The sequence below is a fragment of the Streptomyces sp. NPDC023481 genome, assembly GCF_055560195.1.
The window spans coordinates 225334-283004 of record NZ_JBVHJE010000007.1 but is presented as its reverse complement, the minus strand read 5'-3'; the positions used below and the strand labels follow the sequence as shown (position 1 = coordinate 283004).

Annotated in this window: 29 protein-coding genes (2 of these 29 only partly in view); 13 read left to right on the top strand and 16 right to left on the bottom strand. The window is 74.0% G+C overall.

Going from position 1 to position 57671, the window contains the following annotated elements:
* Positions 1-925 carry the 3' portion of an MFS transporter gene (locus ACZ3ZD_RS17120; protein ID WP_467397720.1) on the top strand. Its footprint begins 542 nt before the window's first position, so 925 of the gene's 1467 nt are visible here — the last part of the coding sequence; its start codon lies beyond the left edge, outside the window; its stop codon occupies positions 923-925.
* Between the two features lie 31 nt (positions 926-956).
* Here the strand turns inward: ACZ3ZD_RS17120 and ACZ3ZD_RS17115 are convergent, their stop codons facing one another.
* Both ACZ3ZD_RS17115 and ACZ3ZD_RS17110 read right to left on the bottom strand, forming a co-directional pair.
* A complete protein-coding gene (locus ACZ3ZD_RS17115) occupies positions 957-1580 on the bottom strand; it encodes a TetR/AcrR family transcriptional regulator (RefSeq protein WP_467397717.1) in 624 nt (207 codons plus the stop codon).
* Positions 1581-1662: 82 nt separating this feature from the next.
* Complete coding sequence (locus ACZ3ZD_RS17110; protein WP_467397715.1) at positions 1663-2331, bottom strand: SGNH/GDSL hydrolase family protein; 669 nt, start codon at positions 2329-2331, stop codon at positions 1663-1665.
* Between the two features lie 148 nt (positions 2332-2479).
* Here ACZ3ZD_RS17110 and ACZ3ZD_RS17105 point away from each other — a divergent pair, with 148 nt between their 5' ends.
* The 6 genes from ACZ3ZD_RS17105 (at position 2480) to ACZ3ZD_RS17080 (ending at position 6548) form a co-directional block, all read left to right on the top strand.
* A complete protein-coding gene (locus ACZ3ZD_RS17105; RefSeq protein ID WP_467397712.1) occupies positions 2480-2797 on the top strand; it encodes a hypothetical protein in 318 nt (105 codons plus the stop codon).
* 314 nt (positions 2798-3111) lie between these two features.
* Entirely contained in the window at positions 3112-3450 is a 339-nt protein-coding gene (locus ACZ3ZD_RS17100) for a MerR family transcriptional regulator (RefSeq protein ID WP_467397709.1), read from the top strand.
* 231 nt (positions 3451-3681) lie between these two features.
* A complete protein-coding gene (locus ACZ3ZD_RS17095; RefSeq protein WP_007383480.1) occupies positions 3682-3885 on the top strand; it encodes a cold-shock protein in 204 nt (67 codons plus the stop codon).
* 272 nt (positions 3886-4157) lie between these two features.
* On the top strand, positions 4158-5735 hold the full coding sequence (locus tag ACZ3ZD_RS17090) for a DEAD/DEAH box helicase (RefSeq protein ID WP_467397707.1): 1578 nt from the start codon (positions 4158-4160) through the stop codon (positions 5733-5735).
* Positions 5736-5876: 141 nt separating this feature from the next.
* Positions 5877-6212, top strand: coding sequence for a CBS domain-containing protein (locus ACZ3ZD_RS17085; RefSeq protein ID WP_467397880.1), 336 nt, complete (start codon positions 5877-5879; stop codon positions 6210-6212).
* A 30-nt stretch (positions 6213-6242) separates the two neighbouring features.
* Positions 6243-6548, top strand: coding sequence for an SCO5918 family protein (locus ACZ3ZD_RS17080; RefSeq protein WP_467397704.1), 306 nt, complete (start codon positions 6243-6245; stop codon positions 6546-6548).
* A 27-nt stretch (positions 6549-6575) separates the two neighbouring features.
* Here the strand turns inward: ACZ3ZD_RS17080 and ACZ3ZD_RS17075 are convergent, their stop codons facing one another.
* On the bottom strand, positions 6576-7319 hold the full coding sequence (locus tag ACZ3ZD_RS17075; RefSeq protein WP_467397702.1) for a thioesterase II family protein: 744 nt from the start codon (positions 7317-7319) through the stop codon (positions 6576-6578).
* A 368-nt stretch (positions 7320-7687) separates the two neighbouring features.
* Positions 7688-8659, bottom strand: coding sequence for a 2,3-diaminopropionate biosynthesis protein SbnA (gene sbnA, locus ACZ3ZD_RS17070; protein ID WP_467397699.1), 972 nt, complete (start codon positions 8657-8659; stop codon positions 7688-7690).
* A 684-nt stretch (positions 8660-9343) separates the two neighbouring features.
* Here sbnA and ACZ3ZD_RS17065 point away from each other — a divergent pair.
* Positions 9344-10282: an AfsR/SARP family transcriptional regulator gene (locus ACZ3ZD_RS17065; RefSeq protein WP_467397697.1), complete on the top strand. Its 939-nt coding sequence runs from the start codon at positions 9344-9346 to the stop codon at positions 10280-10282.
* A gap of 89 nt (positions 10283-10371) precedes the next feature.
* Here the strand turns inward: ACZ3ZD_RS17065 and ACZ3ZD_RS17060 are convergent, their stop codons facing one another.
* Positions 10372-11316: a TauD/TfdA family dioxygenase gene (locus tag ACZ3ZD_RS17060; protein ID WP_467397694.1), complete on the bottom strand. Its 945-nt coding sequence runs from the start codon at positions 11314-11316 to the stop codon at positions 10372-10374.
* Between the two features lie 164 nt (positions 11317-11480).
* Between ACZ3ZD_RS17060 and ACZ3ZD_RS17055 the strand changes: the two genes are divergently transcribed.
* The 5 genes from ACZ3ZD_RS17055 to ACZ3ZD_RS17035 all read left to right on the top strand — a co-directional run bounded on the left by ACZ3ZD_RS17055 (position 11481) and on the right by ACZ3ZD_RS17035 (position 24621).
* Positions 11481-16037 carry an amino acid adenylation domain-containing protein gene (locus ACZ3ZD_RS17055; RefSeq protein WP_467397691.1) on the top strand — a complete coding sequence of 1519 codons (4557 nt, stop codon included), beginning with the start codon at positions 11481-11483 and terminating at the stop codon, positions 16035-16037.
* A gap of 166 nt (positions 16038-16203) precedes the next feature.
* Entirely contained in the window at positions 16204-17265 is a 1062-nt protein-coding gene (locus ACZ3ZD_RS17050) for a ketoacyl-ACP synthase III family protein (protein WP_467397689.1), read from the top strand.
* Between the two features lie 31 nt (positions 17266-17296).
* The gene (locus ACZ3ZD_RS17045; protein WP_467397686.1) at positions 17297-22510 is read left to right on the top strand and encodes a type I polyketide synthase; all 5214 of its coding nucleotides are present in this window, start codon (positions 17297-17299) and stop codon (positions 22508-22510) included.
* Positions 22511-22552: 42 nt separating this feature from the next.
* Positions 22553-24109, top strand: coding sequence for a tryptophan halogenase family protein (locus ACZ3ZD_RS17040; protein WP_467397684.1), 1557 nt, complete (start codon positions 22553-22555; stop codon positions 24107-24109).
* Positions 24110-24165: 56 nt separating this feature from the next.
* Entirely contained in the window at positions 24166-24621 is a 456-nt protein-coding gene (locus ACZ3ZD_RS17035) for a flavin reductase family protein (protein WP_467397681.1), read from the top strand.
* A 102-nt stretch (positions 24622-24723) separates the two neighbouring features.
* Here ACZ3ZD_RS17035 and ACZ3ZD_RS17030 read toward each other — a convergent pair whose 3' ends face one another.
* The 11 genes from ACZ3ZD_RS17030 to ACZ3ZD_RS16980 form a co-directional block, all read right to left on the bottom strand.
* Entirely contained in the window at positions 24724-26067 is a 1344-nt protein-coding gene (locus ACZ3ZD_RS17030) for an NAD(P)/FAD-dependent oxidoreductase (RefSeq protein WP_467397679.1), read from the bottom strand.
* Positions 26064-26342: an acyl carrier protein gene (locus tag ACZ3ZD_RS17025; RefSeq protein ID WP_467397677.1), complete on the bottom strand. Its 279-nt coding sequence runs from the start codon at positions 26340-26342 to the stop codon at positions 26064-26066. Before ACZ3ZD_RS17025 ends, ACZ3ZD_RS17030 begins: the two co-directional genes overlap by 4 nt.
* 47 nt (positions 26343-26389) lie before the next feature.
* Positions 26390-31435 (bottom strand): amino acid adenylation domain-containing protein, encoded by a 5046-nt coding sequence (locus tag ACZ3ZD_RS17020; protein ID WP_467397675.1) that lies wholly within the window; start codon positions 31433-31435, stop codon positions 26390-26392.
* A 187-nt stretch (positions 31436-31622) separates the two neighbouring features.
* A complete protein-coding gene (locus tag ACZ3ZD_RS17015; protein WP_467397673.1) occupies positions 31623-32930 on the bottom strand; it encodes an MFS transporter in 1308 nt (435 codons plus the stop codon).
* Positions 32927-53152: an amino acid adenylation domain-containing protein gene (locus tag ACZ3ZD_RS17010; protein ID WP_467397670.1), complete on the bottom strand. Its 20226-nt coding sequence runs from the start codon at positions 53150-53152 to the stop codon at positions 32927-32929. Before ACZ3ZD_RS17010 ends, ACZ3ZD_RS17015 begins: the two co-directional genes overlap by 4 nt.
* A gap of 94 nt (positions 53153-53246) precedes the next feature.
* Positions 53247-53465 carry an MbtH family protein gene (locus ACZ3ZD_RS17005; protein ID WP_467397669.1) on the bottom strand — a complete coding sequence of 73 codons (219 nt, stop codon included), beginning with the start codon at positions 53463-53465 and terminating at the stop codon, positions 53247-53249.
* A gap of 222 nt (positions 53466-53687) precedes the next feature.
* Positions 53688-55964: an MMPL family transporter gene (locus tag ACZ3ZD_RS17000; RefSeq protein ID WP_467397666.1), complete on the bottom strand. Its 2277-nt coding sequence runs from the start codon at positions 55962-55964 to the stop codon at positions 53688-53690.
* A 115-nt stretch (positions 55965-56079) separates the two neighbouring features.
* Positions 56080-56349, bottom strand: coding sequence for a hypothetical protein (locus ACZ3ZD_RS16995; RefSeq protein ID WP_467397664.1), 270 nt, complete (start codon positions 56347-56349; stop codon positions 56080-56082).
* A complete protein-coding gene (locus ACZ3ZD_RS16990; RefSeq protein WP_467397877.1) occupies positions 56346-56684 on the bottom strand; it encodes an ArsR/SmtB family transcription factor in 339 nt (112 codons plus the stop codon). The genes ACZ3ZD_RS16995 and ACZ3ZD_RS16990 overlap by 4 nt, the downstream gene beginning before the upstream one ends.
* Positions 56685-56766: 82 nt before the next feature.
* Positions 56767-57354, bottom strand: coding sequence for a DedA family protein (locus tag ACZ3ZD_RS16985; RefSeq protein ID WP_467397661.1), 588 nt, complete (start codon positions 57352-57354; stop codon positions 56767-56769).
* A 159-nt stretch (positions 57355-57513) separates the two neighbouring features.
* Positions 57514-57671, bottom strand: partial view of an MIP/aquaporin family protein gene (locus ACZ3ZD_RS16980; protein ID WP_467397659.1) — the final stretch only. The gene runs 790 nt beyond the window's last position; the window shows 158 of its 948 coding nt (coding positions 791-948); its start codon lies off the right edge, out of view — the gene reads right to left on this strand; the stop codon is at positions 57514-57516.

Sequence of the window (57671 nt, the reverse complement as noted above, 5' to 3'; positions counted from 1 at the left end):
CTGGCGCTCGGTGTTCTGGGTGAACGTCCCCATCGGCGTCGCCACGATCCTGACGGCCCTGAAGGTCGTACCGGAGTCCAGGGCGGAGCGGACGCGCCGGCTCGACGTGCCCGGCGTGCTGGTCCTCAGCACGGCCCTGCTGCTGCTCACCTACCCGCTCATCCAGGGGCGGGAGGCGGGCTGGCCCTGGTGGACGTGGGCGTGCCTCGCGGGCAGCCTGGTGGCGTTCGCGGTCTTCGTCGCGCTGGAGCGGGCGGTGGAGCGGCGCGGTGGTGAGCCGCTGATCACGCCGTCGCTGTTCGCGCAGCGCTCGTTCTCGCTCGGTATCGTGCTGGTCCTCGCCGTGTACGCGCTGCTGACCTCGTACTACCTGGCGCTGTCCGTGTCGATGCAGGACGGGCTCGGCATGTCGGCCCTCGGTTCCGGGCTGGTCTACACGCCGCATGCGGTGACCTTCTTCGTCTGCAGCCTGATCGCCGGACGGCTCGTCCCGCGGTTCGGCCGCCGCGTCCTCCAGGTCGGTGCGGTCGTCCTGGCGGCCGGCTATCTGACGACCGCGGTGGTCCTGCTGTCCGGGCCGCGGCTGACGCCCCTGCTCGTCGTCCCGACCCTGATGCTGCAGAGCGTGGGGGGCGGGCTGCTGATCACCCCGCTGCTCAACACGGTCCTGGTACGGATCGATCCCCGGTGGGCGGGTATGGCCTCGGGTTCGCTGTCCACCGCCCAGCAGGTCGGCGCCGCGCTGGGGGTGGCGGTCGTCGGAGCGGTGTTCTTCCACTCCTTCCGGGCGGGCGTCACCTCGGGCGGCACGGTCCACGCGGCGGGCCACGCGTTCGCGCTGACGTCCCTGACGACCTCCGCCATCGCGGCGCTCGCGGCCCTGCTGGTCTTCCTCCTGCCGAAGACGCCCTCGGCCAAGGCGTGATGGGGCGCGGGCGGCCTGCGCGCGGGTGGGTTCAGACCGTCTTCAGCAGCGCGTCCACGGTGCTGCGGACCTTGGCGACGACGCCCTCGTCGCCAAGGCGCAGCGCCGTGTTGGCCGCGCAGAGCACGGAGTCGATCTGGAACACCGCGAGGTCGACGTCGAGTTCGGCGATCTCGTGGGCCGCGACGGCGTTCCGCAGTTCCGTGCCGAGGGTGTCGAGCCACTCCCGCTGGTGGCGCACCAGGGCGTCGCGGACCGGGCCGGGCCTGCTGTCGAAGCGGGCGATGTTGGCGACGCGGAAGCAACCGCCTTCGAACAGCGGGGCCTTGGCGTAGTCGATCCAGTGCTCGATCAGGGCGCGCAGCCGGTCGGCTCCGGGCGCCGCCTCCCGCGCCGGGCGGATGACCGCGTCGATGAACATGTCGCGCGCGACGTCGACGGTCGCGAGCTGGAGCAGTTCCTTGGACCTGAAGAGGGTCTGGATGCCCGCCTTGCTCATGCCGGTGTCGGCGGCGAGCCGGCCGAAGCTCACGTCGTCCAGCCCGTCGAGCGAGGCGATGTCGACGGCGCGCCGCAGCGCGGTCTCCCGCGTGCGCGCCCCTTTGAGCAGGCGCTTGTCCGTGACCGACACCGTGTCCGCCCGCGAGATGTCCATACGGTCGATCGTACCTCTCGGGTACGAGGGCGGGGGCGGCGTCGGGTCCGGGGCGTCCGGTGGGCTCGGGGCGTGCGTGGGCTCAGGGCGTGCGGTGGGCGAGGGTGGCGGCGAGCGCCCGGACCATCTCGCCGGCCATGACGGCCTGGCCGGAGGTGGAGAAGTGGATACGGTCCGCACTCAGCAGGTCCTCGCGCGCGTTGACGGGGTGGTCCCACATGTCGACCACCACGGCGCCGTACTCGGCGGCGAGGGTGCGCGTGAGGGCGTTCAGGGTGCGCACGCGCCGCGTCCAGTCGGCGAAGACGGGGACGACGTAGGCACGGCCCAGGGTGAACGTCGTGAGCTGCGCGCCGGTCGCGGCCGCCACCTCGTACATCCGGCGCAGGTTCCGCTCGATGTCCCCGAAGTCCGGTGTCCGGCGCAGCAGGTCGTTGGCGCCGCACGGGAGGTGCAGCAGGTCCGGGGCGAACTCCCGCAGGGCGGGGGTCTGGTGGGCGAGGGTGTCGGCCGTCGTGGCGCCGTCCACCGCGGTGTTCAGGTAGGCGAGGCGGGGCCGCACCTGCCGCAGGATGTGCGCGAACCGGTCGGACCAGCCCTGGTCGCCGTAGCCGGCGCTCCTGTCCCCCGTCCCGGCGGAGAGGCTGTCGCCGATGACGGCGTAGCGCTGCCAGGGGGCGTCGAACAGGAGGGCCGCGGCGTCGAGGACGGGGAGGCAGTACGGGTCGGTCTCCTCGGTGAAGGACGTCATCACCAAAGAATGCGATCGACCGTATGTAATGTCAACCAGGCCGGGCACGGGGTAGCCCGTACGGAGGACGCCGGGATGCAGTACGCAGGCGGGTCCGTACGGTCGGTTACAGGGCCGGGATGGGCCCGGCCGCACGTCAGGAGGGTCCATGCGTCGCATCGGCTCGACACTCGCCACACTCGGCGCCGCCGGGGTGCTGGCACTCGCCGTCCCCTCGTCGGCGTACGCCACGAACGGCTACCTGGCGATCGACGGGGTCCGCCTCGGCAACCCGACGGGCTGCATCGAGATACCCCACCTGTCGACCGTCTTCAACGTCACGGACATACCGGCCCTGGTCCACAACGTTCCCGGCTGCGCGGGCAGCTTCGTCCACGTCATCCCCCCGGGCCTGGCGGAACAGGTCCCCGGCACCCACAGCATCTTCATGGGCGACCCGGCCACGGACCTGCTGCCGCCCTCGTGACGGGCGGGCGGTGAGGCCGTGCGGAGCGCCTGCGTGCGGACGGTACGGCCCGGGGCGATCGTCGGGCCGTCCGGTACACGGCCGTCCTCGGCGGCGGCCTCGACGGCCGCGGCGCGGCCACCCGCGGGGCGCGGGACTCGCGGTGTGCGCCCGCCAGGGCTAACGGATCGTATGAGCACTGCGCAGGTGAACCCTGCGGAAAGCTGTCGCGGCGGGAGGAGATCTGTGGGGGTGGCGGCGTTAGGGTTGCGGGTGAGGTCCGCGGGTGTCGTGCACGGTGGGTCCTCCGTCGCGTCCGTCGAAACGAAGGTGCCATGCCCGCCGAGAACGTCCCTGCCGCCGGCAACCTGGACGACGACGACTACCCCGCCTACACCATGGGCCGCGCCGCCGACGTCCTCGGCATCACCCCCGCCTTCCTGCGGGCCGTCGGCCAGGCCGGGCTGATCACACCCCTGCGTTCACAGGGTGGTCACCGCCGGTACTCGCGCCGGCAGCTGCGGGTGGCCGCCCGCGCCCGGGAACTGGTCGACCAGGGCACGCCCGTCGAGGCCGCGTGCCGCATCGTCGGGCTGGAGGACCAGCTGGACGACGCCCTGCGCCAGAACCGGGACCTGCGCCGGCGGCTGGGCGAGCCCGGTGCGCATATCTAGTCCCGCCGGTACAGAATTTCGGTCCGCCACGGCACGAGAATTGCCGGATGTAGCGCAAAACACCCGGGCGTCGGCACCCGGCGTGTGTTAGCGTGATACCAGTTGCAGTTTTGGTTGCCAGAGAATTTTTTCTTTGCAGAGCTTTCCGGATCCTTCCGGAGGGGTGATCATCGCGGCGACTCGGCTCCGCAAAGTGCGGAGTCCGGCACTGCCCTCCGAGGGAGATTCAATATGGCATCTGGCACCGTGAAGTGGTTCAACGCGGAAAAGGGCTTCGGCTTCATCGAGCAGGACGGCGGCGGCGCCGACGTGTTCGCGCACTACTCGAACATCGCCACCTCCGGCTTCCGCGAGCTTCAGGAAGGCCAGAAGGTGACCTTCGACGTCACGCAGGGCCAGAAGGGCCCGCAGGCCGAGAACATCGTTCCCGCCTGACGCTGACGCGAAACAGTCGCGAACCTGAGGTTCGCGCATCATGTGGCTGGGGCCCGCGCTCTCGGGGTGCGGGCCCCAACTCATGAACTGAGCGGCCACCGCTCGTCTCCGAGCCCCTTTCCGGATTACCCCGGACCACGGACGCCTCCGGCCGCACGCGCCGAGAGAGCCGGCTCTTCACTTTTTTCTTCGGCTCATTCTTGCGAATCCTCGCGCGGTCGTCACCGCCCGGACGGAATTCCTCGATACGCCGCATCGAGGAGGGTTCCCCCATGAACCGCACCCCCCGTCGCTCCGGCGGCACGTCCGGCGGTTTCCGCTCGGACCGCAGGTCCACCCGCTCGGCGGGAGCCGCCCGCGGCAGCCGTCTGCGCACCCAGGAGCCGGGCCGTCAGGGCGCCCGCCCGGGCACCGGACGAGGCGGCGGCACGGCCGCGCACTCCGGCTCGCGCCGGCAGGAGTTCGCCCTGCCGGTCACCCTCACCGAACCGCTGCCGGCGGTCGAGACGTTCGCCGAACTCGACATGCCCGCACGGCTGTTGGCCGCCCTCGGCACCGAGGGCGTCACCGTGCCCTTCCCGATCCAGGCGGCCACCCTGCCGAACGCGCTGGCCGGCCGGGACGTCCTGGGCCGGGGCCGTACCGGCTCGGGCAAGACCCTCGCCTTCGGCCTGCCGCTGCTGGCCCGGCTGGACGGACAGCGGGCCCAGCCCCGGCAGCCGCTGGCCCTCGTCCTCGTCCCCACCCGGGAGCTGGCCCAGCAGGTCACCGACGCGCTCGCGCCCTACGCCCACGCCCTGCGGCTGCGGCTCGCCACCGTGGTCGGCGGCATGTCGATCGGCCGCCAGGCGAGCGCGCTGCGCGGCGGCGCCGAGGTCGTCGTGGCGACCCCCGGCCGGCTGAAGGACCTCATCGAACGGCAGGACTGCCGGCTCGACCAGGTCCAGGTGACCGTGCTGGACGAGGCCGACCAGATGGCCGACATGGGGTTCATGCCCCAGGTGACCGCGCTGCTCGACCAAGTGCCCGCCGGCGGCCAGCGGTTGCTGTTCTCGGCCACCCTGGACCGCAACATCGACCTCCTGGTGCGCCGCTACCTCCACGACCCCGTGGTGCACTCGGTCGACCCGTCCGCGGGCGCCGTCACCACCATGGACCACCACCTGCTGCACGTGCACGACGACGACAAGCAGACCGCCGCGACCGAGATCGCCGCCCGCGACGGGCGCGTGATCATGTTCCTGGACACCAAGCACGCGGTGGACCGGCTCACCAAGCACCTGCTGTCCGTCGGGGTGCGCGCCTCGGCCCTGCACGGCGGCAAGTCCCAGTCCCAGCGCAACCGGACGCTCGCCCAGTTCAAGGACGGCCAGGTCACCGCCCTGGTGGCCACCAACGTCGCCGCCCGCGGCATCCACGTCGACGGCCTCGACCTCGTCGTGAACGTCGACCCGCCCGGCGACCACAAGGACTACCTCCACCGCGGCGGCCGTACCGCGCGCGCCGGCGAGTCCGGCACCGTCGTCACCCTCGTCCTGCCGCACCAGCGGCGCGCGGTGGACCGCCTCATGAGCGACGCCGGCATCGCCGCGAACACCGCCCGGGTCCGTCCGGGCGAGCCCGAGCTGCAGCGGATCACCGGCGCCCGGACGCCCTCCGGCGTACCCGTCGTCCTCACCGTGCCGGCCGAGGCCCGCCGCGAGGGCAAGGGCTCGTCCGCCGGGCGGCGCCGCCGGGGTGGCGCGGGGCGCGGCAGGAGCGCGGGAGCCGGCCGCGGGGACGGCGGGCAGGGCGGCGGCCGGGGCGAGCAGGGCCGGGGCCGTCGGTCCGGTCCGCGGAACGCCGCGTAGCCGGAGCAGCGGGACGCACTCCAGCGGACCGGACGGGCCGACGCCCGACCCGTCCGACCCGACGAAGAGGAGAAGCCCTTGACGCCGTTTCCGTCCCGAACCCACCCCTCCTGCGGCACCGGTCTGACCGCCGGTGACGCCATGCACGCTCCCGGACCGCAGGTCGACGACCACATGGCCGTCGACGTGGCCCTGTCCGTGCTCATCGGTGCGCGCGTGGCGCACCTGCTGCTCCTCGACGACGACGGGCGGTGCGCGGGCCTGGTCACCCGGGCCCAGCTCACCGCGCACCGCGGCGGCTCCTGGTACAGCGACCGGACCCGGCTGCGGGACATCGCGCTGGACCGCGGCCCGTTCACCTCGTCCGGGGCCGCGCTCGGCGACGCGGAAGCCGCCATGCGGGGACGGACCCTCGACGTGTCCCCCGTGATCGACGAACACGGATACGCCCTGGGCGTCCTCGCCCTCACGCCCTGACCGCCGTCTTCCCACCCCGTGGAGGCATCCATGCGCTGTGTCATCGCCCGTTTCCCGTTCGACCTGATCAAGAGCGAGGTCGAGCAGGCCATGAGCGGCATCACGCCGGAACCCGTCACCGGCGTGTCCGTGACCATCGGCCGCCGCGTCTACCCCGTGATGCAGGTCGGCGAGGTGATCACCCGGCAGAACCGCCGCGACTTCACGGTGGCCGAGATGCGCCGGGCCCTGACCCGCCTCGGCTTCACCTGCCACGAGCCGCGTCCGGTCGCGCCGGTCGCCCCGGTGGTCCCGGCCCTGGAGGCCCGGGCGGACGAGGACGCGCTCGGCTGGTGACACGCGGCGGCCACGCCCCGGGGGGGCTCAGCCGGTGTGTACGCCGAGGGTGGCGTCGATGAGGGCGGCCACCTCGGTGAGCCGTTCCTCCAGGTAGAAGTGGCCGCCGCGGAACTCGGTCACGTCGGCCCCGGCGACAGTGTACGCGGCCCAGCCGGCGGCGGCCTCGGCCGTGGCCACCGGGTCGCGGTCGCCCACCAGCGCGCTGATCCGGCAGCGCAGCGGGGGCCCGGGGGTCCAGGTGTAGCCGCGCAGCGCCCGGTAGTCGGCGCGGACGGCCGGGAGGACGAGCGCCATCAGGTCGGGGTCGTCGAGGACGACCGACGCGGTGCCGCCGAGCGCGCGCAGTTCCGCGACGATCCCGGCGTCGTCGGTGGCGGCGGCGAGGTCGGTGCGCCGGTCGCGGGGCGGCACCTGCCCGGAGACGAACAGCCGGGACGGTTCCGGCAGCCGCCACCGTTCCAGGCGGCGCACGGTCTCGTAGGCGAGCAGTCCGCCCATGCTGTGGCCGAGGACGGCGTAGGGGGCGTCGGTGAGCGGGCGCAGGGCCGCGGCGATGTGGTCCGCCAGTCGGCCGATGTCCTCGACGGGCGGCTCGCCGTACCGCTCCTGCCGGCCGGGGTACTGGACGGCGACGACGTCGACGTCCGGGGCGAGCTCCCGGGCCAACGGCAGGAAACTGCTGGCGGCGCCCCCGGCATGCGGGAAGCACACCAGGCGCGGCCCGCGGGCCGTGGTGGTCTCGAACCGCTTCAGCCACTTACCGTCCACGGCGTATCCCGCCCTCTCCCGTCACGCTGTACGACCTCCCGCGCCGCCGGTCCGGCGGCGCGCCGGGCAGACCGGGCCGGTACGACGAACTGCTCGCAGCGCCCCGGCCCCCTCACGCTCCACGTCCTCCCCCGCCGCCGACGCCACCGTCACGCGGCCCGGCCGTGTGTCCGGTCGGCCCGGCCCGTACGACAAGCCCCGGGCGGCGCCCCCGGCTCCCCGCACGCCGTACGACCTGCCGTGTCGTCGGCACCCCCGTCGGGCGCCCGGCCGTACGTCGAGCAGACCGGGCCGGTACGACAAGCCGCTCGCGGAACGCCGACCCCCAGCACGCCCCACGTCTCCCCGGCCTGCTAGACGCGCCACCGTCACGCGCCCGGCGGCGCGTCCAGCAGGCCGGGGCCGTACGACCGGGTCAGCCAGTCGGTGTCGTAGAGCGTCTCCAGGTAGCTCGCGCCGAGGTCGGGGGCGACGGCGACCGCGGTGAGGTCGGTGCCGCCCCGGGTGGTCAGCCAGTCGAGCGCGCCGCTGACGACCGTGCCCGTGGAGCCGCCGAAGAGGAAGCCCTGGCCGGCCAGCCGGTGGCACATGCGGACCGTGTCGGGCTCGGAGACGTACACGACGTCGTCCACCAGCGAGGGGTCGAGGATCGGCGGGCGCACCCCGGTGCCCAGGCCCGGGATCAGCCGGGGTCCGGCGGGGCCGCCGAAGGTCACCGACCCGGCCGTGTCGATCGCGACGACCCGGACTGCGGGCAGGTGCTCCCTGAAGTAGGTGGCGCAGCCCATGAGGGTGCCGGTGGTGCCCGCGCCGACGAACAGCACGTCCAGGCCCGGGAACGCCTCGGCGATCGCCGGCGCGGTGGTGTGGTAGTGGCTCGTCCAGTTGCCGGGGTTGGCGTACTGGTTCAGCCACAGGTACTCGGGGTTCTTCTCCAGCAGCCGCTCCACGAGGGCCAGGCGGGCGCCGAGGTATCCGCCCTCGGGGTCGGGCTCGGTGACGACGTGGACCTCGGTGCCGAAGGTCTCCATGAGCCGGCGTGCGGTGCCGGTGCAGCGGGCGTCGGTCACGCAGACGAAGCGGTAACCGCGGCTGGCGGCGACGAGGGCGAGGGCGACGCCCATGTTTCCCGAGGACGACTCGATCAGCGTGTCGCCCCGGCGAATCCCACCGGCCCGCTCCATCGCCCGGACCATTTCGGTGGCGGCCTTTATCTTGACCGAGCCGGAGAAATTGAACCCCTCGCACTTGAGGAAGATCCGCCGTCCGAGACCCGGCATCAGGTCGACATAGAGATCCTCCACATTGAAATCGACGGGGTTCGAGATGACAGTCGCCATGTGGTGCAGCCCAATCTCGTCCAGGAGGGGCAGTCTCACCGGACACCCCGAGCGGAGACTCTCCTTCGACCGCTCGCCGATCATCTGCGCGGCTTCGATATTTGGCCTATACCGAACCTATGCGCAGGTCCGGGCCGTTCCCACAGCCCCGGCACGGACGAGTCAGGGCCATGACCGAAAACCACACCTGCTATCGATCATTGGCAGGTGGCTGGAACCGGAACTTCCGCGTGGCGGCCGACCAGGGGACATCCGCCGTTCCGGACCTCGCAACCCCCCGCAAGCCAGACATAGCCGAAGATCCAGATATAGCGTCAGCAGGGCGTCATCTCCTCCTTCATCCGCAATCCGGCCACCCTTTCGATCCGGCCTCAGCCGCAGGCGGCGACCGCATTTTCCACCCCTTGACGCACGTTCGCACACGTGATTACGCTCACCCGGTCGGTAAAAATTCGACCACATCCGACCAGGTCGAAAGCCGACGAGGAAACGGGGGCTTGATCATGTCTTTCTTCCGCGACCGCGCGAGGTCGTCCACTCCTTCCATTGAGCTGAACGCTCTGGAAAACCCTCTTTAACGGCGCCAAGCAGCCAACAAAACGTCCTGTCGCGACACCTGGTGTTGTTGCATGCGCCATGTGCCCGCTGCGCGATCAGCACGGCCGATAAGGAGCACAGTACGTGATGCAATTCAGAATCCTGGGCCCGGTCGGAATATGGTCAGGCACCGCCGAGGTCCCGCTCAGCGGAACGAAGCAGCGCACCATGCTCGCCGCCCTCCTGCTGGCCGGCGGGCGGGTCATCCCGGACTACCGGCTCAGCCAGGCCTTATGGGGGAGCGAGCCGCCCTCCACCCATCAGGCGCAGCTCTACACCTACGCCTCCCGGCTGCGCCAGCACCTGGAGGACCACGCGGAGATCGTCCGCAAGGGGTCCGGCTATCTGATGCGCATCACCGCCGGACGGTTCGACTACGGGGACTTCACCGTGCTGTGCCGCGCGGGCCGCCACGCGCTGTCCTCCCGCCGGTACGACGACGCGGCCGACAACCTGCGCGCCGCCCTGTCCCTGTGGCGGGGGCCGACCCTCACCGACGTGACCGACCACCTCGGCGAGACCGAGCGGCCGATCATCGAGGAGGCCTACATGGAGGCGCTGGAGGGCCGCATCCTCGCGGACCTCGCGCTCGGCCGGCACGACCGGCTCGCCTCGGAACTCATCGGCCTGGTCCAGGCCCACCCGCTGCGCGAGACCCTGCGCGCCCAGCTGATGGTGGTGCTGTACGCGTCCAACCGGCAGGCCGAGGCCTTCGCCGTGTACCACGAGGGCCGCCGCAGGCTGGAGGAGGAACTCGGGGTCGACCCGGGCTCGGCGCTGCGCCGTACCTACGAGGCGATCCTCGCCGGATGCGTCGACCAGGGCTGGTACGCCCAGCTCATCGGCGTGCCCGCGCAGCGGGCGGAGCGGCGGGGCGGCGCCCCGCTCACCGCGATGGCCCTGCGCACGCCGATCATGACGCCGTCGGCGGCCGGGCCGTTCGCCAGCCCGTGGCACGAGGAGGTCCCCGCCGACCGCGGGCCCCACGGCCGTAACGCCGTCGGCCGTAACGCCGTCGTGCGCTGAGCAGGTCCGGGGGCGGGACGCGGGACGGTTTCGCGGCCGGCCCGGCACCGTCCCCCCTGTTCCTCACCGTTCCGCCGGCGGGACGGCGCTCAGTCCGACATGGCCACCAGGACCCGGCGCGGACCGGTGAAGGGCCGCCGGCCGTGGGCCACGAGGACGTTGTCGACGAGCAGCAGGTCGCCCGCCTGCCAGTCGACGTCGACGGCGGCGGCCAGGCCGCGGTCGCGGACCTGGGTGACGTAGGCGTCCGGGATCGGGGAGCCGTCCGCGAAGGACACGGACTGCGGCAGGTCCCCCTCCGGCATGATCCGGGCGAGCGCGGCCGCGGTCTCGTCGCCGAGGCCGGCGGCGTGCCACTGGTCGGCCTGGTTGAACCAGACCTCCGTGCCGGTGACGGGATGGCGCACGGTCGCCGGGCGTACCTGCGTCACCCGCAGGCCGCCGTCCGGCTTCCACTCGTACCGTGCCTCGGCGCCCTCCAGGAACTTCTCGACGTCGTCCCGGGAGTCGGTCTCGAAGGTCTCCTGCCAGCTCTTGCCGAAGCCGCGGCCGCCGTGCAGGTTCTGCGTGTAGCGCACCCCGCGCGCGAAGCCCTCCCGCACCTCCGAATCCAGCAGCCGCAGCCAGCGCGCGCCGTCCAGCACCGGGGTGGCGCCACCGGTCTCGGGGGCGCGCTCGCAGAAGAACAGCAGCCGGGCGGGCCACTGGTGGGCGTAGCTCATCTCGTTGTGCATCGAGATGGTGTACTGCGGCGGGTACTCGGTCGACGTGTAGACGTTCCGGCCCACCTTGGTGCGCGGCGAGTTGCCGTGGACGTAGGCGAGCCGCCGGGGCAGCAGCGGTGCCATCACCGTGTCCAGCTCGGCCGGGTCGATCCCGAAGCCGCGGAAGACCACCGCCTTGTGCCGGGCCAGCAGCCCGGTCAGGTCGCCGAGCCCCTCCAGCAGGCCGAGCAGCCCCCGCGCGGTGGCGGGGTTCCGCGCGTCCGGCCTGACGACATGCGGTGCCCATGCGTCGTCGCGGTCTTCCTCCACGGCTTCTCCTTTCGGCGTCAGCTCGCTGAAGAGCCTGGGGACGGCTTCTATATTTCTTCGCTATTCGGTCGATAGCCGGAGCCGTATAGACCGGCTATAGCAGCCGTCCCCATGGTGGCCCGGATAGGCGAGCAATGGAGTCGAGAAAGGGAGACGGGGACGCGATGCGACTGCCTTTGTCCGCCGGCCAGCAGGGAATCTGGTTCGCCCATCGACTGGATCCCTCGGGGCAGCGGTTCACCTGCGCCGAGTACCTCCTCATCGAGGGCGCCGTCGACCTCGGCCGGCTCCGCGCGGCCTGGGCACTGCTGCGGGCGGAGGCCGAGGTGGTCCGCGTCCGTGCGGTCGTCGAGGACGCCGGCCTGTGGCAGGTGGTCGACCCGGAACACGCGGCCGACCTGCCCCTGATCGACTTCTCGGGGTCCGGCGCGGCGCTCGGGGACGCGCTGCACTGGATGCACGAGGACGTGCGCCGGCCCGTCGACCTGGCCACCGGACCGCTGTCCGCGTTCGCCCTGCTGCGGCTTTCCGAGGCCCGTACGATCTTCTACTACCGAATTCACCACGTCGCCGTCGACGGATACGGGGTTCATCTCCTGGGCCGGCGCCTCGCGGAAATCTATTCGGCACTGGAGGACAACCCCGGGACGGCCGGTGCGGAGGTGTCCGGCAGCGCCTTCGGAACGCTCGCCGACCTGTACGCGGAAGAGCGGGCCTACCGCGAATCCGACGATTTCGCCGCCGACCGCTCCTATTGGCTCGACCGGTTTTCCGACCGGCCCGAACCGGCCCGCGTCCCCGCCCCGGCCGGCCCCCTCGCCCCGCTCCCCGGGGACCGGCTGCGCCCGCGCCTGACCGAGCTGCTCCAGCCCGCCGACACCGGCCTGCTGGAGAAGGCGGCCGCGGCCACCGGCACCACCTGGCAGGTGGTGTTCGCCACCGCGGTCGCCGCCTACGTCTCCCGCCTGTCCGGCCGCGCCGACGTGGTGCTCGGCCTGCCGGTCACGGCCCGGCGCAGCGTGACGGCCCGCCGTACCCCCGGCATGGTGACCAACACCGTGCCCCTGCGGCTGGACATCGCGCCGGGCAGCACGCTGGCGGGGCTGGTACCGCGCGTGACCCGGGAGATGCACCGGGCGCTGCGGCACGAGCGGTTCCGGCTGGAGGACCTGCACCGCGAACTCGGTGCCGACGGCGACATGAGCGCGCTGCTCGGCCCGATCGTCAACTTCATGCCCTACGGCGGTGCGCTGCGCTTCGGGCCGCACCCGGCCACCTCGCACAACCTGGCCTCGGGTCCCGTGCCCGACCTTTTCGTCACCGTGCGCCCGGACCCGTCGGGCGAGGCCACGATGCTGGTCCTGGAGGGCAACCCCGACCGGTACGACCTGCCCGCCCTGGAGGACCACCTGGCGCGGCTGACCGGGTTCGTGCGAACCCTGGCCGAGCAGCCGGGCGCCGTGCTCGACACGGTCGACGTGCTGCTGCCCGCCGAACGCGCACGGCTGTTCGCCGCGGGCGAGGGCGCACCGGCCCCCGCGGCCGACACCACCGTGGTGGCCCTGTTCCGGCGGCGGGCGGCCGAGGCGCCGGACGCGGTCGCCGTCGTGGACGGCCCCGCCGAGCTGTCGTATCGCGAACTGGACGTCCTCTCCGAGCAGTTGGCGGCGCGGCTGACCGAGCGCGGGGTCGGGCCCGGGGACCTCGTCGGCATCGCGCTGCCCCGCTCCGCCAACCTGGTGGCGGCCCTGCTGGCGGTGCTGAAGGCGGGGGCGGCGTTCGTGCCGCTCGACCTGGCGCACCCGGCCGAACGGATCGCGGCCATCCTCGACGACACGGCGCCGGCCCTCGTCGTCGGCGTGGCCGGCAGCCGCTCCCGGCTGCCCGCCACGACGCCCTGCCTGCTGGTGGAGGAACGGCAGAGCGGACAGGACGGACGGGCGCCGGCCGGCGGGGACGCGGGGAGCGCGGCGCGGCCCGACCCCGATCCGGAACTGCCCGCGTACGTGATCCACACCTCCGGCTCGACCGGCCGGCCCAAGGGAGTCGTCGTCCCGCACCGGGCGCTGCGCACCCTGGTCGCCGACCACGTCGACCGCTACGGTCTCGGCCCGGACGACCGGGTGCTGCAACTGGTCTCGCCCGGCTTCGACGTGGCGATGGCCGACATCTGGCCCGCGCTGGCGGCGGGCGCCCGGCTGGTGCTGGCGCCGCCCGGCCGCACCACCAGCGGCGAGGCGCTGGCCCGGCTGCTGCGCGCCCACCGGGTCACCCACGCCGCGATCCCGCCGGCGTTCCTGACCCGGCTGCCCGCCGGCGGACTGCCCGCGCTGCGCGTGCTGATCACCGGCGGTGAACCCCCGGCCCCCGAGGTGCTGCGCCGCTGGACCGGCGGCCGGCGCGTCTTCAACGAGTACGGCGTCACCGAGGCGACGGTGACCAGCACGGTGAGCCGGCCGCTGGACGACGGACAGGACGTGCCGGTCGGCACCCCGGTCGCGGGCTGCCGGGTGTACGTGCTGGACGAGGCGCTGCTGCCCGTCGTACCGGGCGCGGTCGGCGAGCTGTACGTGGCCGGGGAGGGCATCGCCCACGGCTATCTGGGGCGCCCCGCGCTGACCGGCGAACGGTTCCTGCCCTGCCCGTACGGCGCGCCGGGCAGCCGGATGTACCGCACCGGCGACCTCGTCCGGTGGCGGCCCGACGGACAGCTTGCGTACCTGGGGCGGGCCGACGACCAGATCAAGATCCACGGGTTCCGGGTGGAGCCCGGCGAGATCCGGGCCGCCCTCACCGCGCACCCCGCGGTGGACGCGGCGGTGGTGACGGTGCGCGAGGACCGGGCGGGCCACCGGCAGCTGGTGGCGTACGTCGTCCTCCGCGCGGACACCGACGGCGGCACCGGTGCCGACACCGGTGCCGACCCGGTCGCGCTGCGCCGGTTCGCGGCGCGTTCCCTGCCCTCCCCCATGGTCCCCGCGGCCGTGGTCCCGCTGCCCGAGCTGCCGCTGTCGCCCAACGGCAAGGTGGACGAACGGGCGCTACCCGCCCCGGACTTCGGCGCGGACACCGGTGGGTTCCGGGAGCCGCGCACCGCCCGCGAGAAGGAGCTGTGCGCCGTGTTCGCCGACATCCTCGGCGTGGAGCGGGTGGGGGCCGGCGACTCGTTCTTCGACCGGGGAGGCGACAGCATCGGCGCGCTGCGGCTGGTGACCCGGGCCCGGGAACGGGGCCTCGCCGTGGAGCTGGCCGACGTCTTCGGGCACCCCACGCCCGCCGGACTCGCCCCGCTGGCCCGGCAGGTCACCGACGCCGGCCCGGCCGACCCGGCCGAGCCCGTCGACCTGGTCGAGCTGGCGCCGGACGAGCGGGCGGCGCTGGCCGCGGCCCACCCCGGCCTGACCGAGGTGCTCCCGCTCGCCCCGCTCCAGGAGGGGCTGCTCTTCCACAGCATCCTGGCGGAGGGCGGCGTCGACGCGTATGCCGCCCAGCTCCGCCTGGACGTCGAGGGGCCGCTGGACCCCGAGCTGCTGCGGGCCGCGGCCACCGCGCTGCTGGACCGGCACACCGGGCTGCGGGTGGCGTTCCGGCACGCGGGACTGTCCCGGCCGGTGCAGGTGGTCTGCGCGGACGTACGGCCGCCGTGGGCACGGGAAAACCTGACCGGGCTGCCGGAGCCGGAGCGGGCGGAACGGGCCGAGCTGCTGGCCGCACGGGAACGGGAGCGGCCCTTCGACATGACGGCACCGCCGCTGCTGCGGTTCCTGGTGCTGCGGCTGGCCGACGACCACCACCGGATCGTCCTGACCGGGCATCACATCCTGTGGGACGGCTGGTCCACGGCGATCCTGGTACGGGAGCTGTTCGCGCTGTACCGCGGTGGCGCGGACGCCGGCACGCTGCCCCCGGCCCCCGCGCACCGCGAACACCTGCGCTGGCTGGCCCGGCAGGACCGGGGGGCCGCCCGGCGGGCCTGGGCCGAGGCGCTCGCGGGGCTGCCCGGGCCCACGTACGTCGCGCCGGACGTGTCCGGGCCGGCGCCGCAGCGGCAGCGGCACCGCGAGCGCGCCCTCGACGAGAAGACCACCGCGGCGCTCACCGCCGGCGTCCGGGCCCACGGGGTCACCCTGAACACGGCCGTGCAGGCCGCGTGGGGGCTGCTGCTGACCCGGCTCACCGGCGGCGACGACGTCGTCTTCGGCACCTCGGTGTCGGGCCGGCCGCCGGAACTGCCCGGGGTCGCGGACATGGTGGGCCTGCTCACCAACACCGTCCCGGTCCGCCTGCGGCTCCGCCCCGACGAGCCGCTCCCCCGGCTGCTGACCCGCCTCCAACAGGACCAGACCCGCCTGCTCCCCCACCACCACCTCCCCCTCGCCGACATCCAACGCCAGTCCCCCACCACCACCCACCGTGACGGCACCCTGTTCGACACGGCGACGACGTTCGTGACGTACACCTTCGACGCCGGGGACGCGGAGGGTGCGGGGGGCGGCCGCGCCGCGAGCACCCCGGATCGCGTCGGCATCGCCGGCGGGCCGCGGGTGGGACGGGTCGAGGTGGGGGACGGGACGCACTTCGCTCTGCGGCTGGTGGCGTTGCCGGGGCCGCGGTTGCGGTTGCGGCTCGGGTACCGGACCGACGCGTTCTCCCGGGCCGAGGCCGACGCGCTGCTGGACCGGCTGGTGCGCGAGCTGACGGACACGGCCGGCCGGCTCTGACCGGCACCGCACCCACCGACCGGCCGGCACCGGCCGGCCATCCGCACCCGCACCCACCGGCGCGGCCGGCCGGCTCCGGCCGCACCCCACCCATCCGACGCGCCCGGCCGGCTCCGACCGGCTCCCGCACCCACCGGCGCGACACGACCCAGGAGGCGAGGCTGCCTTGCGTACGCCCGACGTATTCATCAAGGGGCTCGGGGTGCACCTCCCGGGCACCACGAGCATCGACGAGGCCGTCGCCCAGGGGCTCTACCCCGAGTTCGAGGCCGAGCTGCACGAGCTGGCCGGCGCGGCGGTGGCCGGGGACACCCCGGCGCCCGAGATGGCGCTGCGGGCCGCCGAGCAGGCGTGCAAGCGGGCCGGCCACCGGCCCGACGACACCGACCTGCTGCTGTACGCGGACTCCTGGCACCAGGGTCCCGACGGCTGGCAGCCGCAGTACTACCTGCAACGGCACCTGGTCGGCGACGAGGCCCTGGCGGTCGAGGTACGGCAGGGCTGCAACGGCATGTTCGCCGCCCTGGAGCTGGGCTCCTGGTACCTGCGCGGCCGTCCCGCGCCGGACGGCGAGGACCGGGCGCCGACCGCGCTGCTCGTCGCCTCCGACAACTTCGGCACGCCGATGATGGACCGCTGGCGGATGGGCCCGGGCTATGTCGCGGGCGACGCCGCCAGCGCCGTACTGCTCACCACGCGGCCCTCGTTCGCGCAGCTCCTCGCGGTGGAGTCGGTCACCGTGTCGGAGGCCGAGCAGATGCACCGCGGCACCGAACCGCTGTTCCCGCCCGGGCCGACGACCGGCCGGCCCCTGGACTTCCAGGCGCGCAACGCCGAGTACAAGCGGGCCGCGCTGGCCTCGGGCACCGGCACCGCCGCCCTGGTGAAGGTGCACGCCCGGACCCTGGAACTGGTCGACCGGGTCCTCGGCGCCGCCGGGATCGCCCTGTCCGACGTCACCCGCGTCGCCTACATGAACTACTCCCGGGAGATCGTCGAGCAGCGCTGCATGGCCGCCCTCGGCCTGCCGATGGAGCGGTCGACCTGGGAGTTCGGCCGGACCGTGGGGCACCTCGGCGCCAGCGACCAGATCGTGTCGCTCGACCACCTGCTGAGCACCGGCGAACTCGGCCCCGGTGACCACCTGCTGATGCTCGGCGTGGGCCCGGGCGTGACCCTCTCGTGCGCCGTCGTACGGATCCTGCAGCCCGCTCCGTGGTGCGGCTGACCAGGCGATGCCAAGGCAAGGAGACGAAGTAGTGGCCGCTGACGAACCCATAGCCGTGATCGGGGCCGGTTGCCGGCTCGCCGGTGACGCCGACTCGCCCGCCGCTTTCTGGAACATGCTGCTGGCCGGCCGGGACGGCATCGGCCCGGTGCCGGACGGCCGCTGGGACACCTACCGCGAGCAGGGCCCGAGCCACGGCGCGGCGGTGCGCCGCGCCGACGTCCCCGGCGGATTCCTCAAGGACATCGAGGGGTTCGACTCCGCGTTCTTCGGGCTCAGCCCCCGCGAGGCGGAGCTGATGGACCCCCAGCAGCGGCTGCTGCTCGAAGTGGTGTGGGAGGCGCTGGAGGACGCGGGCATCCCACCGCTCGACCTGGCCGGCGGCGACACCGGCGTGTTCGTCGGCATCGGCTCCGACGACTACGGCCGCCGGCTGCTGGAGGACCTGCCGACCATCGAGGCGTGGACGGGCATCGGCAGCGCGCTGTGCGCCGCCGCCAACCGCATCTCCCACGCCCTGGACCTGCACGGGCCGAGCATGGCGGTGGACACCGCGTGCTCCGCGTCCCTGGTGGCCACCCACCTGGCCTGCCAGAGCCTGCGCGCCGGGGAGAGCGGCATCGCCCTGGTCGGCGGGGTCAACCTGATCGTCGGGCCGGGCCTGTCGCTGACCCTGGAGGCCGCCGGCGCCACCGCGCCCGACGGCCGGTGCAAGCCGTTCGACGCCGCGGCCGACGGCTACGGGCGCGGCGAGGGCGGCGCCGTACTCGTCCTGAAGCGGCTGTCCGACGCCCGGCGCGACGGCGACCGGATCCTCGCGGTGGTCCGGGGCAGCCATGTCGCCCAGGACGGCCGCACCAACGGCATCATGGCGCCCAGCGGCACCGCCCAGCAGCGGCTGCTGGCGGACACCCTGCGCCGCACCGGCGTGGACGCCGGCAGCGTGGCCTACGTCGAGGCGCACGGCACCGGCACCCGGCTCGGCGACCCGCTGGAGGCCGGCGCGCTGTCCGCGGTGTACGGCGCCGGGCGGCCGGCCGGGCAGCCGCTGCTGATCGGCTCGGTGAAGCCCAACATCGGCCACCTGGAGGCCGGTGCGGGTGCGGCCGGGCTGCTCAAGGCGGTCCTGGCGCTGGCGCACGGGGAGATCCCGCCCACCCTGAACCACACCGAGGGCAACCCGGCGATCGACTGGGACGGCAACGGGCTGCGGGTGGTCACCGAGCGCACCCCCTGGCCGGAGCACGAGGGGCCGCGCCGCGCCGGGGTCTCCGGGTTCGGCTACGGCGGCACCATCGCCCACGTGCTGCTGGAACAGGCCCCCGAGCCGGCCGGCACCACCGGCGCGCGACCGGCCCGGGACACGGGCGGGGCGCGGCTGTTCCCGCTGTCGGCCCGGTCCCGGGAGGGCCTGCGCGCCGCCGCCCGCGACCTCGCGGAGTGGCTCACCGGCACCGGGCGGCAGACCGCGCTCGACTCGGTCGGCCACACCCTGGCGCTGCGCCGCTCGCACCTGGAGCACCGGGCCGCGGTCGTCGCCGCCGACCACGCCGAACTCGCCGCCGGGCTGCGGCTGGTCGCCGACGGCGAGGAGTCCCGGCAGGCGGTGACCGGCACCGCGCCGGCCGACCTCCAGGAGGGCCTGGTCTGGGTGTTCTCCGGGCACGGCTCGCAGTGGGCCGGCATGGGCCGCGAACTCCTCGGCTCCGAACCGGAGTTCGCGGCGGCGATCGACGAACTGGAGTCCGTCTTCCTGGAGGAGATCGGCTTCTCCCCGCGGCGGCTGCTGCTCGACGGCGACTTCGGGACCGTGGACCGCATCCAGACGATGATCTTCGCGGTGCAGATCGGGCTGGCCGCCGTATGGCGTGCGCACGGTGTGCGGCCGGACGCCGTCATCGGGCACTCGGTCGGCGAGATCGCCGCAGCCGTGACCGCCGGCGCGCTGAGCGTGACGGACGGCGCCCGGCTGATCTGCCGCCGCTCGCTGCTGCTGCGCCGGGTGGCCGGGCGGGGCGCGATGGCGATGGCCGCGCTGTCCCTCGCCGAGACCGAGGCCCGGCTCGGCGGCCGTACCGACGTCGTCGCGGGCATCGCCTCCTCGCCCGGCTCCACCGTGATCACCGGCGACCGGGCCGCGGTCGAGGAGCTGGTCGAGGCCTGGCAGGCGGACGGCGTGCAGGTACGCCGGGTCGCCTCCGACGTCGCCTTCCACAGCCCGCAGATGGACGAGCTGGTCGCGGACCTCGCCGCCGCGGCCCACGACCTCACCCCGCGCGCGCCGCGCATCCGGATGTACAGCACGGCGCTGGCCGATCCGCGGACCACGCCGTCCGCCGACGGCGCATACTGGGCGGCCAACCTGCGCAACACCGTCCGGCTCGCCGCGGCCGTCGAGGCCGCCGCCGAGGACGGCCACCGCCGCTTCCTGGAGCTGTCGGCCCACCCGGTGGTGGCCCACTCCGTCCGCGAGACCCTCGCCGAACAGGGCCTGGACCAGGGCGTGTTCGTGGGTTCCACGCTGCGCCGCGACCAGTCCGACCGGCTCTCCCTGCTCGCCGCGCTCGCCGCCGCGCACACCGCGGGCATCGCGGTGGACTGGCGGCGGCTGCACCCGGGCGGCACCCTGGCCACGCTGCCGGCCGCCGCCTGGCAGCGGCTGCCGCACTGGCGGGAGACGTCCCCGTCCGGCGCCGTCGGCAGCCTCGGACACGACGCCGACACGCACACGCTGCTCGGCTCGCCCACCAGCGTGGGCGGCCGTCCGCTGACCCTGTGGCGCACCCACCTGGAGGAGGGCAACCGGCCCTACCCGGGCAGCCACACCGTCGACGGCGTCGAGATCGTCCCCGCCGCCGTCCTGCTGAACACCTTCCTGGCCGCCACCGGCGGACCCGGCGCGCACACGCTGCGCGACGTGGCCCTGCGGGTGCCGCTGACCGCCGCCGAGCGGCGCGAGGTGCAGGTGCTCCGCGAGGACGACGCCGTGCGGATCGCGTCCCGGCCCGCCGAGGGCGACGGTGACTGGCTCGTGCACACCACCGCGGTGAGCGCCGGCCCCGAGGACCCGTCGGGCACCCTGGCGGACCCGCCGGCCGACGCGGCGGACGCCGACCCGGCGGACATCCTGCGGCACCTGGCCTCGGTGGGCGTGCCCAGCATGGGCTTCGACTGGACCGTGGAGGCGCTGCGCCGCGCCGAGGGCCTGCTGCACGCGCGGGTGCGGGCCCCCCGGCCGGAGCGGGCGCCCGCCACCTGGGCCCCGGTCCTGGACGCCGCCCTGTCCATCGCCCCGTCCGCCTACCCGGGACCGGCGGCGCTGCGCATGGTCGCGGGCGTCGCCGAGGTGCGCGTCGCACCGGAGCCCCCGGCGGACGGCGCGGCCGTCGACGTCCGGGTACGGCACGACGCCGCCACCGGCACCGTCGACGTCCTGATCGCGGCCGCCGACGGCCGGGTGCTCGCCGTACTGCGCGGGGTGCGGTACGCCGACGTCGGGGGCGGCGCCGCGGGCGCGACCCCGGCGCACCGGCTGGTGCACGAGATCCGGTGGCGGCCCGCCGAACTCGGCGGCCCCCGCGAGGGGCGCGGTGTCGAGGACGTCGTCCTGGTCGGCGCCGTCGGCTCTCCGGCCGCCACAGCCCTCGGCGAGCGGCTGACCACCGGCGGAGCGCGGGTACGGCTGCTGAAGGGCGCCGCCGAACTCGACGGCCTGCCCGGGCTCGCCGAGGCCACGGACGTCGTCGTGCTGCCCGACCCGGCCGGCCCGGACGACACCGGCCCCGACACCGCGCCGGCCTGGCTGCTGCTGGACACCGCCCGGCGGCTGGCCGCACTGGACACCACCGTCTTCCCGCGGCTGTGGGCGCTGACCACCGGCGTCCTGGAGGGCCGGGAGGCCACCGCGCCGGCGCAGGGTGCCCTGTGGGGCCTCGGCCGGGTGCTCGGCGGCGAGCACGGCGAGCTGTGGGGCGGGGTCGTCGACCTGCCGGCCGGCGACCCGGCCGGCGCGGTGGACGCACTGCTGGACGTGCTGCGCGCGGCACCCGGGGAGGACGTCGTCGCCGTCCGGGACGGTGCCGTGACGGTCGCCCGCCTGGCCCGCCCGGACCGGGAGCCGGACGCGCGGCCGTTCGGGTGCCGGCCCGACGGGACGTACCTGGTCACCGGCGGGCTCGGGGTGCTCGGGCTGCGCGTCGCCCGGTTCCTCGCCGAGCGGGGCGCCCGCCGCCTGGTGCTGGCCGGCCGGACCGGCCTGCCCCCGCGCGCCGACTGGGAGACGGTCACCGATCCCGCAACGGCCGAACGGATCGCCGTCGTACGGGAGTTGGAGGCACTCGGCGTCACCGTGCGGGTGCTCGCCCTGGACGTCGCCGACGCGGCGGCGGCCGCCCGCGCGCTCACCCCGGACGCCCTCGGCCTGCCGCCGGTGCGGGGCGTGGTGCACGCGGCGGGCGTGCTGGACAACCGGCTGGTCCCGCACACCGACGAGGAGTCGCTGCGCGGTGTGCTGCGGCCCAAGGCGGCCGGCGCCCGGGTGCTGCACGAGCTGTTCCCGGCCGGCACCCTGGACTTCCTCGTGCTGTTCTCCTCCTGCGGCCAGCTGCTCGGCCTGCCCGGCCAGGCCGCCTACGGCTCCGCGAACGCCTTCCTGGACGCGCTGGCCCGGCACCGCAACGCGGCCGCGGCCGCGGCCGGTCTTCCCGGGGACGCCACCAGCCTCGCCTGGACCTCCTGGCGCGGCCAGGGCATGGCCGTCAACGAGGTGGTCGACCTGGAGCTGCGGGAGCGCGGCGTCGGCGACATCACGCCCGACGAGGCGTTCGCCGCCTGGGAGTACGCGGCCCGCCGCGGCCCCGGCTGCTACCCGGTCCTCGGGCTCCGGCCCGTGCCGGACGGCCGGCCGCTGCCGCTGCTGAGCGAGGCCGTCGACTCCGCCGCCCCGCAGGCCGAGGCCCCGGCGGGCGGCTCGTCGTACGACGGTCTCGGCGCCGACGAGCTGCGGGCTCGGCTGCTGGACGACGTCGCCGAGGTGATCGCCGGGGAGATGCGGCTGCCGCGGGCCTCGCTGGACGTGCGCCGCTCGCTGGTGGAGCAGGGGCTGGACTCGGTGATGACCATGGTCGTCCGCCGGCGCCTGGAGAAGCGCTTCGGCCACCGGCTGCCGGCCGCGCTGCTGTGGCAGCAGCCGACGGTCACCGCGATCGGCGAGCACCTCGTGGAACTGCTGTCCGCCCGGCCGTAGCCGGCCCGGCACCTACCGAAAGTCACCGGATTGGGGACACACATGACCAACAAAGTCGTGATCGTCGGCGGCGGTACGGCGGGCTGGATGACCGCCTCCTACCTCAAGGCCGCCTTCGGCGACCGGATCGACCTCACGCTCGTGGAGTCGGGCAAGGTCGGCACCATCGGCGTCGGCGAGGCCACCTTCAGCGACATCCGGCACTTCTTCGAGTTCCTCGGGCTCAAGGAGTCCGACTGGATGCCGGCCTGCAACGCCACCTACAAGCTGGCCGTCCGGTTCGAGAACTGGCGGGAGAAGGGCCACTACTTCTACCACCCGTTCGAGCAGGTGCGGTCGGTCAACGGGTTCCCGCTGACCGACTGGTGGCTCCAGCAGGGTCCCACCGACCGGTTCGACAAGGACTGCTTCGTGATGGCGTCGGTGATCGACGCCGGGCTGAGCCCCCGCCGGCTCGACGGCAGCCTGCTCGACACCCCCTTCGACGAGGGCGCGGAGGAGATGCGCGGACTGACGATGTCCGAGCACCAGGGCAAGACGCAGTTCCCCTACGCCTACCACTTCGAGGCGGCGCTGCTCGCCAGGTACCTCACCGCGTACGCGGTGGAGCGCGGTGTCCGGCACGTCGTGGACGACGTCACCGACGTCGGCCTGGACGAACGCGGCTGGATCAAGGGCGTCACGACCGCCGGGCACGGGGAGCTGACCGGCGACCTCTTCGTGGACTGCACCGGCTTCCGCGGCCTGCTGCTGAACAAGGCGCTGGAGGAGCCGTTCGTCTCCTACCAGGACACGCTGCCCAACGACAGCGCGGTCGCCCTCCAGGTGCCGATGGACATGGAGCGGCGCGGCATCCGCCCCTGCACCACCGCGACCGCCCAGGACGCCGGATGGATCTGGACGATCCCGCTGATGGGGCGGGTCGGCACCGGGTACGTGTACGCCCGCGACTACCTCTCCCCGGAGGAGGCGGAGCGCACGCTGCGCGAGTTCGTCGGGCCCGCGGCGGCCGACGCCGAGGCCAACCACATCCGGATGCGGATCGGCCGCAGCCGCAACTCGTGGGTGCGCAACTGTGTCGCCGTCGGTCTGGCCAGCGGTTTCGTGGAGCCCCTGGAGTCCACGGGCATCTTCTTCATCCACCACGCCATCGAGCAGCTGGTGAAGAACTTCCCCGGCCCGGACTGGGACCCGGCGCTGCGCGACCGCTACAACGACGGTGTCGCCCACGTCATGGACGGCGTACGGGAGTTCCTGGCGCTGCACTACCAGGCCGCCAAGCGCTCCGACACCCAGTACTGGCGGGACACCAAGACCCGCGCGGTGCCGGACGGCCTCGCGGAGCGCATCGAGAGGTGGGGCGCCCAGCTGCCGGACAGCGAGACGATCTTCCCGTACTACCACGGCCTGCCGCCGTACTCGTACATGTGCATCCTGCTCGGCATGGGCGGCATCGACGTCAAGCCGTCGCCGGCGCTGGCCCTGTCGGACTTCTCCGCCGCGCAGCAGGAGTTCGACGCGATCCGGGACAAGGCGCGGCAGCTGGTGAAGACCCTGCCGGAGGCGTACACCTACTTCTCGCGGATGCACCAGCCGTGAGCGGCGCCCTCCGTCCTCCGGCGGCCCTCGCGTCGCCGGAGGACTTCCGCACTCTCATGAGCGGGTTTCCCACCGGAGTCGCCGTCGTCACCGCCCGGGACGACGACGGCACCCCCCGCGGTATGACGTGCTCCTCGCTGTGCGGGGTCTCGCTGGAGCCGCCGGTGCTGGTGGTGTGCCTGCGCGCGGGCAGCCCGACGCTGGCGGCGGTGGCCGGTTCGGCGGGCTTCGCGGTGAACCTGCTGCACTCCGGTGCCCGGGAGACCGCGCAGCTGTTCGCCTCGGGGGATCCGCACCGGTTCGACCGGGTGTCCTGGACGGCCGGCCCGCACACCGGCGGGCCGCACCTGCCGGCCGACGCGCACCGCGTCGCCGACTGCGCGGTGCTGCACGCCCAACCGGTCGGCGACCACGTGGCGGTGTTCGGGCAGATCCGCCGGGTCACCCGGCACGACGAGCGGGTGCCGCTGCTGTACGGGCTGCGGCGGTTCGCGGCCTGGCCGACGGCCTGACCGGCTCTCGCGCGGCGGACGGCGGCAGCGGAAGGGCCGCCCACCGGAACTCCTCCGGTGGGCGGCCCTTCCGCCGTGCGGACGGCGGATCGGAACGCCGGGTCAGAACGCCGGCGCCGAGGCGGGCGCCCGGAGCGTGCCCAGGTACGGGTGCCACAGGTGCTTGGGGTTGTTCTCCACCTCCCGGACGACCTCCCGCATCGCGGTGAGCGCCTTGGGCTCCTCACCGTCGTACACGTCGCCCTGCAGCATCTTCAGCACGTCGACGCGGTAGCGCGGGTCCTGCACGAAGGCCGTGAACAGCACGTTCAGCCGGTAGTAGATGGAGATGAACTCGTACCAGTACTGCACCGCGCGGCGCAGCTTGGACTCGTACGTCTCGAACCGCTTGCGGGTGTAGTCGCCCGCCTCGTGGGCGGCGACGATGTCCTGGGCGGCGATGCGGGCGCTGTTGAGGGCGACGCTGACCCCGCTGGAGAAGATCGGGTCGACGAACCGGGCCGCGTCCCCGATGAGCACGAACCGGTCGCCGCAGATCTGCTTCATGGCGTAGCTGTAGTCGCCCTCGGCCTTGAAGTCGCGGATCCGGCGGGCGCCGCGCAGCGCGTCGCGCAGTTCGGGCCGGCTGCCGACGAACTCCCAGAAGAAGCCCTCCCGGTCGGTGCCGGCCGCGGCGAAGCGCTTCTTCTGGGTGACCACACCGATGCTGGTGACGGTGTCGCTGATCGGGATCTGCCACACCCAGGTGTCCTGGATGGGCAGGAAGTGCACGAAGATGTGGTCGACCTGGGCGGCGTCGCGGGCGAGGGCGGTGCGGTCCAGGCCCTCGAACCAGGTGTGCACGGCGTACTGGTCGAAGACCGGGTCGGCGACCTTCACCTTCAGCTGGCGGCCCAGCAGGGTCTGCCGGCCGGAGGCGTCGACCACCATCCCGGCGGTGTACCGGGTCTCCTTGCCGGCGGTGCGCACGGTCAGGTGCACCGCCTCGGGGTCGTCGAAGCCGACGTCCAGCACGCGGGCCCCGCCGACCACGGTCGCGCCCTGCTCGGCCGCGTGCCGCAGCAGGATGGCGTCGAAGCGGCCGCGGTCGACGTGGTAGGTGTAGTCGCGGTCGACGCCGGGCTGGTTGCGTTCGACGAAGGCGATGTCGGCGGTCCAGCCGTGGGTGAGCCCCTTGTAGTCCAGGACGGGGATGTCCCGGGACTCGGCCGACGTCCAGGACGCCCCGTACTTACGGGGGAAGCCCGCTTCGTCGATCTTCTCCAGGGCGCCGATCTCGTGCAGCACGGGGGTGGTGGCCGGCACCAGCGACTCGCCGACGTGCGGCCGGGGGAAGGTGTCGCCCTCGAAAACGGCCACCGACAGTCCGGCCCGGGCGAGGTAGGACGCCATCGTGGATCCGGCGGGTCCGCCGCCGACGACCGCGACATCGAAGTCCGTGCTCATGCCCTTGCCTCCTTCTGCCCGGCCGCCGACAGCTCGTGCAGCATCCGGGCGATGGTCCGTACGTCCTTGAAGTGGTCGGTGTCGATCAGCGCGGGCGACACGTGCACGTGCAGCTCGTCCCGGATGTGGGTGAGCAGCAGCGCCACCCGCAGCGAGTCCAGCACCCCGGACTCCATCAGCGGGAAGGTGTCGGTGAAGGCGGCCGCCTGGTCCGCCGGGAGGATCTCCTCCCGGATGAAGGCCAGCAGCCTGGAGACGTACTCTTCCTCGGTCATCCCATCTCGCTTTCTGTGCGGCGCGGGGGCGTCCCGGTCCGCCGCGGTCACCGGTCCGGTTCCTGTTCGTCCAGCTGCCGGGCCCGTTCGAGCAGTTCGGCCGGCGCCATCCGCTCGATCTCGGCCCGCACCTGCTCCTCGACGGCCGCGGCCAGTTCGGCGACGGTGGCGCCCTCGAAGACGGCACGGGCCGGGAAGTCGGTCTCGAAGGCGTCCTGGATCCGTGCGATCAGCCGGATCGCCAGGATCGAGTTGCCGCCGGCCCGGAAGAAGTGGGTGTGCCGGCCGGCCGGGCCGCCGAGCAGCTCGGTGAAGATCTCCGCGAGCCGTTCCTCGACGACGCCGTCCGGTTCCTCGTCGCCGGCGGGCGCCTCGGTGCGCGGCCGGGGCAGGGCGGCCCGGTCCAGCTTGCCGTTGGCGTTCAGCGGGACGGACCCGATCGGCGTGAGGCTGCCCGGCACCATGTGGTCGGGGAGCCGCTCGGCGCAGTGCGCGGCGAGTTCCCCGGCCAGCCGCTCGGCCGCCTCGCCGGCTTCGGCGGGCACCCAGTAGGCGGCCAGGGCGTGGCTGCCGGTGCCGTCCTCGACCGCGACGACCACGGCCTCGCGGACCGCGGGGTGCCGCTCCAGTACGGCCCGGACCTCGCCGGTCTCCACCCGGTGGCCGCGGATCTTCACCTGGCCGTCGCGCCGGCCCACGAAGTCGACCGTGCCGTCGGGGAGCAGCCGGGCCAGGTCGCCGGTGCGGTAGAGGCGGGCGCCGGCGGGGCCGTAGGGGTCGGGGACGAACGCGGCGGCGGTGGCCCGAGGCTGGGCGCCGTAGCCGCGGGCGAGGCCGAGGCCGCCCACGTACAGCTCGCCCACGACGCCGACGGGCACCGGCCGCATCAGGTCGTCCAGGACGTGCATGCCGACCCCGGGCAGCGGGCGCCCGATGGGCACGGTGGTGCCGGTCACCGGGGCGGTCACGGGGTGGGTGCTGGTGCCGACGGACGCCTCGGTGGGGCCGTACTCGTTGACCAGCCGGCCGGGGCCGAGGACACGGGCCCAGGCGTCCGCACGGGCCGCCGGGAGGGCCTCGCCCGCGGCGACGACGACCGAGGCGAGCCCGGCCAGCCGTGCCGGGTCGAGCTGCTGGGCCAGGATCTCCAGGTGACCGGGGGTCAGTTTGAGGAAGGACAGCGGGCCCGCCGCGGCCAGCCGGCGCCCCAGCTCGGACAGGTCCAGGTCGTGCGGGAGCAGGTGCAGCGGCTGCCCGGCGAGGAGCGGCGCCCACAGGTTCGGTACGACGAGGTCGAAGGCGACCGAGGAGAACAGGGCGGCGCCGCCGCTGCCGCGCCCGGCCAGTTCCTCGACGGCCCAGCGCAGGTGGTTGGCGAGGCCCCGGTGGGTGATCTGCACACCCTTGGGCGCACCGGTGGAGCCGGAGGTGTAGATGACGTAGGCCAGCAGGTCCAGGTCATGTCCCTGCCGGGGGTCGAGGTGCGCGGGGTGGTCCAGCGGCCCGTCGGGGTGGGCGGCGATGCCGGCCGCGTCGGTGTCGACGGCGACGACCTCGCCGGTGAAGCCGGGCGGGAGCAGGTTCCGGTGCGCCGACCGTGTCACCACGGCCCGGACGCCGGCGTCGGCCAGCACCCGGCCCAGCCGGACGGCGGGGGTCGCCGGATCCAGCGGCAGATAGGCGCCGCCGGCCCGCCACACCGCGAGCAGCGCGGCCGGCAGGTCGGTGCCCCGGTCCAGCAGGACCGCGGTGACCGTCTCGGGTCCCACGCCCCGCGCCCGCAGGTGCCGGGCCAGCCGGTTGGCCCGGCGCTCCAGTTCCGCGTAGGTGACCCGGGTGCCGTCGGCGATCAGCGCCGGCCGGTCGGCGGCCGTCCGCGCGGCCTGCTCCAGCAGGGCGGGCACGGACCGGTCCGGCGGGGCGGTGGCGGTGTCGTTCAGCCGGGCCAGCGCGGCCCGTTCGGCGGCGGGCAGCAGGTCGAGGGCGTCCAGGCGGCGCCGGGGCGTGCGGGCCGCGTCGGCCAGCAGCTCCCCGAGGTGTCCGGCCATCCGCTTCACCGTGGCCGCCTCGAAGAGCGAGCCGGCGTACTCCAGGGCGCCGAGCAGGGTGCCGTCGGCCTGGCGGCGCATGTACAGCGTGAGGTCGGTCTTGGCGACCGACGACACCTCGACGACCGCGTCGAGTTCGCCGGCGTCGGCGGCGGATCCGGTCATCGCCTCGTCGTGGTAGTCGAACGCCACCTGGTAGAGCGGGGTGCGCGAGGGGTCCCGCTCGGGGGCCAGTTCGGCGACCAGTTCCTCGAAGGGCAGCTCCTGGTGGCCGAAGGCCTCCTTGCACACGTCCCGGACCCGGTCCAGGGCCTCGGCGAAGGTGAGCGACCCGTCCAGCGGGCAGCGCAGCACCAGGCTGTTGAGGAAGAACCCGACGACGCCCTCGACCTCCGGCCGTTCCCGGCCCGCCACGGGGGCGCCGACCACCACGTCCCAGCGGGCCGTGTACCGGGCCAGGAGTGTCGTGAACGCCGTGAGCAGCACCATGAACGGGGTGGCGTCGGCGCGCCGGCCCAGCTCGGTGAGCGCGTCGGTGACGTCCGCGGGGACGGTGAAGGTGACGACCGCGCCGCGGGCGTCGCGCACCGGGGGCCGGGGCCGGTCGGTGCGCAGCGCGAGCGGTTCGGCGCCGGCCAGCACCCGCTTCCAGTGCTCCAGTTCGCGGGCCACGACGTCCTCGGTCAGCCGGCCGCGCTGCCACACGGCGTAGTCCGCGTACTGCACGGGCAGCTCGGGCAGTTCGGGGTCGCGTTGCTCGCGCAGGGCGGACAGCACCCGGTGGAACTCCTCGCGCAGTACGGTCGCCGACCAGCCGTCGGCGACGATGTGGTGCATCAGCACGACGAGGGTCCGCTCGCCGGTGCCGTCCGGGGAGCCGATCAGCAGGGCGCGGACGACCGGGCCCGCTTCGAGGTCGAAGCCCCGCCGTGCGCTGTCCTCGACGAGTTCGCCGACGCGGTCCCGGGGCGCCGCCACGCGGTGCAGTTCCATCGGCGCGGGCGGGTCGACCAGCTGCGCCGGTTCGCCGTCGGCACCGGTGACGAACCGGGTGCGCAGCGCCTCGTGCCGGGCCCTGAGCAGGTCCAGTGCGGCCTGTACGCGCGCGTCCGGCTCGCCGGCCGGGACCCGCAGGAACACTCCGGTCACCCATTCGCGGCCGCGCGGCTCGATCCGGTCCAGCAGCCACAGCCTGCGCTGGCCGGGCGAGAGCGGCAGCGCGCCGGTGCGGGGCACGGGCCGTACGGCGGGCACCGGGTCGGTGTCCTGGGTGACGAGCCGGGCCTGTGCCGCGACCGTGGTGGCCGCCAGCAGCCGGTTCAGCTCGACCGGGCGGCCGGTCGCGGCACGCAACCGGTTGGCGAGGACGGTGAGTTGCAGGGAGGAGCCGCCGAGCCGGAAGAAGTCGTCGTGCGGGCCGACGGCCGTCACGCCGAGCACCTCGCGCCACACCCCGGCGACCAGTTCCTCCGCCTCGCTCCCGGGTGCCTCGGCCGGGCCGTCGTGCGCGGCGGGTTCGGGCAGGGCACGCCGGTCCAGCTTTCCGCTGGCGGTGCGCGGGAAGGAGTCGGCCGGCAGGCACACGGCGGGCAGGTGGCTGTGCGGCAGCCGGCCGGCGAGGAAGCCGCGCAGCTCCTCCCAGTCCGGGCCGCCGCCGTCGGCGAAGCGCACGTGGGCGGCGAGCCGGGTGGCGCCGCCGGGCGCCCGGTAGGCGGTGACGGCGGCCTCCCGGACCCGGGGGTGGGCCTCCAGCGCGGCCTCCACCTCGCCCGGTTCGATCCGCACGCCGTTGATCTTGACCTGGTCGTCGGCGCGGCCCGCGTACACCAGGGCGCCGTCGGCCCGGGCGCGGACCAGGTCGCCGGTGCGGTACAGGCGGGCGCCGGCCGGCCCGGACGGGTCGGGGACGAAGCGTTCCGCGGTGAGGTCGGGCCGGCCCAGGTAGCCCTGGGCGAGGCCGATGCCACCGACGTACAGCTCGCCCTGCCCACCGGCGGGCACCGGGTGCCCGTCCGGGTCGAGGACCAGCAGGCGCAGGCCGTCCACGGCGGTGCCCACGGGCACCGGGCCGGTGCGCTGGAGCGGGTCGTGGCGGTGGCCGGCGACCTCGTTGGAGCACTCGGTGGGGCCGTAGGTGTTCCACACCTCGGGCGGGGTGGCGTCCTCGGGCAGCCGGGACAGGAAGCGCCGGACCAGTTCGGCGTGCAGTTGTTCGCCGCCGGAGGACAGCAGCTTGAGGGTGGTGCAGCGCGACCAGCCGGGGTCGTCGGCGAGGAGGCGCAGCAGCGAGGGCACGACCTGGAGCACGGTGATCCGGTGGCCGGTCACCGTGTCGAGCAGCAGGGCGGGGTCGCGTTCGGCGCCGGCGGGGGCCATCACGACGGTGCCGCCGGAGGCGAGCGGGGCGAAGATCTCCCAGCCGGCGGCGTCGAAGGTGACGGGGGTCTTGTGCAGCACCCGGTCACCTGGGCCGAGGTGGTGGGTGCGCACCCGCCAGGCGACCTGGTTGGCGAGGCCCTCGTGCGGGACGACGACGCCCTTGGGCCGGCCCGTCGACCCCGAGGTGTACAGCACGTAGGCCGGTCGGGGCCCGGTGAGGCCGGCGTCCGGTGCCGTGTCCGGCAGGCCGTCCAGCGCGGCCGGGTCGGGGTCGACGGTGACGGCCCGGATCCCGCCGGGGACCCGGTGGGCGTGCTCGGGGCCGGTGACGACGTACCGGGCGCCGGTGTCGGCGAGGATGCCCTCGGTGCGGGCGGCGGGGTGCTCGGGGTCGAGGGGGACGTAGGCGGCACCGGCCTTCCACACCGCCAGCAGGGCGACGGCGAGCCGGACGTCCCGGTGCAGCAGCACACCGACCGGGGTGCGGGCGTCGGCGCCGGAGCGCAGCAGCGACCACGCCAACTGGTTGGCCTGCCGGTCCAGTTCGCCGTAGGTCAGCTCGCGTTCGGCGTCGACGACCGCGACGGACCGGGGGGTGGCGGCGGCCTGGAGCGCGATACGGGTGGGCAGCGGCTCCGGCGCGGACAGGTCTGGCGACGCGTTCATGGCTTCTCCCCATGGATCGGCGGTGCTCCGGCCGCCCCGGCGGGCGGGCCAGGGCACGAACGGTCCCTCGGCCCGCCTCCGGCAGATGCTGGTCAGTACGCCGATAGCGGGCCGATAGCGGGCCTATACCGAGGTGGTCAGTGGGTGTCAGTGGGTGTCAGTGGGTGTCAGTGGGTGTCAGTGGGTGTCAGTGAGGTTCGGACGGGTCGGCGGAGACCGACGCGGCCGGCGGGGCGGGCGGCGCGGGCTCGGGGCGGCGGGCGGCGCGGACGGCCGGGATCAGGGCGGCGGCGAGCGTGGTCGCCGCCATGACCGCTCCGACGCCGAGCAGGGTGCCGGTCGAGCCGGTCCGCTCCAGCGCGTAGCCGCCGGCCAGCGAGCCCAGCGAACTCGCCCCGGAGCTGAGCAGTCCGGCGACCCCGCCGACCCGGCCCTGCAGCTCGTCCGGGGTGGCCTGCACCTGGTACACGCCGGCCATCACGTTCAGCACCGCCCCGGCGAACGAGGTCCCGGCGAACAGGGCGCCGAGCAGCACCACGTCGGCGGTCAGCGCGACGAGCGGCATCAGCAGCGTCCAGACGGCGAAGACGCAGATCATCACGGTGCCGGGACGCAGCCGCCGGACGACGTGCGAGCCGGTGAGGGCGCCCGCGATGCCGCCGAGGCCCGAGACGACCCCGATGATCCCGATCTCGGCCGGTGAGCCGCCGCCCTCCTTGATGACCAGGACCAGGGCCAGACTGAGCGCCTGGAAGAGGATGTTGGTGACCGCGACCAGACAGATCGCGGCCCGCAGGAACCGCTGGCCCAGCAACCAGGCGAACCCCTCGGCGAGTTCGGCGCGCGGCCGCCACGGTGCGGGGTCGCGCGGGCTCTGGAACTTCGTGCGGATCAGCAGCAGGCCGCACAGGGCGGACAGATGGCCGAGCGCGGCGGCCAGGAACGGCGACCAGCGGGCCGTGCCGTACAGGGCGCTGCCCAGCGGCTGCCCGAGGAGCCCGGCGGCACGCGCCCGGGCCTCGTTCTGGGACAGCGCGGTGGACACCTGCCCGGTGCCGACCACATGGGGTACGGCGGCCCGTTCCGCCAGCCGGTAGAAGATGGAGGCGGTGCCCTCCACGAACGCCACCGCCATGATGTGCGCCAGCCACAGGGTGCCGTGCAGCAGGGCCACGCCCAGGCTGACCATGGCCAGCAGCCCGGCGAGGTCGCAGACGACCATCGTGGTACGGCGATCCAGCCGGTCGACGAGGACCCCGGCCGGCAGTTGGAACAGCAGCATCGGCAGCAGCCCGGCGAACCCCACCAGGCCGGCCTCGCCGGGCGAGCCGCTGTACCAGATCATCAGCAGCGGGAAGGCGACGGTGGCGGCGCGGTCGCCGAGCACCGACAGGCCCGCGCCGAGCCACAGCAGCAGGAAGTCCCGGTTGCGGCGCAGCGGCGGGGGCGGCGGCTGCGGGCCGGCGGTGACGGCCGGGCCGCCGACCGCGCTCACCGCGACCGGTCCACGGGCCGGGCGTCCAGCAGCGGCACACAACGCCTGGCCACCTCGGCACCGGCGTCGCCGTTGGTGAGGACCACGAACCCGCTGCCCCGCCCGACGCGGCACATGGCCAGGGCGTGGTAGCCGTCGCCCGCACCGCCGTGCCCGAACTGCACGTCCGTGCCGAGGTCGTCGACGACCGCGCCCAGACCGTAGGCGCTGTGCGGGTGCTGCGGGGTGAGCAGCTGTCCGGCGGTGCCGGGGCGGAGCAGCGCCAGGGGCCGGCCGAGCCGGGAGCGGCGGACCTCCAGCAGCAGTTTGGCCAGGTCGGCGGCGGTCGTCCACAGCCCGGCGGCCGCCGTGTCGGGCCACTGCCGCCAGCCGCCGTCGACCGGGTGCCCGTCGGTGTCGTGCCCGGACGCCACCGGGTGGGCGCTGTGCTCCGGGTAGGCCTGGTCGAAGCTGCTGCCGGTCATCGCCAGCGGCTCGAACACCAGGCGCCGCATCAGCGCCGGGAAGCTCTCGCCGGTGACGTCCGCGAGGATCTGCTGGATCACGGAGTAGTGCACGTTGGCCTTGCGGAAGACGGTGCCGGGCTGCAGTTCCGTACGGACCGGCGCCAGCAGCTCGGGCAGCGGTACGAGGGCTTCTCCGCGCCGCTGGCCGGTGCTCGGGGTGGGCGTCAGGCCGGCCAGGTGCGCGAGCAGCCGGCGCGGTGTGACCCCGGTGCCGTCGGGCAGCCGCCATCCGGTGAGGTAGGCGTCGACGTCCCGGTCGAGGTCGAGCACGCCCTCGTCCACCAGGCGCAGGGTGCCCAGCGCGGTGACGAGCTTGCTCACCGAGCCGGCCTGGAACGGCGTGTGCGGGGTGACCGGTCCGCCGCCGCCGGCGGACAGCACGCCCTCGGTCCGTACGTCCACCAGCTCGCCGTCGGCGATGACGGCGAGGCTGACGCCGGGCACGTGCGCGGTGAGCAGCGACTCCGGTGAGCCGGTGGCGGCCGCGGAGGCCGTGGTGGTCGTGACGGTCGCGGAGGTCGTGGGCCGGGCCGCCGGCCGGCGCTCGGGCTCGGCCGGTGTGGCGGCCCGTGCCGTGTCGACGGCCGCCGCGACCGCCCGCAGGCTGTCGTCGCGGTAGAGCATCAGCAGGGACAGCGGGTACCCGGCCCGCCGGGCCGCCGCCAGCACCTGGAAGACCAGCAGGGAGTGGCCGCCGAGGGCAAAGAAGCGGTCGTCCCGGCCCACCCGTTCGGCACCGAGGACCTCCGCCCACACTCCGGCGAGCCACCGTTCGGTCGGGGTCCGCGGGGCGTCGTGCCCACGCCGGCCGAACGCGGTGTCGTCGGGGGCGGGCAGCCGGCGCCGGTCGAGTTTGCCGTTCGCGGTGAGCGGCAGCGCGTCGAGCGTCACGAACGCCGACGGGACCATGTACCCGGGCAGATGCCGGGACAGCAGCTCGCGCAGCTCGTCGGCCGCCGGGGGCGCGCCCTGCCCGTCGGCGACCAGGTAGGCCACCAGCCGGGCGTCGGACGGGCCGTCGCCCCGGCGCACCACCCGGGCGTCGGCGACCCCGGGGTGCCGGACGAGCACGGCCTCGATCTCACCGGGTTCGATCCGGTAGCCGCGGATCTTGACCTGGCCGTCGCCGCGGCCCAGGAAGTCCACCGAGCCGTCCGGCAGCACCCGGGCGAGGTCGCCGGTGCGGTACAGCCGGGCGCCCGGCGGGCCGTAGGGGTCGGGGACGAATCGCTCGGCCGTCAGCGCCGGCCGGCCGGCGTAACCGCGGGCCACGCCGGCACCGCCGATGTACAGCTCGCCGGTCACGCCCCGCGGGACGCGGTTCAGCCAGGTGTCGAGGACATGCGCGGTGACGCCCGGCAGCGGCCCGCCGACGGGTATGGCGTCACCGGTGTGCGGGTCGGGGACGACGAACTCGTTGCTGGTCACCGAGGTCTCGGTCGGGCCGTAGGAGTTGACCACGCGGCCGCCGCCCAGCAGCGGGCGGGCCTGCGCCACGGTACGGGCGGTGACGGTCTCCCCGCCGACCACCAGCGCCCGGGCGATGGGGCTCGCGGCCGCCCCGCCCGACTGCGCGGACACCAGTTCCAGGTGGCCGGGGGTCAGCTCGACGAAGTCGAAGGGACCGCGCTTGGCCAGCCAGGCACCCAGCTCGTCCAGCTGCCGGTGGTGCGGGAAGACGTGCACGGTCCGCCCGGCCATCAGCGGGGCCAGCAGCCCGGACACCGCCATGTCGAAGGCCACGGAGGAGAACACGGGCGCCCCGTGCGTGCCGTCGGCGAGGTAGGTGTCCACGACGTACCGCAGGAAGTTGGCGAGCCCCCGGTGGGTGATCTGCACGCCCTTGGGCCGGCCGGTGGAGCCGGAGGTGTAGATGACGTAGGCGACGCCGTCGGGGTCGTCGGCGCGGTCCGGCGCGGTGTCCGGCCGGGCCTCGATCCGCTCCCGGTCCCGGTCGAGCAGCAGCACGGGACCGGTGAAGTCCGCCGGGCGGTCCGCGGTGTGCGCGGACTCGGTGACCAGGGCGGCGGCGCCCGAGTCGGCGAGCAGGTAGCCGAGCCGCTCCGGTGGGAAGGAGGCGTCGAGGGGCAGATAGGCCGCGCCGGCCTTCCACACTCCGAGCAGGGCCGCCATCAGGTCGCGTCCGCGGCCCAGCAGCAGGCCCACGGTCGTCCCGGCGCCGACGCCCAGCGCGCGCAGCTCGTGCGCGATCCGGTTGGCGGCGGCGTCGAGTTCGCCGTACGGCACCGTCTCGTCGTCCACGGCGACGGCGGTGGCGCCGGGGGTGCGGCGGGCCCACTCCTCGAAGCGGCCGGGCGGGAGCCAGGCGGGCGGCTCGGCGGGGCGGGCGGACCAGCGGGCGAGCAGCTCGTGTTCGCCGTCCGGCAGCACCGCCGTACGGGCGTCGCCGTCCGGGTCCGCGGCCATCGCCTCCAGCACCGACCGGTACAGGGAGACCAGGCGGGCCCCGTCGGCGCGGCCGACCGCGCGGGCGTCGAGGTCGAGGACGATCTCGGCACCGCCGGCGGTGACGGCGAACGGGAACTCGTCGTGGCTGGAGCCCATGGCCCCGCCGGCGCCGTCGCGGGCCGGCGCGGTGTCCGGGACGCCGAAGTCCTCGTAGCTGAAGTACACCTGGACGAGCCGGGTCCCGTCGCCGTACCGGTGCTGGACGGCCGGCATCGGGAAGTGCCGGTGCCGCCACGCCTCCAGCTCCCGGTCGAAGACCCGGCGCACCCAGTCCCGCCAGCGGGCGGGCAGCGGGCCGGCCGGGAACGGCAGGGTGTTGAGGTGGGTGCCGTAGACCCGGTCGGCGCCGGGTGCCTCGGGCCGGCAGTGGGTGACCAGGCCCGAGGAGAAGCGGGGTTCCGGGGTGAGCGCGGCGAGCACCCGCAGGTGGGCCGCCAGCAGCACGCTCTTGACGGGCGCACCGGCGGCCGCCGCGAGGACGCGCAGCCCGTCGGTGAGGTCGGCCACCGGGACGCGCAGCTGGTAGCCGTCGCGCCCGGCGCCCGGGCCGCCGTCGCCCCAGCCGTCCGGCAGGGCGAACGGGGCGTGCCCGGTGACGGCCTCCCGCCAGTAGGCGTCGTCCTCCTCGGAGGCCAGGGCCCTCAGCTCGGCGGCCACCGTGTCGGCGAACCGCACCGCGGGCGGGTCGTACGGCGGGACCGGGTCGCCGTCACGGAACGCCCGGTACAGGGCGAGGAGTTCGCCGCGCAGGGTGGCGAAGGTCCAGCCGTCGACGATCAGGTGGGACTGGGTGACGGTCAGCTGCCAGGCGCCGTCGCCGAGCCGGTGCACCAGCAGGCGCAGCAGCGGCGGGGTGTCGTGCGGCAGCGGGGTCCGGCCCTCCTCGGCCAGCGTCTCCCGCAGCACCCGGTCCTGCTCCTCGGCGTCCACACCGGCCAGGTCGACCACGCGCAGCGGCACCGGGGCGGTGTCCCACACCAGTTGCAGGGGGGTGCCGTACGACTCCGCGTCCACCGTGGTGCGCAGCGCCTCGTGCCGGCGGATCAGCTCCTGGACGGCCCGGGTCAGCGGTTCGCGGGAGAACGGCTCGTCGGCGCCCATCCGCACCGAGGACACCCGGTGGTAGGCGAGCGGCCCGCCGTCGGCGGAGAGCATCTCGGCGAGCATGCCGGTCTGCGTCCGGGTGAGCGGGTAGGCGTCGCTCAGGCCGTCCGGCAGGGCGGCCCGGTCCTCGGCGGACAGCAGCGCGAACGGCGCCACCGGCACAACGGCCTCGGCCGGCGCGCCCGCGGCGGCGGCGCGGGCGCACAGCGCCTCGACGGTCTGGTCCTCCAGCACGTCCCGGGCCGTGACGTCGTCACCGGCCTCCCGCAGCCGGCCGGCCACCGCGACCGCCTTCACCGAGTCGCCGCCCAGGTCGAAGAAGCCGTCCAGGACACCGACCCGTTCGACGCCGAGCACGTCCCGCCACACGGCGGCGATCCGTTCCTCGGCGGGGGTGCGCGGGGCGAGGTAGGCGGCGCGGGCGTAGGCGGTGCGGTCGGGGGCGGGCAGGGCGCGCCGGTCGAGCTTGCCGTTGGCGGTCAGCGGGAGCCGCTCGATGCGCTGGTAGGCGGCCGGGACCATGTAGCCGGGCAGATCGCGCCCGAGCCAGTCCCGCAGCCGCGCGGGCTCCACCGGCTGCTCCCCGGCCGGTACGACGTACCCGACGAGGGTGTCGGCGCGGGCGACGACGACCGCCTGGAGGACCGCCGGGTGGGCGACGAGGGCGCTCTCGATCTCGCCGAGCTCGATCCGGTAGCCGCGGATCTTGACCTGGTCGTCGGCCCGTCCCAGGAACTCCAGGCTGCCGTCGGGCCGGCGCAGGGCCAGGTCCCCGGAGCGGTAGAGCCGCGCCCCGGGCGGCCCGAACGGGTCCGGCACGAACCGCTCCGCGGTCAGCTCCGGCCGGTTCAGATAGCCCCGGGCCACACCGGGGCCGCCGACATGGATCTCACCCCGGGTGCCGTCGGGCACCAACTGCCCGTTGTCGTCCAGCAGATGGATGGTGAGGTCGCTCAGGGGGCGGCCGATGGGGTTGCCGGCGCCCGACGCGAAGTCGCGCTGGGTGAGCCGGTGGTAGGTGGTGTGGACGGTGGTCTCGGTGATGCCGTACATGTTCACCAGCGCCACCCGGCCCAGACCCCATCGCTCGGTCCACGGCGTGAGTTCGCCGACCTCCAGCTTCTCCCCGGCGAAGATCACCGACCGCAGGACCAGCCGGCCGATCCGCTCGTCACCGGCGGCGGCCGCCGACACCAGCGAACGGAACGCCGACGGCGTCTGACTCAACACCGTCACCCGCCGCTCCACCAGCAGATCCAGGAACTCCTCCGGCGACCGCGTCACCTCACGCGGCACCACCACCAGCGTCCCGCCGTGCGCGAGAGCACCCCACATCTCGAACACCGACACGTCGAACGCGTACGAGTGGAACATCGACCACACATCGGAGGCGTCGAACGCGTAGTGCTCCTGAGCCGTCTCCAACAGCCGCACCACATTCGCGTGACTCAGTACGACACCCTTGGGACGGCCCGTCGAGCCCGACGTGTAGATGACGTACACCGCGTTGTCCGGCCCCGACACCGACACAGGCGCATCGACCCGCTCCGACCCCAACGCGTCGTCCAACAACACCAGCTCACCGTCGTACCCGTCCAGGACCGGCAGCAGACCCGACTCGGTCACCACCACCCGCGCCCGCGCGTCCGACAGCATGAACGACAACCGCTCGGCAGGGTTCACCGGATCAAGAGGCAGATACGCAGCACCCGACTTCAGCACACCGATCAACGCCGGCACCAGATCGGGACCCCGCTCCAGGCACACCCCGACCAGCGACTCCGCACCCACGCCCGACTCCCGCAGACGCCAGGCCAACCGGTTCGCCCGCTCCTCCACCTCCCGGTACGACAGCGACACCCCACCCGCGACCACCGCCACCGCGTCCGGGGTCCGCGCCACCTGCTCCTCGAACAACGCGTGCAACGTCCCCGACACCGGCACCACCGGACCCCGCGTGCCGGCGGAGGCCAGGATCAACTCCCGCTCACCCGCCGGGAGGTACACCGCCCGCGCATCACCCTCCGGGTCCGCCGCCATCGCCTCCAGCACCGCACGGAACATCCCCGCCAGCCGCTCGGCGTGCGGCTTGGAGACGACGTCGGCGCGGGTGTTGACGTAGAGGCGGTCACCGCGGTTGAAGACGGTCAGGTCGAACTCGTTGGCCGCGCTGGTCATACGGGTGCCGGTGGCGACCCTGCCGGTGTCGACCTGGTGGAAGTCGATGTAGTTGAAGTAGGCGTTGATCAGCCGGCCACCGCCCCGGTCGCGCTGCACGGCGGGCATCGGGTAGCGCCGGTGCGGCCACAGCTCGACCTCGCGGTCGAAGACCTGCCCGACCAGCTCCCGCCAGGTGCGGGCGCTGCGGTCGACGGCGAACGGCAGCGTGTTGAGGTACATGCCGAGCACCCGTTCGGCGCCCGCCGCCTCCGGCCGGGTGTCGCACACCAGGCCCGCGTGGTAGGCGGGTACGTCGGTGAGCTGGCCCATGACCTTCATGAACGCGGCGACCAGCACGCTCTTGTAGGAGACGCCGGCCGTGGTGGCCAGTTCCCTCAGCCGGTCGCCGAGGTCGTCGAAGGGGACCTCCTCGTAGACGGGTTCGGCGGTGGGGCCGGCCCAGTCGCGGGGCAGTGCCACGGGGGCGTGCCCGGTGGTGACGCGCTGCCAGTAGGCGCGGTCCTCCGCCGAGTCCAGCGCGGCCAGCTCGGCGGCGACCGCGTCGGCGAAGCGCACCTCGGGCACCTCGTACGGCTCCGGTTCGCCGCCGTCCCGGAACGCCCGGTAGCAGTCGAGCAGTTCCACCAGCAGCTGGTGGTAGCTCCAGCCCTCGGTGATCGCGTGCGACTGGGTGAAGGTGACCCACCAGGCCTCGTCGCTCTCCTCGTGGGCGAGGATCCGCATCAGCGGGGCCCGGTCGACCTCGAACAGGGCGGCGCGCTGCCGGGCCTGGAGCTCGAAGCGGGCCGCGGTCAGCTGCTCCTCGGTCAGCGAGCGCACGCTGTGCACGGCGACCGGGATCTCCACGGAGGCGTGCACCAGTTGCAGCGGGACCGAGTAGCCGGTGAGGTGGAAGGAGGTGCGCAGCATCTCGTGCCGGGCCGCGAGCACCCGGGCGGCGGCGCGCAGCGCCCTCGGGTCAAGCGGCCGGTCGTCGGCCACCCGGAACGTGTTGACGATGTGGTACGGGTTGCGGTTGCCGCCGGTCGTCTCGATCAGCATGCCGAGCTGGGTGCGGCCCACCGGGTAGGCGTCCGTCACGTCCTGCGGCAGCCGGGCCCGGTCCGCGTCGGAGATCAGCGCGAACGGGGCGGTGAACGCCCGCTCCCGCGCGGTGAGCGTCTCCCGCCCGGCGACCAGTTCGACCAGCCGTTCCACGGTACGGGCCTCGAAGACGTCCCGCACCGCGAGGTCGACGCCCTGGGCGCGCAGCGCGCCGACGAGCGCGACGGCCCGGATGGAGTCGCCGCCCAGGTCGAAGAACCCGTCGCGGACACCGACCCGGGCCACGCCCAGGGCCTGGGCCCAGGCGTCGGCCATCCGCTCCTCGTCGGCGTCGCGCGGGGCCAGGTAGGCGCCGCGGGCGAAGGCGGTGTCGTCGGGCGCGGGCAGGGCGCGCCGGTCGAGCTTGCCGTTGGGGGTCAGCGGGAGGGCGTCCAGCGTGACGTAGGCGGCGGGCAGCATGTACTCCGGGAGCGTGCGGGCGAGCCGGTCGCGCAGCTCCTCGGGGGCGGCCCGTTCGGTGGCGCGGGTGGTGAGGTAGGCGACGAGCCGTTCCTCGTGGACGACCACGACGGCCTGCCGGACCGCGGGATGCCCGCCGAGCGCGGCCTCGATCTCGCCCAGCTCGATCCGGTGCCCGCGCACCTTGACCTGGTCGTCCAGGCGCCCCAGGAAGTCCAGGCTGCCGTCGGCCCGCCAGGCGGCGAGGTCGCCGGTGCGGTACAGCCGGGCGCCGTCCGGGCCGTACGGGTCGGGCACGAAGCGTTCCGCGGTGAGCCCAGGCCGGCCGAGGTAGCCGCGGCCGACGCCGGCGCCACCGACGTACAGCTCGCCGGGCACGCCCACGGGCAGCGGGCGCAGCCACGCGTCGAGCACGTACAGCCGGGTGTTGCGCACCGGCCGGCCGATCGGGACGCGGGTGCCGAGGGCTGCGGGGTCGGACAGCACGGCGTGGGTGACGTCGTCGGAGCACTCGGTGGGGCCGTAGGCGTTCACCAGCGGGATGCCGGGGTGGCGGGCGAGCCAGCGCTCGCACAGCTCGGCGGGGAGCGTCTCGCCGGTGACGACCAGTCTGCGCAGTCTCGGCAGGGCGGGCGCCGCGGCCCCCGCGTCCCAGTGGTCCAGCGCGGTCCGCAGCAGCGACGGCACGACCTCCAGGATGGTGATCCCTTCGGCGGCGACCCGGGCGAACAGCTCCTTCGGGTCGAGCGCCGTGGCCCCGTCGACCGTGCGCACGCTGCCGCCGACGACCAGCGGGGCGAGCATCTGCCACACGGAGATGTCGAAGGCCGGGGAGGCGTTCTGTACGACGCTGTCGTCGGCGTCCAGCCCCAGGTCCTCGATCTTCGCCAGCAGGTGGTTGCCCATGCCGTCGCGGCGCACCATGGCGCCCTTGGGGCGGCCGGTGGAGCCGGAGGTGTAGATGACGTACGCCAGCCCGTCCTGTCCGGCGAGCGGCTCCGGGTCGGTGTCCGGCTGGGCACCCCACGAGTCCGGACGGTCGGCCAGGACGCGGGTCACACCCTCCGTGTCGGGCACCGCTGCGTCCGTGGCCCCGGCGGTGAGCAGGAAGCGGGCCCCGGCGTCCGCCAGCATGAACCGCAGCCGGTCGGCGGGCGCCTCCGGGTCGAGCGGCAGCCAGGCGCCGCCGGCCTTGAGCACCGCCAGCACGGCGAGGACCAGCTCGGGGGAGCGTTCCAGGCAGACGGCGACCAGGGTCTCCGGGCTCACCCCGAGTCCGCGCAGGTGGCGGGCGAGCCGGTCGGCGCGGCCGTTCAGCTCCCCGTACGTCACCACCCGGTCGTCGGCGGTGACGGCCACGGCGTCCGGGGCCAGCGCCGCACGGCGCTGGAACTCCTCCGGCACGCGCAGGTCGACCGGGGTGCGGGCGGTGTCGGTGAGGGTCTCCAGCAGCAGCCGGCGCTCGCCGTCGGGCAGGCAGCCGGCCCGGGCGTCGCCGTCCACGTCCGCGACGATCGCCTCCAGCACCGCGCGGTACATCGCGCGCAGCCGCTCCCCGTCGGCCCGGGCGAGGACGGCGGTCCGGGTGGACAGGCTCAGCCGGTCGGGCCGGCAGTGCACGGTGACGTCGAACTCGGTGCGGTTGGTGCCGAGCCGGGCGTCGGCGCGGGTCCCGTCGCCGTCCTGCCCGTCCTCCCCGTCCAGGCGGGGCAGGTCGACGTAGTTGAAGGCGACGCTCACCAGCCGCCCGCCGCGCCAGGCCCGCTGGAGGGCGGGGAACGGGTAGCGCCGGTGGGGCCACAGCTCGACCTCCCGGTCGAAGACGCGGGTGATCAGCTCCCGCCAGGTGCGGGCGGAGCGGTCCACGGGGAACGGCACGGTGTTGAGGTGCATGCCGTACACCCGGTCGGCGCCGAGCAACTCGGGACGGGCGTCGACCACCAGGCCCACCTGGAAGGCCGGGGACTCGGTGAGCCGGCTCATCACCTTGGTGTGGGCGGCCAGCAGCACGCTCTTGACGGAGGTCCGCAGCCGGGTGGCCACCTCGCGCAGGCCCGGTTCCAGGTCGGCGAGGGGCAGCACGAGGTCGTAGCCCTCGCCGGGTTCCGCGGCGCGCTCCCAGCCGTCGGGCAGGGTGAGCGGCGGGTGGCTGTCGACGATGTCCTGCCAGTAGGCGGCGTCCTCGGCGGAGGCGAGGGAGTCCAGCTCGGCCGCGATGTAGTCGGCGTAGCGGACGTCCGGGGCGTGGTGGGGTGCCGGGTCCCGGCCGTCGCGCAGGGCGCGGTAGCAGCCGAGGAGTTCGGACAGCAGCCAGTTGTGGCTCCAGCCCTCGGTGATGGCGTGCGGCCGGGACAGTGACAGCCACCAGCCGTCGTCGGTGACATAGGCGGTCACCCGCAGCAGCGGGGCCCGCCCGAGGTCGATCTCGGCGTTCCGCTCGGCCAGCAGCAGCCGCATCAGCGCCTCGTCCGGCTCGTCCCCGGCCGCGCCGGGCACGTGGTGGACGGTGACCGGTACGTCGGTCCCGGCGTGCACCAGCTGCATCGGCACCGAGTAGGAGTGCAGGTCGAACGAGGTCCGCAGCAGCTCGTGCCGGCCGACGACGGTCCGCGCGGCCCGGCGCAGGGCCTCCTCGGCGAACGGGTGGGGGTCGCGCACCCGGTAGGCGACGAAGCTGCGGTAGGCGTCGCCGCCGTCGAGCAGCTCGACCACCATGCCGGTCTGCACCTGGGACATGGGGTAGGCGTCGCTCAGGCCGTCCGGCAGGGCGGCCCGGTCCTCGGCGGACAGCAGCGCGAACGGCTCGACCGGACCCCGGGTCGCGGCCGGGGCGTCGCGCCCGGCCAGCAGGTGGGCGAGGTCGCCGACGGTACGCCGGGCGAAGACGTCGGTGACGGAGACGTCCAGGTTCTCGGCGCGCAGGGCACCGACGAGGGCGACCGCGCGGATGGAGTCGCCGCCCAGGTCGAAGAAACCGTCGTGCACCCCGACCCGGTCCACGCCGAGCACGTCCCGCCACACGGCGGCGATCCGCTCCTCCAGCGGGGTGCGCGGGGCGACATAGCGGGATGCCGCGTAGGCGGTGCGGTCGGGGGCGGGCAGGGCGCGGCGGTCGAGCTTGCCGTTGGCGGTCAGCGGGATCGCGTCCAGCGTGACGAAGGCCGCGGGCACCATGTACGAGGGCAGCGACTGCCCGCACCGGGCGACGAGTTCGGCACCGGACGGCGCCTCGTCCCCCGCCGGGACGAGGTAGGCGACGAGTTGCTCGTCCCGGACGACGGCGACGGCCTCACGCACCCCGGGATGCCCCGCCAGTACGGCCTCGATCTCCCCCAGCTCGATCCGGTAACCCCGGATCTTGACCTGGTCGTCGGCCCGTCCCAGGAACTCCAGGCTGCCGTCGGGCCGGCGCAGGGCAAGATCCCCCGAGCGGTAGAGCCGCGCCCCGGGCGGCCCGAACGGATCCGGCACGAACCGCTCCGCGGTCAGTTCCGGCCGGTTCAGATAGCCCCGGGCCACACCAGGACCCCCGACATGGATCTCACCGGGCACCCCGATCGGCACCAACTGCCCCTGCGGGTCCAGCAGATGCACGGTGAGATCGCTCAGCGGACGCCCGACCGGATTGCCCGCACCACTCTCCAGGTCCGCCTCGACGACCCGGTAGTAGGTGGTGTGGACGGTCGTCTCGGTGATGCCGTACATGTTCACCAGCACCGGCCGGTCCAGCCCGAGCCGCCGCACCCAGGGCCGCAGCTCACCGAACTCCAGCTTCTCCCCGGCGAACACCACCGACCGCAGGACCAGCCGGCCGATCCGCTCGTCACCGGCGGCGGCCGCCGACACCAGCGACCGGAACGCCGACGGCGTCTGACTCAACACCGTCACCCGCCGCTCCACCAGCAGATCCAGGAACTCCTCCGGCGACCGCGTCACCTCACGCGGCACCACCACCAGCGTCCCGCCGTGCGCCAGGGCACCCCACATCTCGAACACCGACACGTCGAACGCGTACGAGTGGAACATCGACCACACATCGGAGGCGTCGAACGCGTAGTGCTCCTGAGCCGTCTCCAACAGCCGCACCACATTCGCGTGACTCAGTACGACACCCTTGGGACGGCCCGTCGAGCCCGACGTGTAGATGACGTACACCGCGTTGTCCGGACCCGACACCGCAGGCGGCGCATCGACCCGCTCCGACCCCAACGCATCGTCCAGCAGCACCAGTTCACCGTCATACCCGTCCAGGACCGGCAGCAGACCCGACTCGGTCACCACCACCCGCGCCCGCGCGTCCGACAGCATGAACGACAACCGCTCGGCAGGGTTCACAGGATCAAGAGGCAGATACGCGGCCCCCGACTTCAGCACACCGATCAACGCCGGTACCAGGTCGGGACCCCGCTCCAGGCACACCCCGACCAGCGACTCCGCCCCCACACCCGACGCCCGCAGACGCCAGGCCAACCGGTTCGCCCGCTCCTCCACCTCCCGGTACGACAGCGACACCCCGCCCGCGACCACCGCCACCGCGTCCGGTGTCCGCGCCACCTGCTCCTCGAACAGCGCGTGCAACGTCCCCGACACCGGCACCACCGGACCCCGCGTACCGGCGGACGCCAGGATCACCTCCCGCTCACCCGCCGGGAGGTACACCGCCCGCGCATCGCCCTCCGGGTCCGCCGCCATCGCCTCCAGCACCGCACGGAACATCCCCGCCAGCCGCTCGGCGTGCTCCTGGGCGAGGACGTGGGAGGTGGAGCGCAGGCTCAGGACGCCGTCGAGGGCGGTGACGGTGAGCGCGAACTCGTTCGGCGCGTCGTTGAAACCCCAGCCGTCCTCGGCCTGTTCGGCGTCCATGCGGTGGAAGTCGAGGTAGCCGAAGAAGACGTCGACCAGGCGCCCGGCACCCCGGTCCTGCTGGATGGCCGGCATCGGGAAGTGCCGGTGCGGCCAGGCCTCGATCTCCCTGGCGGACACCTGCCCGACCAGTTCGCGCCAGGTCCGCGCGGTGCGGTCGGCGGGGAAGGGCAGGGTGTTGAGGTAGGTGCCGTACAGCCGGTCGGCGCCCGCGGCCTCCGGCCGGGAGTGGGTGACCAGGCCGGCGTGGTAGGCGGGTGCGTCGGTGAGCTGGCCCATGACCTTCATGAACGCGGCGACCAGAACGCTCTTCACGGACGTCCGCGCGGCGCGGGCCAGCTCCCGCAGCGGCGCGTCGAGGTCGGCGTACCGGGTGCCGGCGCGCACCACCTCGGCGGGGCGGGACGGGTCGCCGCGCCAGGCCTCGGGCAGGGTGACCTTGGCGTGCCGGGCGACCAGGTCCTGCCAGTAGGCGCGGTCCTCCGCCGAGTCCAGCGCGGCCAGCTCGGCGGCGATCGCGTCGGCGAAACGCACCTCCGGCGCCCGGTACGGCTCCGGCTCCACGCCGTCGCGCAGGCTCTGGTACAGGCGGACCAGGTCGACCAGGAAGAGCTGGTTGCTCCAGCCGTCCATCACGGCGTGGCTCTGCGTGAAGGTGCACAGCCAGCCGTCGTCGCCGAGCAGGTGCGCGTACACCCGCAGCAGCGGCTCGTCACCGGCGAAGTCGAACGGCCGGTCGCGTTCCCGGGTGACGAACTCCCGCATGCTCCGCCGCTGTTCGTCGCCTGGGAGGGCACTCAGGTCGCGCAGCGCGACGGGTACGTCGGCCTCGGTGCGCACCAGTTGCAGGGGGCGCGAGTAGCCGGTCAGCGCGACCGTCGTACGCAGCGCGTCGTGACGGGCGACCAGCGTCGCGACGGCCGTGCGGAAGGCCGCCTCGTCGAAGGGGCGGTCGTCGTGGACGCGGTAGACGTTCACGTTGTGGTAGTTGCGCTGCTCGCTGTCGGCGAGGGTCTCCACGAGCATGCCGGTCTGCACCAGCGACAGCGGGTAGGCGTCGGACACGCCCTCGGGCAGCCCGCGCCGGTCCTCGGCGTCGAGCAGCGCGAACGGGGCGACGCCCGCGGGGGCGTCGGCGGCCGGCTCGGTGCGGCCGGACAGCGCGCCGGCCAGGCCGGCCACCGTGCGGTGGGCGAAGACGTCCCGGACGGACACGGCGAGACCGGTGGCGCGCAGGGCGCCGATCAGGGCGACGGCCCGGATCGAGTCGCCGCCCAGCTCGAAGAAGCTGTCGTGCACGCCCACCCGTTCGGCGCCCAGCACCTCGCCCCACACCGCGGCGAGCCGCTCCTCCAGCGGGGTGCGCGGCGCGGTGTGGCCGTCGGTGGTGTAGGCCTCGCTGCCCGGTGCGGGCAGGGCCGCGCGGTCCAGCTTGCCGTTGGCGGTCAGCGGGATGGCCGGCAGGGTCACGAACGCCGTCGGCAGCATGTACTCGGGCAGGGTGCGGGCGAGCCGCTCGTGCAGCCGCGCCGGTGCCACGGCGGCCTCGGTACCGTCGTCGGCGGCGACGAGGTAGGCCACGAGGCGCTGTTCGCCGGGGTGGTCCTCGCGCAGCACCACGCGCGCGTCGGCGATGCCGGGCTGAGCGGCGAGCGCGGTCTCGATCTCCCCGAGTTCGACACGGTAGCCGCGGATCTTGACCTGCCCGTCGCCGCGGCCGAGGAAGTCGACGCTGCCGTCGGCGAGCATCCGCACCCGGTCGCCGCTGCGGTACAGGCGGGCGCCGGGCGGCCCGAACGGGTCGGGTACGAACTTCTCGGCGGTCAGCTCCGGGCGGCCCAGGTAGCCGCGCGCCACGCCCGCCCCGCCGATGTACAGCTCGCCGGGGACACCGGTCGGGACCGGCTGGAGGCGGTCGTCCAGGACGTACATGGTGACGCCGGGCAGCGGGCCGCCGATGGGCATGATCTCCGGCAGGGCGGCGGCGCCCAGCGGCCCGGGTACGTCCCAGGTGCAGGTGCCGACGGAGGTCTCCGTGGGGCCGTACTCGTTGACCAGCCGGGTGGTGGGGGCGAGGGCGTGCCAGGCGGCCACGACGGGGCGGCGCAGCGCCTCGCCGGCCACGACGAGCAGCGGCGCCAGCCGCGCCGCGCGCTCCGCGTCCAGCTGGTGGGTGAGCACCTCCAGGTGGGCGGGGGTGAGCTTCACGAAGGCGTACGGGGCGTGCGCGGCCAGGGCGTCGCCGAGCTGCCCGAGGTCGAGGTCCTGCGGGAACGTGTGCACGGCCTGGCCGGCCACGAGCGGCGCCCACAGGTTGGGCACGACCAGGTCGAAGGCGACGGAGGAGAACAGCGGGGCGCCGCCGCCGGCGCCGGTGAGTTCGTCGCGGGCCCAGCGGACGTGGCCCGCGAGACCGCCGTGCGGGACGAGCACGCCCTTGGGCCGGCCGGTGGAGCCGGAGGTGTAGATGACGTAGGCGAGCCGGGCCGGGTCGTCGGTCCGCTCGGGCCGGCGGCCGGGCCGGGCGGCCACCGCGGCCCGCTCCCGGTCCAGCACGACGGTCGCGGCCGGGCCCCCGGCGTCCGTCCGGTCGGTGTACGCGGACTGCGTGAGCAGTACCCGGGCGCCCGCGTCGGCGAGGATGCCGCCGACCCGGTCGGCCGGGAAGGACGGGTCCATCGGCACGTACGCGCCGCCCGCCTTCCACACGGCGAGCAGGGCGGTGACGAGGTCGGCGCCGCGGTCGAGCAGCACCCCGACCACGGACTCGGCCGTCACCCCGAGCGCGGCCAGGTGGTGGGCGAGCCGGTTGGCGCGGGTGTCCAGCTCCGCGTACGTCAGCCGGGTGCCGCCGTCCACGACCGCGACCGCGTCGGGGGTGCGCCGGGCCTGCTCCTCGAACAGCTCCGGCACGGTGTGCGTGACGGGCTCGGCGGGGTGGACGGCGAAGGCACCGGTCAGCCGGTCGTGCTCGTCGGCGGGCAGCAGCGGGCGCCGGGCGTCGCCGCCGAAGTCGGCCGCCATCGCCTCCAGGACCGTACGGAACATGGCGCCGATCCGGTCGGCGTGCTCCGGGGCCAAGGCGCGGGTGTCGGCGGTGAGGAAGATGCTCTTCACCCGGGACGAGATGGTCAGCGGGAACTCGGTGGGGCTGTCGTCGATGCCGACGGCGTCGTCCACGAGGCCCGCGTCGACCTGCCGGAAGTCCTGGTAGTTGAAGAAGACGTCGATGAGCCGGCCGCTGACGCCGGTGTCGCGCTGCACGGCGGGCAGCGGGTAGCGGCGGTGCGCCCAGCTCTCCACCTCCCGCGCGAAGACCCCGCGGACGAGGTCCAGCCAGGTGCCGGGTATCCGGTCGAAGGCCAGCGGCAGGGTGTTGAGGTACATGCCGTAGACGCGGTCGGCGCCGGTCACCTCGGGCCGTACGTCGTAGACCAGGCCGGCGTGGAACCGGGGGGCGTCGGTGAGCAGGCTGAGCACCTTGCCGTACGCGGCGATCATCACGCTCTTCAGCGAGGCCCGGGCCTCGGCGGCCAGGGCGCGCAGCCGCGGCTCCAGGTCGTCCCACAGCACACGGACGTGGTACTTGCCGCGCGGTGCGTCCGGGGCCCCGGCCCAGGCGGTGGGCAGGGTGAACTTCTCGTAGTCGGCGACCACCCCGCTCCAGTACGCGCGGTCCTCGGTGCCGGCGAGGGAGGCCAGCTCACCGGCGACGGAGTCGGCGAAGCGCACGGCCGGCCGCTCGTACGGCTCGGGCGGCTCGCCGTCGCGGAACCGGTGGTAGCAGGTGAGCAGCTCCATGAGGAGCGAGTGGTAGCTCCAGCCCTCCATGATCGGGTGGCACTCCGTGACGGAGATCCACCAGTGGCCGTCGGCGACATGGGCGTGGAACCGCATCAGCCCCGGCACGTCGAGGTCGAAGGCGTGGGCCCGTTCCTCCCGGACGAACCGGGCCAGCGACTCCTGCAACGCCTCCGGGCCCAGCTCGCGCAGGTCGCGCACGCCGACGGTCACCTCGGCGCGCTCGTGCACCATCTGCAGCGGTACGGAGTAGCCCGTCAGGTGCAGCGAGGTGCGCAGCATGTCGTGACGGGCGGTGACCTCGCCGGCGGCCCGCCGGAAGGCGGCCGGGTCGAAGGGCCGCTCGTCCAGGATCCGGAAGCAGCTGCAGTTGTGGTAGTGGTTCTTCTCCTCGTCCGCGAGCATCTCGATGACCATGCCGGTCTGGATCTGCGACAGCGGGTAGGCGTCGACGACCCCCTCGGGCAGGCGGGCCCGGTCCGCGTCGGGGATCAGCGCGAAGGGCGCGACGAGAGCGAGGTCGTCGGTCTCCAGCGTGGCCCGGCCGGTGAGGAGTTCGCCCAGTTCGGCGACGGTACGACGGTCGAAGACGTCCCGCACGGTGAGGTCGAAGCCCTGTTCGCGCAGGGCGCCGACGAGGGACACCGCGCGGATGGAGTCGCCGCCCAGGTCGAAGAAACCGTCGTGCACACCGACCCGCTCGACCTCCAGGGCCTGCGCCCAGACGGCGGCGACGCGTTCCTCGACGGGGGTGCGCGGGGCGACATAGCGGGACGCCGCGTAGGCGGTGCGGTCGGGGGCGGGCAGGGCGCGCCGGTCGAGCTTGCCGTTGGCGGTCAGCGGCAGCCGCTCCAGCGTGACGAACGCCGCCGGCACCATGTACTCGGGCAGGTCCCGGGAGAGGAACGTCCGCAGCTCGGCGGCGTCGGGCGCGCCGTCCTCCGCCGGGACGAGGTAGGCGACGAGCTGCTCGTCCCGGACGACGGCGACGGCCTCACGCACCCCGGGATGCCCCGCCAGTACGGCCTCGATCTCGCCGAGTTCGATCCGGTAACCCCGGATCTTGACCTGGTCGTCGGCCCGTCCCAGGAACTCCAGGCTGCCGTCGGGCCGGCGCAGGGCCAGGTCCCCGGAACGGTAGAGCCGCGCCCCGGGCGGCCCGAACGGATCCGGCACGAACCGCTCGGCCGTCAGTTCCGGCCGGTTCAGATAGCCCCGGGCCACACCCGGACCCCCGACATGGATCTCACCGGGCACCCCGATCGGCACCAACTGCCCCTGCGGGTCCAGCAGATGCACGGTGAGATCGCTCAGTGGACGCCCGACCGGATTGCCCGCACCGCTCTCCAAGTCCGCCTCGACGACCCGGTAGTAGGTGGTGTGGACGGTCGTCTCGGTGATGCCGTACATGTTCACCAGCACCGGCCGGTCCAGCCCGAGCCGCCGCACCCAGGGCCGCAGCTCACCGACCTCCAGCTTCTCCCCGGCGAACACCACCGACCGCAGGACCAGCCGGCCGACCCGCTCGTCACCGGCAGCGGCCGCCGACACCAGCGACCGGAACGCCGACGGCGTCTGACTCAACACCGTCACCCGCCGCTCCACGAGAAGGTCCAAGAACTCCTCCGGCGACCGCGTCACCTCACGCGGCACCACCACCAGCGTCCCCCCGTGCGCCAGGGCACCCCACATCTCGAACACCGACACGTCGAACGCGTACGAGTGGAACATCGACCACACATCAGAGCCGTCGAACGCGTAGTGCTCCTGAGCCGTCTCCAACAGCCGCACCACATTCGCGTGACTCAGTACGACACCCTTGGGACGGCCCGTCGACCCCGACGTGTAGATGACGTACACCGCGTTGTCCGGACCCGACACCGCAGGCGGCGCATCGACCCGCTCCGACCCCAACGCATCGTCCAGCAGCACCAGCTCACCCTCGAACCCGGCGAGGAGGTCCGCCTCGGCGCCTGCGGTGACGACGACGCGGACGCCGGCGTCGGACAGCGCGTACCGCAGCCGCTCCACCGGGTGGGCGCTGTCGAGCGGGACGTAGGCCGCACCCGCCTTGAGCACGCCGATGAGCGCCGGTACGAGGTCGGGGCCGCGCTCCAGGCACACCCCGACCAGCGACTCCGCACCCACGCCCAGTGCCCGCAGACGCCAGGCCAACCGGTTCGCCCGCTCGTCCACCTCCCGGTACGACAGCGACACCCCGCCCGCGACCACCGCCACCGCGTCCGGGGTCCGCGCCACCTGCTCCTCGAACAACGCGTGCAGGGTGTGGGTGACGGGGTGGGCCGAGGCGGCGGCGTTGTGCAGGCCGGAGACGAGGAAGGCCCGCTCGTCCTCGCCGAGCAGATCGAGACGGGACAGCGGGGTCGACTCGTCCTCGACGGCCTGCTGCAGCAGGCGGACGAAGTGCCGGGCCATGCGCTCCACGGTGCCGGGCGTGAACAGGGCCGTGGCGTAGACGAACTGGCCGCTCAGAGTGCCGTCCGGGCCCTGGTTCACCTGGAGTTCGAGGTCGCACTTGGCGATGCCGCCGGTCAGCGGGTACGGCTCGACGGCCAGGCCGGGCAGGCTCAGCGTCTCGCGGCCGCGCTCGTGGAAGGTCAGGGCCACCTGGTAGAGCGGGGTGCGGGACATGTCCCGCTCGGGCTGGAGTTCGGCGACGAGCCGGGCGAACGGCACGGCCTGGTGCTCGTAGGCGTCGACCAGGCTCTCCCGGGCGGCGGTGACGAGCTGGGAGAAACGGGGATCGCCGTCCCAGCGGCCGCGCATGACGAGGTTGTTGATGCCGTAGCCGATCAGCTGTTGCAGTTCGGGACGGGTGCGGCCGGAGACGACCGTGCCGACGGGGATGTCCCGCAGCCCGGTGTAGCGGGCGACGAATGCCTGGAAGGCGGCGAGGAGGACGGCGAACGGGGTCGCGTCGTGCCGCAGGGCCAGCTCGCGGACCCGGGCGGACAGCCCCTCGGGCAGGGTGAAGGCCACGTCGGCGCCGTCGTGGTCGCGGTACGGCGGCCTCGGGTGGTCGGCCGGCAGATCGGTGGGCGTCAGGTCGGCGAGCGCCTTGCGCCAGTGGTCCAGGTGGGCGTCCAGCTCGCCGGCCGCCTCACCGGCGCGCTGCCAGGCGGCGAAGTCGGCGTACTGCACGGGCAGTTCGGGCAGCGCGGGCTCCTGGCCGGCGGTGAACGCGCCGTAGAGGGCGGCGAGTTCGGTGCCGAGGACGCTGGTGGACCAGGCGTCGAAGGCGATGTGGTGGAAGACGACGTACAGGATGTGATCGCCGGCGGCGAGCCGGACCAGTCCGGCCCGCACCGGCCACTCCTGCTCCAGGTCGAACGGGGTGACGGCCGCGGCACGCGCCACCTCGGCGGCGGCGCGCTCCCGTTCCCCGGGCGAGGCGCCGGACGCCTCCTGGAGGGGCAGCGTGAGCTCCCGTGGCCGGTCGATGACCTGGACGGGGTCGCCGTCGCGCAGGGTGTAGCGGGTGCGCAGCACCTCGTGCCGGGCGAGCAGCGCGTTCCACGCGCGCGTCAGCGCGTCCGTGTCGAGGCCGCCGCGCAACCGGAAGGCAAGCGGCACCAGGTATTCGGGGCTGCCCGGTTCCAGCCGGTTGAGGAACCACATCTGCTGCTGGCCGAAGGACAGCGGCAGCGGGCCGGAGCGGTCGGCGGGCGGGATCGTGGCGCGGCGGGCCCGGGAACGGCCGCCGAGCCGGGCGCGCAGAAGCCTCTCCTGGAGGGCGTCGACATCAGAGTTCCGCTGGTGGGGTCCGCCGCTCATCCGTATCCCGTCCTCCTGCTGCTGCCGCTCACCGAAGAACCGATCCCGGTCCGGCCGGAATCGGTGGTCGTGCCGAACTACGCCGCCGCGTGTCTCAGTGCGCGGTCTCCTGCTCCATACGGCGGCGCAGGCTGAGCGGCCGCATGTCGGTCCACACCTCGCCGATGTACTCCAGGCATTCCGCGCGCTTTCCCTGCTTTCCCTCGGCACGCCATCCGGCGGGCAGTTCGCGGTCCGCCCACCAGATCGAGTACTGCTCCTCGTCGTTGACCACGACGTAATAGACCTGTTCGTCGTCCCGCTCGTCCGCCATCGCGATTCCTCCGCTGGAAATGGTGCGTTGGGAAGTGCTGCGTTCCTGAATTCCGGGGCTATGCGCGACAGCACTCTTCTGCAGGGCCCGATACTCCGTCTATAGCGGCGCTATCCGTGTGCCTGCCGCGAGCGCGGGCCGCGTCCTCGGGGGCGGGGGAATGACTCCGGCCGGAGCCCGGGAGGACCGGGCTCCGGCCGGAGCGGGGGGACGGGGGCTGGTTCAGGTGCGCCGGACGCCCTCGGTGGGGCGGCTCGCCGGGCCGGCGGGCGCGGCGGCGGGCGCGGTGCGGTGCGTGCCGCCCGGCAGGCGGCGCAGCCCGCGCGGCAGCTCCCAGGCCCGCTTGCCCAGCAGGGCCAGGGCCGCCGGCAGCAGGATGCCGCGCACGAGGGTGGCGTCGATGAGGATGGCCACGGCCATGCCGACGCCCATCATCTTGTTCTCGATCGCGGACAGGGTGATGAAGATGGTGAACACCGCGGTCATGATGACGGCCGCGCTGGTCACCACGCCGGCGCTGGCGGCGACACCGCCGACGATGGCGTCCCGTGGCTGGGCGCCGGCCTGCCGGCGTTCCCTGATCCGGCTCAGGATGAAGATGTGGTAGTCCATGCTGAGCCCGAACAGCACCACGAACATGAACAGCGGCAGCCATTCCGCGACACCGCCGTACGAGGTGAAGCCGAGCGGCCCGCTGAGGTTGCCGTACTGGAAGACCCAGGTGAGCACGCCGTACGAGGCGCCCATCGACAGCAGGTTGAGGGCGATGGAGACCAGCGGGATGGTCACCGAGCGGAACACCAGGAGCAGCAGGACGAACGCCAGCACGAGCACGAACGCGATGACCGCGAAGGTGCGTCCGCCGAGCTGGTCGGCGAAGTCGTGGGCGAACGCCGTCCGTCCCGCGGTGGCGTACTCGACGCCGTCCACCTTGCCGAGGGTGCGGGGCAGCGCGGTGTCGCGCAGGGTCTCGAGCGCCCGCTGGGAGGCCGCGTCGGTACCGGAACCGGCCAGCGGCACCCGGACCACCAGGACGTCGTCGACGCGGACCGTGGAGACCGGGCCGGAGAGCCGGCCGCCGCTCGCGGCGATCTCGTCGTGCAGCCTGCCGACGGCGGCGCGCACCGCGGGCGTGTCCGGTGATCCGCCGCCGGTGTTCCACACCGCGATCCGGGCCGGGGTGGGCGAGCCGGGGAAGGCGTCCTGCATCCGGATCGCCGCGTCCACGGTCGGCGCGCTGCGCGGCAGGCTGTTGACGACGGCGGCGTCCTGCAGGTGCATGGAGAACATCGGCAGCGCCATGACCACGAGGGCCACGACGGCGGCACCGCCCCACACCAGGGGCCGCTTGACGACCTTCTGGGCCAGCCGGCGCCAGGTCGCCGACTCCAGCACGGTGGTGCGCCGCTTGCCGAGCCAGGGGATGCGGCCCTTGTCCACCCGGTGGCCGAGCGCGGCGAGCAGCGCGGGCAGGACGGTGACGGAACCGACCATCGCCAGGCCGACGATGACGATCGTGCCGAGGGTGAGCCCGCGGAAGACGTCGAGGCCGCTCAGCAGCAGTCCGCTGACGCAGAGCATGACGGTGACGCCGGAGACGGCGACGACGTGCCCGGAGGTCTTGGCGGTGATCCGCAGCGCCTCGGCGACCGTACGGCCCGCGGCCCGTTCCTCGCGTTCCCGGCGCAGGTAGAACAGCGAGTAGTCGATGCTGACGGCGACCCCGATCAGCAGGATCATCGAGGAGACCGCGCTGTTGACGGCCACCCACTGGCCGAGCACGCCGATCAGTCCGAAGGCGGCGGCCACGGCGGTGGCGGCGAGCAGCAGCGGGACGGCCGCCGCGACCAGCGCGCCGAACACGATGAGCAGGATGACGAGGGTGATCGGCAGGGAGGTGCTCTCGGCGCTGGAGAAGTCCTTCTTCACCGCGTCGTCGACGGCCCGGGAAAGGCTCTGGTCACCGGCCTGTACGACACGGATGTCCGGGTGCCGGCCGGCCACCTCGTGGACGGCGTCGACCACCGCGTCGAAATGGGCGTCCATTTTCTCGTTGGGCCCGGCGACGAAAAAGGTGACGAGGCCGGACCGCCCGTCGGCCGAGATCTGCCGTTCCCCCCGGGGATCCAGCGGGGTGCGCAGTTGCGAGACCGTACCGGGGGTCTTGTCGAATGCGGCGACCAGGTCCCTGACCGCCTGCTGCATTTCCGGGTCGTCCCTGAATTTCGGCCCGTCCTTGTCGCGCGACTGGACGAGGACGTTCTCCAGGACGGGTTCCCAGTCCTTCTGTTCGTTCAGAACCTGCTGGGCCACCCCGGATTCGCCGGGGTCCTTGGTGACGGCGCTGTCGCCGGACACCAGGGAGGTGGACAGGACGGCCAGCATGACGAGTGCCAGCCATCCTCCGACGGCCAGCGCGCGGTGCCGGATCGACCAGCCGGCGACGCGTTCGACCAGGGTGCCGTTCTGCGGGTTTAACCGCTTGCCCTTGGGCGGCATGAACTAGGGTCCTTCCGTGAAGGGGGGCTGGTGAGAGACTCGCGTACGACGCGAGACAGTGCCTCTTCCACCGGGCCGCCGAGTTGCCGCTCGACGGCCCGGACTCGTTACGCCGTCACTCGACGTCCTTGAGGATCCGCTCGACCGACCGCATCCGGGTCTGCAGGTCGGCCAGGCGTTCGTCGATGCCGGCGAGTTGCTGGAGCGCGGAGTCGTGTGACCGGGTGGCCCGCTCCGCCAGCGTCCGGTACTCGTGGTCGCGGGCCAGGATGGCCCGCGCCCGCCAGGTCGTGGCCAGGTGCCAGATGACGATGGTGATGACCGCAGCGAACGCGCCGACCAGGCCGACGGTGCCGACGACCTCCTGCCAGGCGTGGTAACTCATCGCGGGCTTCCCTTCTCGCCGTCCTCCGGGACGTGTGCGTGGGTGGTGAGCGGTGACAGCGTGTCCGCGATGCTCTGCGGGGTCAGATGGAGCGCGAAGGGGGTCACCTCGTAGAACTTCATCGCTTTCCCGTCGCTCGATATCTCCAGTTGGCCGATGACCAGTCCCGCCGCCTCCAGCCGTCTGAGGTGGGCCTGGAGCAGGGCCCTGCTGATGCCGAGTTCACGGGCCAGCCGGCTGACGTAGTTGCGGCGCCGGGCGAGCGCGGCCACGACTCCCAGCCGGTGCGGGTTCGCCAGGGTTCCGAGCACCCGGGCGAGCCGGTCGGCGGGCAGACCGCACGCGTCCGGACCGGCCTCGGTGGGGTCGGGCGCCGAGGGGCCGGGACCGTCCGGGTCGGCTGCCGGCCGCGTCAGGTCAGTCACCGGGTCCGCCGAGGTCACCGGTACGACGGGTGCTCCACCGCGTGCAGGCCCAGCGGACGCCCATGACGGTGCTCGCGGTCAGGACGGAGACGGCGGGCCCCATGCACACCAGCATCACGCCGTTGTCGACGAGCCGTCCGCCCAGGTAGCCGAGGCCCAGGGTGCAGGACACGAAGACGGCCTCGGCGGCCAGGGCACCGAGGAGGTAGCTGCGCGGCGGGAAGTCGACGATCCCGGCCGTGACCCCGCCGAGGCCGCGGCCGCTGGGCACGAACCGCATCGCGATCACCGAGGGCACGCCGTAGCGGCGGAACCGCTCGGCGGCCCGGTCCAGCATCGAACGCCGCTTCTGCCGGCGGGACATCCAGCGCAGCGCACGGCCACGGGCGAGGCACCCCGCCCAGAACATGCTCATGTCACCAAGGACGGTGCTCGTCAATAAGATCACGATCAGGAGGGGCAGGTTCAGGCTGCCGGCCGCGGCGAGGGCGCCCGCGCCGGCCACCAGGGCCGAGTTCGGGATCATGGGCGGCATCGTCACGAGTACGAGCAGGACGTACATCCAGTGCGAACCGTCCACCCCGATCAGCTCCCCTCGGTTGTCGCGTGCCTCTCCGCGTCATCACCTGCATACGGAGACTTGCACGTCCACTGACGCGCGACAACGCGAACGGGGGCACCCCAGGGGGATCTACGGGCCGCCCCCTAGGGGTTCCACCCCGAGACCCTCAGACATCCCTCACTCCTCGTCGCTGGTGCGCACCGGGGTCGTGCGGCCGGGCTCGGGCGGCTCCGCCAGTTCGGACCGCACCACCAGGACGTCGCCGATGAAGAGGTCGTAGATCAGGATGCCGAGGGCACCGCCGACCAGCGGACCGACGATCGGGATCCACCAGT

Bases quoted from the DNA above. Each gene is read 5' to 3' on its own strand.
- sbnA (WP_467397699.1), bottom strand. From the start codon at position 8,659: ATGGCGACTGTCATCTCGAACCCCGTCGATTTCAATGTGGAGGATCTC.
- ACZ3ZD_RS17095 (WP_007383480.1), top strand. From the start codon at position 3,682: ATGGCATCTGGCACCGTGAAGTGGTTCAACGCGGAAAAGGGCTTCGGC.
- ACZ3ZD_RS17085 (WP_467397880.1), top strand. From the start codon at position 5,877: ATGCACGCTCCCGGACCGCAGGTCGACGACCACATGGCCGTCGACGTG.
- ACZ3ZD_RS17005 (WP_467397669.1), bottom strand. From the start codon at position 53,465: ATGGCGGACGAGCGGGACGACGAACAGGTCTATTACGTCGTGGTCAAC.
- ACZ3ZD_RS17105 (WP_467397712.1), top strand. From the start codon at position 2,480: ATGCGTCGCATCGGCTCGACACTCGCCACACTCGGCGCCGCCGGGGTG.
- ACZ3ZD_RS17000 (WP_467397666.1), bottom strand. From the start codon at position 55,964: ATGCCGCCCAAGGGCAAGCGGTTAAACCCGCAGAACGGCACCCTGGTC.
- ACZ3ZD_RS16995 (WP_467397664.1), bottom strand. From the start codon at position 56,349: ATGAGTTACCACGCCTGGCAGGAGGTCGTCGGCACCGTCGGCCTGGTC.
- ACZ3ZD_RS17010 (WP_467397670.1), bottom strand. From the start codon at position 53,152: ATGAGCGGCGGACCCCACCAGCGGAACTCTGATGTCGACGCCCTCCAG.
- ACZ3ZD_RS17110 (WP_467397715.1), bottom strand. From the start codon at position 2,331: ATGACGTCCTTCACCGAGGAGACCGACCCGTACTGCCTCCCCGTCCTC.
- ACZ3ZD_RS17090 (WP_467397707.1), top strand. From the start codon at position 4,158: ATGAACCGCACCCCCCGTCGCTCCGGCGGCACGTCCGGCGGTTTCCGC.
- ACZ3ZD_RS17020 (WP_467397675.1), bottom strand. From the start codon at position 31,435: ATGAACGCGTCGCCAGACCTGTCCGCGCCGGAGCCGCTGCCCACCCGT.
- ACZ3ZD_RS17035 (WP_467397681.1), top strand. From the start codon at position 24,166: ATGAGCGGGTTTCCCACCGGAGTCGCCGTCGTCACCGCCCGGGACGAC.
- ACZ3ZD_RS17115 (WP_467397717.1), bottom strand. From the start codon at position 1,580: ATGGACATCTCGCGGGCGGACACGGTGTCGGTCACGGACAAGCGCCTG.
- ACZ3ZD_RS17040 (WP_467397684.1), top strand. From the start codon at position 22,553: ATGACCAACAAAGTCGTGATCGTCGGCGGCGGTACGGCGGGCTGGATG.
- ACZ3ZD_RS17065 (WP_467397697.1), top strand. From the start codon at position 9,344: ATGCAATTCAGAATCCTGGGCCCGGTCGGAATATGGTCAGGCACCGCC.
- ACZ3ZD_RS17055 (WP_467397691.1), top strand. From the start codon at position 11,481: ATGCGACTGCCTTTGTCCGCCGGCCAGCAGGGAATCTGGTTCGCCCAT.
- ACZ3ZD_RS17080 (WP_467397704.1), top strand. From the start codon at position 6,243: ATGCGCTGTGTCATCGCCCGTTTCCCGTTCGACCTGATCAAGAGCGAG.
- ACZ3ZD_RS17030 (WP_467397679.1), bottom strand. From the start codon at position 26,067: ATGAGCACGGACTTCGATGTCGCGGTCGTCGGCGGCGGACCCGCCGGA.
- ACZ3ZD_RS17100 (WP_467397709.1), top strand. From the start codon at position 3,112: ATGCCCGCCGAGAACGTCCCTGCCGCCGGCAACCTGGACGACGACGAC.
- ACZ3ZD_RS17025 (WP_467397677.1), bottom strand. From the start codon at position 26,342: ATGACCGAGGAAGAGTACGTCTCCAGGCTGCTGGCCTTCATCCGGGAG.